Annotated in this window: 49 protein-coding genes, 1 tRNA gene and 2 pseudogenes (1 of these 52 cut by a window edge); 29 read left to right on the top strand and 23 right to left on the bottom strand. The window is 71.7% G+C overall.

Annotated features, from left to right (window positions below; translation table 11 throughout):
* From ACH4T9_RS21590 to acs, 4 genes are all read right to left on the bottom strand, one after another.
* Positions 1-772: the 5' end (the start) of an immune inhibitor A domain-containing protein gene (locus ACH4T9_RS21590; RefSeq protein WP_396672039.1), read on the bottom strand. 1,649 nt of this gene lie to the left of the window's left edge; only the first 772 of its 2,421 coding nucleotides appear in the window; it begins with the start codon at positions 770-772; its stop codon lies off the left edge, out of view.
* A gap of 317 nt (positions 773-1,089) precedes the next feature.
* Positions 1,090-3,393, bottom strand: a complete 2,304-nt coding sequence (locus ACH4T9_RS21585; RefSeq protein WP_396671528.1) for an immune inhibitor A domain-containing protein — start codon at positions 3,391-3,393, stop codon at positions 1,090-1,092.
* A 330-nt stretch (positions 3,394-3,723) separates the two neighbouring features.
* The gene (locus ACH4T9_RS21580; RefSeq protein ID WP_396671527.1) at positions 3,724-6,516 is read right to left on the bottom strand and encodes an immune inhibitor A domain-containing protein; all 2,793 of its coding nucleotides are present in this window, start codon (positions 6,514-6,516) and stop codon (positions 3,724-3,726) included.
* 266 nt (positions 6,517-6,782) lie between these two features.
* Positions 6,783-8,747, bottom strand: a complete 1,965-nt coding sequence (acs, locus tag ACH4T9_RS21575; protein ID WP_396671526.1) for an acetate--CoA ligase — start codon at positions 8,745-8,747, stop codon at positions 6,783-6,785.
* 227 nt (positions 8,748-8,974) lie between these two features.
* Here acs and ACH4T9_RS21570 point away from each other — a divergent pair, with 227 nt between their 5' ends.
* Positions 8,975-9,721, top strand: coding sequence for an oxidoreductase (locus ACH4T9_RS21570; RefSeq protein WP_396671525.1), 747 nt, complete (start codon positions 8,975-8,977; stop codon positions 9,719-9,721).
* A 70-nt stretch (positions 9,722-9,791) separates the two neighbouring features.
* Here ACH4T9_RS21570 and ACH4T9_RS21565 read toward each other — a convergent pair whose 3' ends face one another.
* The 8 genes from ACH4T9_RS21565 to ACH4T9_RS21530 all read right to left on the bottom strand — a co-directional run bounded on the left by ACH4T9_RS21565 (position 9,792) and on the right by ACH4T9_RS21530 (position 17,406).
* Positions 9,792-10,424: a TetR/AcrR family transcriptional regulator gene (locus ACH4T9_RS21565; protein ID WP_396671524.1), complete on the bottom strand. Its 633-nt coding sequence runs from the start codon at positions 10,422-10,424 to the stop codon at positions 9,792-9,794.
* Positions 10,319-11,737 carry a methyltransferase gene (locus ACH4T9_RS21560; RefSeq protein ID WP_396671523.1) on the bottom strand — a complete coding sequence of 473 codons (1,419 nt, stop codon included), beginning with the start codon at positions 11,735-11,737 and terminating at the stop codon, positions 10,319-10,321. The genes ACH4T9_RS21565 and ACH4T9_RS21560 overlap by 106 nt, the downstream gene beginning before the upstream one ends.
* Complete coding sequence (locus ACH4T9_RS21555; RefSeq protein WP_396671522.1) at positions 11,734-12,630, bottom strand: hypothetical protein; 897 nt, start codon at positions 12,628-12,630, stop codon at positions 11,734-11,736. The genes ACH4T9_RS21560 and ACH4T9_RS21555 overlap by 4 nt, the downstream gene beginning before the upstream one ends.
* 264 nt (positions 12,631-12,894) lie before the next feature.
* Entirely contained in the window at positions 12,895-13,698 is an 804-nt protein-coding gene (locus tag ACH4T9_RS21550) for an HAD family hydrolase (RefSeq protein ID WP_396671521.1), read from the bottom strand.
* 1,095 nt (positions 13,699-14,793) lie between these two features.
* A complete protein-coding gene (locus ACH4T9_RS21545; RefSeq protein ID WP_396671520.1) occupies positions 14,794-15,288 on the bottom strand; it encodes a hypothetical protein in 495 nt (164 codons plus the stop codon).
* Between the two features lie 52 nt (positions 15,289-15,340).
* Entirely contained in the window at positions 15,341-15,886 is a 546-nt protein-coding gene (locus ACH4T9_RS21540; RefSeq protein ID WP_396671519.1) for an RNA-directed DNA polymerase, read from the bottom strand.
* A 234-nt stretch (positions 15,887-16,120) separates the two neighbouring features.
* Positions 16,121-16,711: an SLATT domain-containing protein gene (locus ACH4T9_RS21535; protein ID WP_396671518.1), complete on the bottom strand. Its 591-nt coding sequence runs from the start codon at positions 16,709-16,711 to the stop codon at positions 16,121-16,123.
* A gap of 548 nt (positions 16,712-17,259) precedes the next feature.
* Positions 17,260-17,406: a hypothetical protein gene (locus tag ACH4T9_RS21530; protein ID WP_387020855.1), complete on the bottom strand. Its 147-nt coding sequence runs from the start codon at positions 17,404-17,406 to the stop codon at positions 17,260-17,262.
* A gap of 389 nt (positions 17,407-17,795) precedes the next feature.
* On the opposite strand from ACH4T9_RS21530, the gene ACH4T9_RS21525 reads away from it, so the two are divergent.
* From ACH4T9_RS21525 to ACH4T9_RS21515, 3 genes are all read left to right on the top strand, one after another.
* Positions 17,796-18,344: a carboxymuconolactone decarboxylase family protein gene (locus ACH4T9_RS21525; protein WP_396672038.1), complete on the top strand. Its 549-nt coding sequence runs from the start codon at positions 17,796-17,798 to the stop codon at positions 18,342-18,344.
* Between the two features lie 66 nt (positions 18,345-18,410).
* Positions 18,411-18,965, top strand: a complete 555-nt coding sequence (locus tag ACH4T9_RS21520) for a carboxymuconolactone decarboxylase family protein (RefSeq protein WP_396672037.1) — start codon at positions 18,411-18,413, stop codon at positions 18,963-18,965.
* A gap of 53 nt (positions 18,966-19,018) precedes the next feature.
* Entirely contained in the window at positions 19,019-19,567 is a 549-nt protein-coding gene (locus tag ACH4T9_RS21515) for a carboxymuconolactone decarboxylase family protein (protein ID WP_387020857.1), read from the top strand.
* Between the two features lie 114 nt (positions 19,568-19,681).
* Here the strand turns inward: ACH4T9_RS21515 and ACH4T9_RS21510 are convergent, their stop codons facing one another.
* Together ACH4T9_RS21510 and ACH4T9_RS21505 are read right to left on the bottom strand one after the other, a co-directional pair.
* Positions 19,682-20,434, bottom strand: a complete 753-nt coding sequence (locus tag ACH4T9_RS21510) for an SDR family NAD(P)-dependent oxidoreductase (RefSeq protein WP_396672036.1) — start codon at positions 20,432-20,434, stop codon at positions 19,682-19,684.
* 179 nt (positions 20,435-20,613) lie between these two features.
* Positions 20,614-20,838 (bottom strand): helix-turn-helix transcriptional regulator, encoded by a 225-nt coding sequence (locus ACH4T9_RS21505; RefSeq protein ID WP_396671517.1) that lies wholly within the window; start codon positions 20,836-20,838, stop codon positions 20,614-20,616.
* Between the two features lie 508 nt (positions 20,839-21,346).
* Here ACH4T9_RS21505 and ACH4T9_RS21500 point away from each other — a divergent pair.
* Positions 21,347-21,616 (top strand): hypothetical protein, encoded by a 270-nt coding sequence (locus ACH4T9_RS21500; protein ID WP_387020862.1) that lies wholly within the window; start codon positions 21,347-21,349, stop codon positions 21,614-21,616.
* 141 nt (positions 21,617-21,757) lie between these two features.
* Here the strand turns inward: ACH4T9_RS21500 and ACH4T9_RS21495 are convergent, their stop codons facing one another.
* Entirely contained in the window at positions 21,758-22,642 is an 885-nt protein-coding gene (locus ACH4T9_RS21495) for an aminoglycoside phosphotransferase family protein (protein ID WP_396671516.1), read from the bottom strand.
* An 85-nt stretch (positions 22,643-22,727) separates the two neighbouring features.
* On the opposite strand from ACH4T9_RS21495, the pseudogene ACH4T9_RS21490 reads away from it, so the two are divergent.
* Positions 22,728-22,871, top strand: a pseudogene (locus ACH4T9_RS21490) (IS5/IS1182 family transposase); the annotation flags it as partial.
* Between the two features lie 20 nt (positions 22,872-22,891).
* Here the strand turns inward: ACH4T9_RS21490 and ACH4T9_RS21485 are convergent.
* Positions 22,892-23,848: a helix-turn-helix transcriptional regulator gene (locus tag ACH4T9_RS21485; RefSeq protein ID WP_396671515.1), complete on the bottom strand. Its 957-nt coding sequence runs from the start codon at positions 23,846-23,848 to the stop codon at positions 22,892-22,894.
* Between the two features lie 74 nt (positions 23,849-23,922).
* Here ACH4T9_RS21485 and ACH4T9_RS21480 point away from each other — a divergent pair, with 74 nt between their 5' ends.
* From ACH4T9_RS21480 to ACH4T9_RS21440, 9 genes and pseudogenes are all read left to right on the top strand, one after another.
* On the top strand, positions 23,923-25,056 hold the full coding sequence (locus tag ACH4T9_RS21480; protein ID WP_396672035.1) for an epoxide hydrolase family protein: 1,134 nt from the start codon (positions 23,923-23,925) through the stop codon (positions 25,054-25,056).
* Positions 25,057-25,266: 210 nt separating this feature from the next.
* Entirely contained in the window at positions 25,267-25,974 is a 708-nt protein-coding gene (locus ACH4T9_RS21475) for an SAM-dependent methyltransferase (RefSeq protein WP_396671514.1), read from the top strand.
* Positions 25,975-26,229: 255 nt separating this feature from the next.
* A complete protein-coding gene (gene ssd / locus ACH4T9_RS21470; protein ID WP_396671513.1) occupies positions 26,230-27,333 on the top strand; it encodes a septum site-determining protein Ssd in 1,104 nt (367 codons plus the stop codon).
* A complete protein-coding gene (locus tag ACH4T9_RS21465; RefSeq protein WP_396671512.1) occupies positions 27,330-28,607 on the top strand; it encodes a TadA family conjugal transfer-associated ATPase in 1,278 nt (425 codons plus the stop codon). Before ssd ends, ACH4T9_RS21465 begins: the two co-directional genes overlap by 4 nt.
* Positions 28,608-29,293: 686 nt before the next feature.
* A pseudogene (locus ACH4T9_RS21460) lies at positions 29,294-30,076 on the top strand (hypothetical protein); the annotation flags it as partial.
* Positions 30,076-30,813, top strand: a complete 738-nt coding sequence (locus ACH4T9_RS21455) for a type II secretion system F family protein (protein WP_396671511.1) — start codon at positions 30,076-30,078, stop codon at positions 30,811-30,813. The pseudogene ACH4T9_RS21460 and the gene ACH4T9_RS21455, both read left to right, overlap by 1 nt.
* A 47-nt stretch (positions 30,814-30,860) precedes the next feature.
* On the top strand, positions 30,861-31,028 hold the full coding sequence (locus tag ACH4T9_RS21450) for a DUF4244 domain-containing protein (RefSeq protein WP_350884280.1): 168 nt from the start codon (positions 30,861-30,863) through the stop codon (positions 31,026-31,028).
* Between the two features lie 128 nt (positions 31,029-31,156).
* Positions 31,157-31,474, top strand: coding sequence for a TadE family type IV pilus minor pilin (locus ACH4T9_RS21445; protein WP_396672034.1), 318 nt, complete (start codon positions 31,157-31,159; stop codon positions 31,472-31,474).
* Entirely contained in the window at positions 31,471-31,854 is a 384-nt protein-coding gene (locus ACH4T9_RS21440; RefSeq protein WP_396671510.1) for an Rv3654c family TadE-like protein, read from the top strand. Before ACH4T9_RS21445 ends, ACH4T9_RS21440 begins: the two co-directional genes overlap by 4 nt.
* A 187-nt stretch (positions 31,855-32,041) precedes the next feature.
* Here the strand turns inward: ACH4T9_RS21440 and ACH4T9_RS21435 are convergent, their stop codons facing one another.
* The 3 genes from ACH4T9_RS21435 to ACH4T9_RS21425 form a co-directional block, all read right to left on the bottom strand.
* Entirely contained in the window at positions 32,042-32,620 is a 579-nt protein-coding gene (locus ACH4T9_RS21435; protein WP_396671509.1) for a hypothetical protein, read from the bottom strand.
* Positions 32,621-32,789: 169 nt separating this feature from the next.
* Positions 32,790-32,996, bottom strand: a complete 207-nt coding sequence (locus ACH4T9_RS21430; protein ID WP_396671508.1) for a hypothetical protein — start codon at positions 32,994-32,996, stop codon at positions 32,790-32,792.
* Between the two features lie 97 nt (positions 32,997-33,093).
* Positions 33,094-35,490: a DEAD/DEAH box helicase gene (locus tag ACH4T9_RS21425; RefSeq protein ID WP_396671507.1), complete on the bottom strand. Its 2,397-nt coding sequence runs from the start codon at positions 35,488-35,490 to the stop codon at positions 33,094-33,096.
* 193 nt (positions 35,491-35,683) lie between these two features.
* On the opposite strand from ACH4T9_RS21425, the gene ACH4T9_RS21420 reads away from it, so the two are divergent.
* The 6 genes from ACH4T9_RS21420 (at position 35,684) to topA (ending at position 43,930) form a co-directional block, all read left to right on the top strand.
* Positions 35,684-36,040, top strand: a complete 357-nt coding sequence (locus ACH4T9_RS21420; protein ID WP_396671506.1) for an STAS domain-containing protein — start codon at positions 35,684-35,686, stop codon at positions 36,038-36,040.
* Complete coding sequence (locus tag ACH4T9_RS21415) at positions 36,040-36,474, top strand: ATP-binding protein (protein WP_396671505.1); 435 nt, start codon at positions 36,040-36,042, stop codon at positions 36,472-36,474. Before ACH4T9_RS21420 ends, ACH4T9_RS21415 begins: the two co-directional genes overlap by 1 nt.
* Positions 36,475-36,838: 364 nt before the next feature.
* On the top strand, positions 36,839-39,223 hold the full coding sequence (locus ACH4T9_RS21410; RefSeq protein WP_396671504.1) for a sodium-translocating pyrophosphatase: 2,385 nt from the start codon (positions 36,839-36,841) through the stop codon (positions 39,221-39,223).
* Between the two features lie 185 nt (positions 39,224-39,408).
* The gene (locus ACH4T9_RS21405) at positions 39,409-39,951 is read left to right on the top strand and encodes a hypothetical protein (protein WP_396671503.1); all 543 of its coding nucleotides are present in this window, start codon (positions 39,409-39,411) and stop codon (positions 39,949-39,951) included.
* The gene (locus ACH4T9_RS21400; RefSeq protein ID WP_396671502.1) at positions 39,942-40,661 is read left to right on the top strand and encodes a hypothetical protein; all 720 of its coding nucleotides are present in this window, start codon (positions 39,942-39,944) and stop codon (positions 40,659-40,661) included. The genes ACH4T9_RS21405 and ACH4T9_RS21400 overlap by 10 nt, the downstream gene beginning before the upstream one ends.
* A 443-nt stretch (positions 40,662-41,104) precedes the next feature.
* Complete coding sequence (gene topA / locus ACH4T9_RS21395) at positions 41,105-43,930, top strand: type I DNA topoisomerase (protein ID WP_396671501.1); 2,826 nt, start codon at positions 41,105-41,107, stop codon at positions 43,928-43,930.
* A 77-nt stretch (positions 43,931-44,007) separates the two neighbouring features.
* On the opposite strand, the gene ACH4T9_RS21390 is transcribed toward topA, so the two are convergent.
* Positions 44,008-44,973, bottom strand: a complete 966-nt coding sequence (locus ACH4T9_RS21390) for a DUF559 domain-containing protein (protein ID WP_396671500.1) — start codon at positions 44,971-44,973, stop codon at positions 44,008-44,010.
* Between the two features lie 111 nt (positions 44,974-45,084).
* Entirely contained in the window at positions 45,085-46,404 is a 1,320-nt protein-coding gene (locus tag ACH4T9_RS21385; protein WP_396671499.1) for a D-arabinono-1,4-lactone oxidase, read from the bottom strand.
* A 223-nt stretch (positions 46,405-46,627) separates the two neighbouring features.
* Between ACH4T9_RS21385 and ACH4T9_RS21380 the strand changes: the two genes are divergently transcribed.
* Positions 46,628-47,218 (top strand): TetR family transcriptional regulator, encoded by a 591-nt coding sequence (locus tag ACH4T9_RS21380; protein WP_396671498.1) that lies wholly within the window; start codon positions 46,628-46,630, stop codon positions 47,216-47,218.
* Between the two features lie 76 nt (positions 47,219-47,294).
* Here the strand turns inward: ACH4T9_RS21380 and ACH4T9_RS21375 are convergent, their stop codons facing one another.
* Positions 47,295-48,503 (bottom strand): amino acid deaminase/aldolase, encoded by a 1,209-nt coding sequence (locus ACH4T9_RS21375; RefSeq protein WP_396671497.1) that lies wholly within the window; start codon positions 48,501-48,503, stop codon positions 47,295-47,297.
* Positions 48,504-48,650: 147 nt separating this feature from the next.
* On the opposite strand from ACH4T9_RS21375, the gene tmk reads away from it, so the two are divergent.
* From tmk to ACH4T9_RS21345, 6 genes are all read left to right on the top strand, one after another.
* A complete protein-coding gene (gene tmk, locus ACH4T9_RS21370; RefSeq protein ID WP_396672033.1) occupies positions 48,651-50,933 on the top strand; it encodes a dTMP kinase in 2,283 nt (760 codons plus the stop codon).
* A complete protein-coding gene (locus ACH4T9_RS21365; protein ID WP_396671496.1) occupies positions 50,933-52,225 on the top strand; it encodes a DNA polymerase III subunit delta' in 1,293 nt (430 codons plus the stop codon). The genes tmk and ACH4T9_RS21365 overlap by 1 nt, the downstream gene beginning before the upstream one ends.
* 124 nt (positions 52,226-52,349) lie before the next feature.
* Positions 52,350-52,679 carry a YbaB/EbfC family nucleoid-associated protein gene (locus ACH4T9_RS21360; RefSeq protein ID WP_396671495.1) on the top strand — a complete coding sequence of 110 codons (330 nt, stop codon included), beginning with the start codon at positions 52,350-52,352 and terminating at the stop codon, positions 52,677-52,679.
* A gap of 1 nt (position 52,680) precedes the next feature.
* Complete coding sequence (locus tag ACH4T9_RS21355; protein ID WP_396671494.1) at positions 52,681-52,986, top strand: hypothetical protein; 306 nt, start codon at positions 52,681-52,683, stop codon at positions 52,984-52,986.
* Positions 52,986-53,654 carry a hypothetical protein gene (locus ACH4T9_RS21350; protein ID WP_396671493.1) on the top strand — a complete coding sequence of 223 codons (669 nt, stop codon included), beginning with the start codon at positions 52,986-52,988 and terminating at the stop codon, positions 53,652-53,654. The genes ACH4T9_RS21355 and ACH4T9_RS21350 overlap by 1 nt, the downstream gene beginning before the upstream one ends.
* Before the next feature lie 305 nt (positions 53,655-53,959).
* On the top strand, positions 53,960-54,805 hold the full coding sequence (locus tag ACH4T9_RS21345) for a stage 0 sporulation family protein (protein WP_396671492.1): 846 nt from the start codon (positions 53,960-53,962) through the stop codon (positions 54,803-54,805).
* Here the strand turns inward: ACH4T9_RS21345 and ACH4T9_RS21340 are convergent.
* Positions 54,802-56,556 carry a metallophosphoesterase family protein gene (locus tag ACH4T9_RS21340; protein WP_396671491.1) on the bottom strand — a complete coding sequence of 585 codons (1,755 nt, stop codon included), beginning with the start codon at positions 56,554-56,556 and terminating at the stop codon, positions 54,802-54,804. The two genes, ACH4T9_RS21345 and ACH4T9_RS21340, sit on opposite strands and share 4 nt — an antisense overlap.
* Before the next feature lie 136 nt (positions 56,557-56,692).
* On the opposite strand from ACH4T9_RS21340, the gene ACH4T9_RS21335 reads away from it, so the two are divergent.
* Positions 56,693-56,766 (top strand) — tRNA-Thr (locus ACH4T9_RS21335).
* The last annotated feature ends 52 nt before the right edge of the window (positions 56,767-56,818 follow it).

Here is a 56,818-nt window from a genome sequence, read left to right as displayed (position 1 = left end):
ACTGGTTGGCGGCGTCGCGGACCAGGTCCCAGGCGTTCTGGCAGTTGTTCGCCGCGCAGACCGCCGGGTCGCCCGTCGGGTCGTTGTCGGCCTTCGGGTCGTTCGAGCGGCCGTACCGGGCGGCGTTGTACTTGACCTTCACCCAGTCGGTGACCTGGCCTTCCACGGTGTAGCGCCCGGACGACTGAGCCTCGTAGTACTGCTTGACCGACTCGTCGCCCTGCCCGGTGCCGAAGTACAGCTTGCGGAAGTAGTCCGCGCTGTAGTCCGCCTGCCACACGGTCGAGTTGTCCACCGCGCGGTTGGGCTGGGGAATCTGGTTGTGCACCGGCCCGTTGAAGGTGGTCGGACCCGCGATGGTCGGGTTCGTGTCCTTGTCCGGGTAAGCCGGGTCCCGGTCGTCGCCGAACTCGGCCAGGATCACGAAGATCTTGTCGGTCCGCTCCCGGGCCAGCTCGACGTACTGGTCCTGCTGGCCCGCCTTGGCGTTCCGGGCGCCGGCGTTCGCCGCCGTGCTGCCGACGGTCTCGCCGACCTTGACGACGGTGCTGCCGTTGATCTTCTGCGCCTTGGCCCGGCCGGAGAGGACCTCGCTGAGTCCCTCCTGGCGAAGCGCACGACGCTTGTCCTCGAGCTTGTCCGGCAGATCGTGGTCCGCCGGCTTCTCGGCGGCCGACGGGGCGGTCGCCGGGAGCTTCGGAGCCGGCGCGGCGCTGGCGGACGTGCCCACCACCAGTCCCGTCGCCGTCAACGAAAGCCCGAGCAGACCCACTGCGACTTTCCGCACGTGGTACCTCCGGTGTGAGGGAACCGACCCAACGGGGGTACGGGCCGGTGAGAGGTCCCACTAGTGGGACCAATGGTGAACATAGAGTCTCCTGGGACGGGTGGGAAGACGCGTACGTCGATTTGTTGCAAACTTTTGTTGGGAATGCGTTCCACCGTCACACCCCTGTCGCTCTCCGAACGGTTGAACAGCGTGGACGTCGGGTCTGGAATTGCAGTGACACATTTCGATCAGTGGACGTCGGCGCAGACGGAAGGGGCCGGTGGCGTCGCCGCCACCGGCCCCCTCATCGATCAAATGGATCAGTTGCTGACAAGCAGGACCATGTTGTCGGTTGCCTTCTTGCCCTGCGTCACAATCGTGATCTTGGTGCCGGTGCCGGCCACCTTCACCGAGTTCTGCGGGTTGCCGGCCGTCCAGTAGCGGTCGACGTCGCTGTCGCTGAACACCGGGTTCGGGTTTTGCTTCGGCACGGTGACCGCCACCCCGTTGAGGTGGAAGGTCTGCGCCGGCTTGACGAACCAGCTGAACGTGGCGTCGTAGCCGCTGCGCCGGTTGGTGATGGCGCGGTCGCCCACCTTGATCTGGCCCGGGCGGACGTCGACCGGCAGGTTGAAGCCGAAGCCCGGGTGCTGCGAGGTGTTGTTGTCGCCGTACGCGTAGTTCACGTACCAGATCAGCAGGCCGGGCTGGTTCGAGAACCGCTCCACCCAGTTCGGGCGGGTGTTGGCGAAGCCGTAGTTGTACCCGCCGGTGCGCAGCGTGTCGTCGTACCCGAGGTACGTCCGGTTCTCCGCGATGTAGAAGCGGGGGTACGAGTCGGTGATCGAGCCACCCATCCGGGTGAAGCCCTTGGCGGTCCACGCGGCGTCCAGCGTCTCCGCGCCGTCGGTCCAGGTGGTGGCACCACCCTTGACCAGTGAGATGTTGTCCAGGAACGCGCCGGCCAGGTGCACGCCGCCGTCGGTCTGGTAGCGGTAGCGGAACTGCACGGTCTGCCCGGCGTACGCGGACAGGTCGTAGGTCAGGTCGACCCACGCGTCGCTGCTGGAGCCGTCGACCCCGGTCTCGCCGGCGTCGATGAGCGAGTTGCTCAGCGGCGCCCAGGTGGCGCCACCGTTGGTGGACACCTCGGCGTACAGGTAGTCGTAGTCCTCTTCGATGTCGTACCAGGCCTTCGCGGTGATCGACGCGGACGTCGTACCGGTCAGGTCCAGCTGACGGGTCAGCGTGGTGTTCAGGTCGTCGGCGCTGCCGCCCCACCACTCGTTGGCACCCGCGAACGGGGTGTTGTACGAGGTGGTCTCGGTCTGCGGGGGCAGGTTCACCACGACCGCCTGGGCCTTCGGCCCGTCGCTGTCACCGGCCGGGCCGATCGGCAGGATGGTGTTGCCCTTGCCGTACTCGACCGTCGAGTGGTTCAGCCAGCCGAGGTAGAGCTTCGACCACGGGTCCATGTAGCCCGGGGTCGAGCCGATGTCGTCGGTGCCGCGGCTGAGCCACGAGCCCGAGGCCATCAGGCTCCAGAAGCCCACCCCGTTGTCGCCGCCGTTGGTGTCGTACAGGTCCGGCAGGCCGAGGTCGTGGCCGTACTCGTGCGCGAAGACGCCGAGGCCGCCGTTCTCCGGCTCCGTGGTGTAGTCACGGATCCACATCCCGGTGTTGCCGATCTGCACGCCGCCGGACAGGTTGCCCGCCGGGCCGGCGCTGCCGGCCAGGTTCGGGAACGCGGCCCACCGGTGCGACCAGATGGCGTCCTCGCCCTGGGCGCCGCCGCCGGCCTCCTCGCCCTCGCCCGCGTGCACCGCCTGGAAGTGGTCGACGTAGCCGTCGGGCTCGTTGAAGTCGCCGTCGCCGTCGAAGTCGTACCGGTCCCAGACGTCGAACTGCTCGAGGTAGTCCTTGATCTGCTGCGGCGTCTTGCCGGCCGCGACCTGCGAGTCGTACCAGGACGTGGCGCTGTCCTTGACGAAGTTCCAGTAGCCGTCGGCCTCGGAGATGGCGGGGCTGCCGTACCGGGACTCGTTGAAGGGCACGGTGACCCAGTTGCTCACGTCACCGCCGACGGTGTACCGGCCGCCGGACTGCTTGAGGTAGAAGTCCCGCATGGACTCGTCCTCGCCGTAGAACATGTCCATGTAGTGGGCCCGGTTGAAGTCGGACCGCCACAGGGTGCTGTTGTCGTCGGTGGCGCCGCCGTCCCAGTTGCGGTCCGGCGCGGCGATCTGGTTCACCTGCGGGCCGGCGGTCCCGCCGGTGCGCGGGTCGGTCTGGTTGCCGAACTGGACCAGCATCGTGAAGATCGGATCGGTCTTCGGGGCCTGCTGGTACTCGACGAACCTGTCGTTCTTGACCTGGATGACCTTGGAACCGTTGCGGGTCTGGAGCTTGACCTTGCCCTGCAGCAGGTCGGCGATCGCCTGCTTACGGACCTCCTGGTGCTGGTCCGCCTTGGCGTCGGGAAGGCTGTCGCTGCGGCGCTCCGCCTTCTCGGCGCCCGGGGTCGGCTCCGCCGTCGGGGCGGCGGACGCCGGGGCCGTGACGACGCCGGCCGCCAGCAGCGCGGCCGCGGCCGAGGCCAGGCCCGCCGTGACTCGTCTCCTCAAAGATCCTCCTTTGTGGACTGTTACATGACAGGCGCGACCGGAGTCGACGCTGTCATGGGTGCGTCTGCCACCCTGGCAGAGGAGTCGGTCGTTGTCACTGTCCGGTGAGCGCGGTCAGCCGATGAGGACCCCCGGCAAAGGTCGGCAAATCAGGGCCAATGGGCGACGGGATGCGACGTCACCTCACATTACGTTTCGGCCACGATCACCTGGCATTTCAGGGTGGCGAGGGCCACGTCCACGGAGCGCCGCCGGACGACGCAGGCGGGGCCCGCCCGGAGCGGTGTGCTCCGGACGGGCCCCGCCCGATGTTGCGACGCGCCTGAGGGGTCAGGGCCGCGCCGAGGTCACCCGCACCGAGGCGACGGTGTTGTCCGACGTCGCCTTCTTGACCGTGAGCGTGACGCCGAAGTGCACGTTCTGGCTGGCGGGGTTGCCGTTGCCCAGCACGATCGCCCCACCGCCCAGCACCACGCCGTAGAACGACCGGGCCGGCGTACCGTCCGGGTTGACCACCCGGGTGGTGTACGGCGCGTTGCCCCGCGACGGCAGCACCACGGAGGCGTCGTTGTCCCGGGCGTACGGCGACCCGTCACGCATCTCGATGCCCGGGTACCAGGTCTTGGCGTCGGTGAAGCCCGACACCGCCGGCTGCGCGGGGAAGCTCGTGCAGTACTCGCTGTACGGCTCGCCTGCCGCCTCAAGGCACTCGGTGAACGGCTTCGTCTTCTTCAAGCCGAACGCCGCGTTCGCCGACTGGGGCCGGCTGGGCAGGTTGTCCAGCACCGACGGGTCCTTCTCGGCCGCCGTGCCCTGCCGCCGGTACGGGTCGAAGTGCGAGTCGACGATCAGCAGGCCACCCTTCGCGCCGTAGCTCGGCAGGGCGGTCATCTGCCCGGTCACGTGGTTGACGTCGCCGAGCGCGGTGTCCCGGTACCAGACCAGCATGCCCGGGGCGTTGTAGGAGATCCGGTCGACCTTCCACGCCTCGTGCGAGTACACCGTGTCGTACGTGTACTTCAGGCCCTTGTCGAAGCCGTCGAAGTTGCGCCACTCGGCCAGGTAGAAGTGCGCCCGCCGCTCGGTGCCCGTGTTGATGTTCCAGCCCACGCCGGTGGTGTCGGTGAACGTGCCGCCGGTGGCGGTCCAGCCGTTCGCCCCGCCCTCGACGTCGTCGCTCCAGGTGGTGGCCCCGCCGCCGGTGACCGAGAAGTCGTCGGCGAACCAGTTCCGCTCGTTGAACGCCTCGTCGGTGGCCTGACGCAGCCGGAGCTGCACCGTCTGCCCCGCGTACGCCGACAGGTCGACGTAGTCGTGCCGCCAGCCGCCGGTGGAGCCGGTCAGGCCGTACCGCTTGCCGCCGAAGTCGGCCATCCGGCCGTTCGGGTCGGCGTAGTTGTCATCGGTGGTGACCAGCGCGCCGGTGGCGTCGTAGACCTTCTGCTCCGACCATGTCGCCCCGCCGTCGGCGGACAGCTCGACGAAGCCGTAGTCCCAGTCCTCCTCGATGATGTAGTTGTTCCACATCCAGAACTTCGAGTCGGCCGCCGAGGGCACGCTCACGGCGCGGGACAGCTTGACGTCGGCCCAGTTCTGGTCGGCCCCGCTGTGCCACATCTTCGTGCCGCTGTGCGGCGTGGCGAGGGTGAGCACCTTGTCCGGCAGGTCGACCTTGATGCCGTCCGCCGTGCCGACCGGGGTACGTGAGGTCTGCCCGACCCGGACGACGCGCGGCGCGGAGCCGGGGGCGATGGTCTCCGGCTCGGCCCAGCCGAGCACCCACTTGTCCCAGATGCCCATGTGGGTGGGCAGCGCCTGGAAGATCTCGCCGCTGTGCGACCCGGAGGCCATCAGGTCCCAGAAGTCCACGTCCGAGTCGGCGTTGCCGGAGGTGTCGTAGAGGTCCGGGAGGCCCAGGTCGTGGCCGAACTCGTGGGCGAAGACGCCGACGCCGGCGTCCTCCGGCTGCACGATGTAGTTCGCGGCCTTGAGGTTCGTGCCGGGGATCGTGTAGCCGCCGGGGACGGTGGAGGAGTGCGCCCAGACGGCGTAGGTGCCCTCGTTGCCGCCGCCGCGGGACTTGCCCTGGCCGGCGTGCACCAGCACCAGGTGGTCGATCACACCGTCCGGCTCGAGCAGGTTGCCGTCGCCGTCCCGGTCGGCCTGGTCCTCGATGTCGTAGTCGGCCCAGGGGAAGCTCGGGTCCATCGCGGCGAGGGCGTCGATGGCGTCCGTGGCGAGCCGGCCCGCCCCGGCCGGGTTGTCCGGGTGGCCGTTCATCGCCTGCTCGCGGCCGGCGACCCAGTTGCCGTTCTCGTCCTGGAAGCAGCGCGAGGCGGCGTACCAGCCCTCCGAGTGCGGCACGGTGATCCACGGGCTGGCCTGCCCGTCCACCGTGTACGCGCCCTTGGACATCTCCAGGTACATGTTGTGCATGGTCCGGCCGGCGAGGCTGACGCCCGGCTTACCGTCCGGCCCGGTCAGGTCCGTGCGGACCCGCTCGGTGATGCCCTTCTTCGTGTAGAGCATCTTGTCGTAGTGGGTCGGGGAGAAGTCCGGCACCCACATCGAGTTGTTGTCCTTGTGCGGCAGGGCCGCCGGGTTCGCGATGTTGTTGTGCTTCGGTCCGTTCTGCACGGTGCCGGGGACGCAGGTCCGGTCCTCGAACACCGTCTTCGGGACCATCACGCCGGTGAAGTCGTCGTTGGCCTGGTCGTTGAACTCCACCAGCAGGGTGAGCAGCTTGGCGGTCTGGGTGCTCGGGGCCTGCTTGATCTTCCGGGGGCTCTTGCCGGTCTGGACCGACTTGGCCTCCAGCTTCGCCAGCTGCTTCGCGGTCGTCGGGTTGCCGGCGGCGAACTTACGGTCGTACGCCCGGGACTCGTCCGCTGCGGGGGTGTAGACCCCGTCGGCGCCCTTGACCTCCTTGCCGCCGGTGTTCGGCTGCACCTCGGGCTCGGCGTAGTTGATGTAGTACTCGTCCGCCCCGATCGTGGCTGGGGCTGGGCCGGAGGTCTCGGCCGACGCGGTTCCGGTCACGGTCAGTGCCGTGGCCGCGAGGGCGATAGCGGGCAGCGCGACGAGTAGTCGTCGGCGTGACCCGGTGCGCGGATTAGTGTGCATACCGCTCCGTTCTCGGGGCGTGGGGAAGGACGCCGGCCGGTTCGACGCACAGTGACAGAGGTCGAATCGACCGGTGCGGCTGAACCTAGAGGAGAACGGAGTCTTCCGACAGGGGGTTCCGTTCCCTGTGTCCGTTCAGGCCGGTGCGCCCTCCGCCGACCGACCGAGCGGGCCGGTCGGGTGACGTGCTGTCGACGTACCCCCGGAAAACAGCGGTGGGTGACGGTCCGCGCGGACCGTCACCCACCGAGGGGGTACGCCTGCCGTCAGTCCTCGTCGGACTTGCCGCCGCCGATCCCGGAGGAGATCAGCTCCATCACCGAGGAGTCCTGGAGGGTGGTCACGTCGCCCAGCGACCGGTTCTCCGCCACGTCCCGCAGCAGCCGGCGCATGATCTTGCCGGAGCGGGTCTTCGGCAGCTCCGGCACCAGCAGGATCTGCCGCGGCTTCGCGATCGGGCCGAGGGTCTTCGCCACGTGGTTGCGCAGCTCGGTGATGAGCTTCTCGCCCGCCTCACCGGTGGTGTCGGTGGTGCCGCGTGGGATGGCGAACGCCACGATCGCCTGGCCGGTGGTCGGGTCGGTCGCGCCGACCACGGCCGCCTCCGCCACCGACGGGTGCGACACCAGCGCCGACTCGACCTCCGTGGTGGAGATGTTGTGACCCGACACCAGCATCACGTCGTCCACCCGGCCCAGCAGCCAGATGTGCCCGTCGTCGTCCTTCTTCGCCCCGTCCCCGGCGAAGTACATGCCCTCGAACCGGGACCAGTACGTCTCGATGAACCGGTTGTCGTCGCCCCAGATGGTGCGCAGCATCGACGGCCACGGCTCGCGCAGCACCAGGTATCCGCCGCCGCCGTTGGGCACCGACTGGCCCTGGTCGTCCACCACGTCGGCCACGATGCCGGGCAGCGGGGTCATCGCCGAGCCCGGCTTGGTCTCGGTGACGCCCGGCAGCGGCGAGATCATGATCGCGCCGGTCTCGGTCTGCCACCAGGTGTCCACGACCGGCAGCTCGCCCCGGCCGACGTGCTGCCGGTACCACATCCACGCCTCGGGGTTGATCGGCTCGCCGACGCTGCCCAGCAGCCGCAGCGAGGACAGATCGAAGCCGGCGGGGATGTCATCGCCCCACTTCATCATCGTCCGGATCAGCGTCGGGGCGGTGTACAGGATGCTGACCTGGTACTTGTCGACGATCTCCCAGAACCGGCCCTTGTGCGGGGTGTCCGGGGTGCCCTCGTACATGACCTGGGTGGCGCCGTTGGCCAGCGGGCCGTACACGATGTAGGAGTGGCCGGTCACCCAGCCGATGTCGGCGGTGCACCAGTAGACGTCCGTCTCCGGCTTCAGGTCGAACACCGCGTGCGCCGTGTACGCCACCTGGGTCAGGTACCCGCCCGTGGTGTGCAGGATGCCCTTCGGCCGGGCCGTGGTGCCGCTCGTGTAGAGGATGAACAGCGGGTGCTCGGCGTCGAACGGCTCCGCGGCGTGCTCGGTCGACGCCTGCTCCACCGTCTCGTGCCACCACAGGTCCTTGGCAGTCCAGGCGACCTCCTCGCCGGTGCGGCGGACCACCAGCACGTGCTCCACCGACGGGCAGTTCGCCACCGCCTCGTCCACCGTCGGCTTCAGCGCCGACGGCTTGCCCCGGCGGTAGCCGCCGTCGGCGGTGATCACCACCTTGGCGGTGGCGTCCTGGATCCGGTTGGTCAGCGCGTCGGCGGAGAAGCCGCCGAAGACCACGCTGTGGGTGGCGCCGATCCGGGCGCAGGCCAGCATCGCCACCGCAGCCTCCGGGACCATCGGCAGGTAGATCGCCACCCGGTCGCCGGCGGTCACGCCCAGCTCAATCAGCGCGTTCGCCGCCTGGCAGGTCAGCCGGTGCAGGTCGGCGTACGTGATGGTCCGGGTGTCGCCCGGCTCGCCCTCCCAGTGGATGGCCACCCGGTCGCCCCGGCCCGCCTCCACGTGCCGGTCCAGGCAGTTGTACGCCACGTTGAGCCGGCCGCCGACGAACCACTTCGCGAACGGCGGGTTCGACCAGTCGAGCACCTGGTCCCACTGCTTCGCCCAGGCCAGCCGCCCGGCCTGCTCCGCCCAGAAGGCGAGCCGGTCCCCGGCGGCCTCGGCGTACGCGTCGGCGGTGACGTTGGCGTTCGCGGCGAGTTCAGCCGGAGGCGGAAACTGCCGGGTCTCGTTCAGCAGATTGGCCAGTGCCTCGCTCATGCCGTGACTCCCTCATCGCATCCGTGACCTGCGTCCCTACCCCCGCAGAGGTTAGCCGGGGCGGGCGGTGCCCGCGACAGCTCCCGGAGCACGCCCGCGCCGAGCGGCCCCCGCCGCGCGCCGAACTGTAGGAGTGAGGTGGGCGGCGGGGCGGGACCGGGGTGGCGGGCGTCGCGTTGTCGGGCGGCTGCGGGCCGGGCGTCCGGGCGGGTCGCTAGCGTGACGGGGTGACCACCGATCCGCTCGCCCCGCTGCTCGCGCTCGCCGACATCGCCCCCGCCGTCGACCGGGCCCGCGACCGGGTCGACCAGTCGTTGCGGCACCGCGCGCTGCGCCGGCACGGCGGCCAGGTCGCGGCCGAGGTGAGCCTCCGCTGCGCCGTGGCCAGCGCCGCCCTGGAGGGGGCCGCCCACGACCGCGAGTCGGTCCGCGCCGGTACGGTCACCGACCCGGTGCTCCAGGGCGCGCTGCGGGTGGCCGGGGCGCTGCCCGGGCTGACCGAGCCCTGGCCGAGGGCCCCCCGACAGGTCCTCGCCCGGCTGCACGTGCTCGCCGCCCGGGACGTCGTACCCGCCGACGAGCTGGGGCGGCCGGTGGCCGATCCGGTGGTCGGCGCCCGGCTGGACGCTCTGGCCGGGCTGGTCGCCGGCGGCACCGCCGTGCCCCCGCTGGTGCTCGCCGCCGTGGTGCACGGCGAGCTGCTGAACCTGCGCCCGTTCGCCGGGCCGTCCGGGGTCGTGGCCCGGGGCGCCGCCCGGCTGGTGCTGATGTCCACCGGCCTCGACCCGCGCGGGCTGGTCGGCACCGACGTCGGCCACCGCGAGCGCGAGCCGGAGTACGTCGGTGCGGCCGGAGCCTTCGCCACCGGCACCCCGGACGGGCTGCGCTCCTGGCTGCGGCACTACCTGACGGCGGTCGAGGTGGGCGCCGACCAGCTCACCGCCGTCGGCGACGAGATCCTCGCCGCCGCCTGACCCGTCACCTGGACCGCGCCCTGTCGACGCCCGGGCCGCCCGTGCCGGGTCCCGTCTCCCGGGCCGTGGCTCAGTCGCGCCGGACCGCCCGGTTGACCTTGGACTGGAGGGCCCGTCGGGCGATCGGCCCCAGGTCGTCCACGATCTCGATGAGCATCGCGAGCTGGTCGAGCGCGGACATCGCCCGCTCGGCCGCCGCCCGGTCCACCCCGTCGTAGAGCTCCAGCCCGATGAACGCGGCCGACACGGCCCGGGCCAGGCCGGGCACGTCCGCGATCTCCGCGAACGGGGAGCCGGCGAGCAGGCGACCCAGGACGGCCTCGATCTCGTCCACCCAGAGCTGGAGCGCGCCGGCCGTCGGGGCGGCCAGCCGCTCGCCGGCCTGCGCCCCGGCGAGCATCTGGGCGAGGAAGGAAACGTTGCCCAGTTCCCGCTCCTGCTCGTGCAGGGCGCGGCCGGCGGCGAGCAGTTCACGCAGGGAGCCAACCCCGGCCAGCCGCGCCGACCAGTGCCCGACCCGCTCGACCGTGCTGGCCCGGCAGGCCGCCGCCAGCAGGTCGTCCACGCTGCCGTAGTGGTAGAACACCAGCGCCTGGTTCACCCCGGCGGCGGCGGCGATCGTACGGGCCGAGACCCCGGCGATGCCGTGCTGGCGGATCGCGGCGATGGCGCCGTCCAGGAGGCGCTGCTTGGTGTCGGACATCCCTCTCCTCGCGTGCCGGCTCGTCCGGCTTCGGCTTCTCGCGTGCCGGCTTGCCCGGCTCGCCGGTCGCTGGCCGGACGCGGCGGTGCGATCATCGCATCGGTCACCAACTGCGCGAGCCAGGCGACCCCGGGCAGCCGCAGCGTCCAGCCGGCCAGCGCCCAGCCGAGGTGGACGTGTTCGAGCGCGCAAGCGACGGCGGCCACCCCCCGTTCCCGGTGGCCGTCACCGCCCGTGTACTCCGCCCGCCGCAGCCCCCCGTCGTACGCCGAGGCGGGCCGGAGGATGAGGCCCACCGGGTGCCGGCGGGCGAGGAAGCGCCACACCGCCGCGCACGGCCCGCAGTCGGCGTCGAGCCAGAGGACCGCAGGTGGCCCCGACACGTACGGCCGCCAGCGCGGCCACCAGTTCCGGACCCGCCGTCGGTAGGCCCGCCAGCCCTCCGGGTACCGGCCGGCGAGGTAGTGCTTCTCGTGCGGCCCGGCCACCGCCGCCGCGAAGGCGACCGCCGTCGCGCCCGCGCCGGCCAGTGCCAGGCTCCCGGTCGCCGCGGCGGTCAGCAGCACCAGGGCCACGGCGCCGAACTGCATCGGGTTGGCGAGGTAGGCGTACGGCCCGGTGGTGACCAGCCGCCTGGGCGGATCCCACGGGTACGGGGTGCCGCCGCCCCGGACCGCGAACTCCCGCACGGCGGCGAGCGCCGGCGTCGCCACCAGCAGGACGACCTGCCCGGCGAGCAGCAGCCGGGACGCGGGCAGCCCGGTGAGCCCGGCCCAGGAACCGTCGCCCAGTTCGAAGGCCAGCGTCGGCACGAACCACAGCAGCAGGGTGGCGAAGAGGCCGACCTGGAGCAGCGTCCGGGCGGCCAGGTGCCGGCGGTCCGCGCACCACCGGCCGAGCAGCTGGGCGGGCAGGGCCACGGCGAGCAGCCCGGCAGCCTCCCCGACGAGCCAGTGCGGACCGAGGTGGACCAGCGGGTGCAGGGCGGGCATCGTCACGGCGTCGAACCAGAGCAGCAGGCCCAGCGCCAGCGGCAGCGGGAGGACCCTGCGTAGCAGCACCGGCACCGGGCCCCACAGGACGGCCCAGCCGATCCACAGGTCCACCGGCAGCCCCCGGTACGCGCCCCGCACGGGTGCGAAGGTGTACCAGCCGGTGCGCCGGGCCGCCTCGTCGAGGGCCGCGATGCCGACGGCGCCGGCCACGAAGGCCAGCAGCGCCGCCGCCCGGGCGTCCCGGTTTCGCTCCAACCGGGCGGCGGCGAGCACGGCCAGCAGGGGCACCGCCAGGCTCAGGTGGCGGGCGACCGTCACCGCGGGACCGTCATGTCCAGCAGGTGCCCGACCCCCTCGCCGAGCAGGACGTGCTGCACCGGGCCGAAGTACCAGGACGGGTCGAGGCCGCGCCGGTAGTCCACGCTGATCCGGACCTCGGTGTGCCCGGCGTCGACCGCCCGCCAGCGCAGGTCCGCACGCCGCCAGGTGAACCAGCGGGCGGTGATTGAGGTGTCCTCGACGAAGCGGAAGACGACCTGTTGTGGCTGGGTGGTCTCGACCTCGGCGAGCAGGTGCCCGCCCGGCCCGTGCGCGCTGCCGTGGTAGCCGAACATCCAGCGGTCGCCCACGGCCAGGCCGTCGCCGCTGACCTCGGTGGGTGTGGGCGCGCCCAGCAGCCGCAACGGCATGGACCGCACCGGGACGGGCCGGGGGCCGGCCGCGAGCCGCTCGGCGACCTGATCGGCGGGCAGCGCCACCACCCGGACCACCTCGACCGACTGCTCCGGGTCCAGCCGTGGCCCGATCCCGCTGCCCTCCAGGCCGGGCAGGAGCAGCAGCGGCACGGCGAGGACCGCGTACGTCCGCGAGGCGTCCCGCAGCGCGCGGATCAGCGCGGTGGTGCCGTGCGCCACCGCGTACACCAGCGGGGCGGCCAGGATGACGCAGACCGCCCCCTCGTGCAGCGCCACCGCCGCCAGCAGCAGGGCGATCGTGGTGACCACGAAGACCCGGCCGTGCGCCGTCCGGCCGGGGACGAGGGCCAGGGCGGACGCGAGGATCACCGGGAGGGCCACGAACAGCAGGGCGCTGTCGGCCCGCCCGGCGCGGACCGTGACGATGTAGACCACCAGCCCGAAGGCCGCGATCAGCCCGGCCAGCACCCAGTTGGCGGCGGTCCGCCGCGGTGGCCGTTCGCCCTGCTCCGACATGACATCCTCCCCGCTTTTGAGCGACTGCTCAAGCGGAGCATAGGCGGAGTTGAGCGATCGCTCAATATGGGTTTCGCCGACGGTTGCGGGGCGGGGGCGTGGGCCGGTAGCCGTGGGGTCGCGCCGGGGCGCGCAGCCGCGCTCGGGCGGGCCGGTCGCTCCGGAACGAGGCGTCGCGCCCCTGACGGAGTCAGGCGGCGGCGTCGCTCGGAGAGGTGATCGGGCGCGGTGGACGCCGGTCGGTGGGGTGGTCCCGGGCGTCGGTCAGGCGACCGGGGCGGTGCGGGTGCGGCGGTGCCGGCCGTACCAGGCGATGCCGATGGCCACCCCGACGCCGACGCCGAGGGCCGCCGCGGCGACGGGGACGGCGGGGCGTTCCCGCAGCCGGCGGCCCAGCGGGATCGGGTGCCGGAACTCCAGCACCGGCCAGGCGTTCTCGCTGGCCAGCTTGCGCAGCGCCCGGTCCGGGTTGACCACGCTCGGGTGGCCCACGCACTCCAGCAGCGGCCGGTCGCTCATCGAGTCGGAGTACGCGTACGAGTCGGCGAGGTCGTAGTCGCGCTCCCTGGCCAGCTCGCTGACCGCCTCGACCTTGCTCGGCCCGGCGGCGTAGAACTCCACCTCACCGCTGTAGCGGCCGTCCGCCACCGTCATCCGGGTGGCGATCACGTCGGTCACCCCGAGCAGTTCGCCTATCGGTCGGACCATCTCCTCGCCGGAGGCGGAGACCAGCACGACGTCCCGGCCGGCGGCCTGGTGCTCCTCGATGAGGGCCGCCGCCTCGGCGTACACGTAAGGGTTGATCAGCTCGTGCAGTGTCTCCGCGACGATCTGGCGGACCTGTTCCACCTGCCAGCCCTTGCAGAGCGCGGCGAGGTAGTCCCGAGTCTTGGCCATGGTCTGCTCGTCGGTGCCGCCCAGCCGGAACATCAGCTGCGCGTACGCCGACTTGACCACGTCCCGCCGGGTGATCAGCCCATCCCGGTAGAACGGCCGACCGAACGCCAAGGCGCTCGACTTGGCGATGACGGTCTTGTCCAGATCGAAAAAAGCGGCACTTCGGCCCACGGCGCAAAAGTCTAGCCCGATGGACTATCGTCGGCGGGTCCCTGGGGTACGGACCCCGGCCCGACCTGGGGGCGACCCCTAGGACTGCTGCCCGTCAGTGACGGCGGTCACACTCTCCGAACACAATTTCGCACTGAGTGGAGTCAACACCACTCGACGTATACGGGTCTGCTCAGGCATGCTTGTGGTTGCGACGAGGACTCAGGTGTCGTGCGAAGCAGGCCCTCGGCGGTTGCACCCCCCGTAACCGCTGAGTCGGTTCGGCTCAACCCCCCCGGAGCCGAACCGCCCGACGACCCCCGTCTCCCCCCGACGGGGGTCGTCCCTTTTCCGATCTTCTTCCGGCCCAGGTGGAGCCGCCGGCTCCGTTCGGCGCAGGGCTTGCGCTTCGCCGCGAGGGTCGCCCCGCAGGGCACCTCCATTACCTCGGTCAGGCCGGTGGCGGTGTCGGTGCGACGCAGGGCGAGGGGGCGGACGCAGACGCCGTTCTGCTCGGCGAACGGCTTGAGCGCGTCCTTGGCCAACGGCTCGCGCATCCTGCGCCGGGGGATGCGCAACGGTAGTCGTGGGGATGAGTTCGAGTTGGCTCACCGATGCCCTCCGAGCCGTAGGGGGTGCCGTTGCGGGGTGCGAACGCCGCCGCCGGCGCCCTCTTTTTCGACGACGAAGGCCGTGTGCTCCTCGTGCGTCCCCCTACGGCTGGCGCAGGCATAGGCGGGGAAGCCCGGAGAGCAGCCGCAGGCGGCAGCGTCGAGAGCGGTTGAGATTCGCGAGCCGGCCGCCGGCGAGGTCGTGCCCCGAACGGCCGGTGCAGGAAAGGGCACGCGAGTCAGCGCGCCGAGTTGCGGCGGCGGACCGGTCGCGGTCACTGCCCGTTAATCGAGGGCGCAACGACTCTAGAACGGCCGGGGCTCCGTCCAGGCCTAAGGGCGTGGACGGGTCGAGCAGGTCCGATTCGCCGGCCGACTACCCGGGTAAGCAGAGCGGGCCATCGCCTGGTGCTTGAGCAAAACCGGTGATTTGCGGATCGAAGATCCGGTGGAGAACCGGCCAGGCGGCCTCTATGGAGATTCGGTAAACGTCAATCCTGTCCGCTCAGGAAAGGTATCCGATGTCTTTTTCGAGATCTACCGTAATTTTCCGCATGAAGCGCCCAAATGCAACCCCTATTCCGCTATCGGAAATTTTGGCCACCTCCTCTTCGCCCAAGTGCACCGCCAGAATCTCCCTCATCTGTCCGGTGTCCACGGTGTCATAGTTGGGAATGTATCTTCCATCCTTTCCATGAGGGTGAGTAATTGACCAGTAGGCACGCACAAAGCTTTTTGTCGCGAACCCGCTTGGAACCCTGGATCTTCTTTTCATCTCGCCGACGAAGACGTCGAGTCGCTTCAGTAATGTAAGGTCGTTCATTTGGCGAAAGTAGTGCAGCCAACCGAACGAGTTGCCACCGTAGATGCAGCCGGTAATCAGCATGTTGATTCGAGTCTGAAGCAGGCGGGCGTCTTTGTCGTACTTATAGCGAGTGAAGATGCGTGCGATCGAATTTTCGACATTTCGAACGCTCTGATCGCGGACGGATATGGTCAACGGATTGAACGTGTATCCGAGGTAGCTGAAACCATCCGAGATATCACCAGCGCTAGACTTGCCCCCCGCGCCCGATGCCTCGTGAACCCTTTAGGTCAGCCTCCGAAAAGAGTGTCACCGCTAGCTTGTTTATGCGATCAACATCTACACGGTCACACAAAACTAGAATGTCATCCACATAGCGAACATAGAAGCATCCCTCTGCTGAAAGCTCGCTGTCGATCCTCTGTAGGACAAGCTCAGCAAGGTAGTTCGATATGGCAAGCCCCTGCGGTACGCCCCGCGTATTCGGGATCCGGCTTCTGTGGTTTACGGGAACTGTTGATGTCCTCACCGCGCCTAGAATCGCTCCAATGATTTCCTCCTTGCGCACTCGGGTGCGCAACCCTTCCTCGATCAATCCGTGACCAATGGATGGGTAGAAGTTCTCCACGTCCAATTTTATGTATGAATCAAAGCTGCCAGCTCTAAGTGCTTCGGATACTTGGTGTACCCGCTTTTGCGGGATTGTTCCCCGAGTCTGAGGAAATAGCTCGCCAAGGCAATCCGACAAGGCGCGAAGTGCGATTCGATCGCGAGCGGTTGGCACCGACAGCATACGTGGCGGCCGCCCCGCCCCTCTGAGTTGGAGAAACTCTCGGTAGGCGCTGAATCGGTATGTCCCTGATCTCATTCTTCGAGAGATAAAGGAGCCACTTCTTTGATCTCACTCTTCAGTGCATCGGGGCTTACTCCATCGCGCCCCCGAGCCCGCGTTCCAAGCACATGTTCCTGATAGACACGCACTAGGTTGGACGGGGCGGTCGCTGACCTAAAGATTCTAGAAGCCGGTCTAGATGCCATTGAAGAACCAGGTGCCAAATGGTATCAGTATCAGAATGGGTACCACTAAGCTGGCGTATGGGAGCAAGGTCACCGACGAATATGCCGCAGAAACCGCGAGATCATGAAGTCGCTTCGCCTTGCTTCTGGTTCCACCCTGGATTGACGATTGCACTTTGTGGAAGTCGCGGCTGGTGTGGTTCTCCGTTGAGGCGACTGCAACCTCATACTCCCACTGCAACTTCTCACCTTTATCTTGCCGATCCGGCCCTGCATATTCCTTGAGGTTTTCAGCCGCAACAGAGATTTGCTGAATCCTCTTGTAGTTTTCTTCCATTGCCCGTGCCCGAGTTCCATAACCGGCACCCGAAACAACAAGCGAAGCGACCAACGAAAGTATGGATAGAGAGACCATGAGGGCATCTCCGCCAACGCCGTACATGTCCCGCTTCGTTAGCAGCCCGACAGAGGCAATTGCCGTCGATGTCGACAAGGCAACTAGAGCGAAATTCCATGCGGTGTTCGCGTGGCTGAGGCGGCGAGAGGCATTTAGTCGGCACAGATAGGTCGTGTAACTTCTTTTTTCCAGACGCTCCAACATCGGAGAGGGAGCGTCAGGTAGTGACTCGGCCACTAGTCTCCTTGCCTGACCTTAAAATAAGCGTCACCCGCAGCCTCGGGGATGCGAGCATTGCCCCGGAAGTTAATCCGAAGCAAACCGCATGGGCGTGCCAACACGGCATATTACTACTGCCACTCAAGCGATGGGCCTGAGCAAGTGGCCGAGTCGTCTGGCATCTTATCATCCAGGCGTTATCCTGACGTTCCTTGCCTAGTGAAGGAAACTCCGTGCGGAACCCAATGGGGGAGGCCAGGAGAGACCCATTAGGTAGTAGGTTTTCGCCATATGCTCACAGGGACTTTTGATGGCAAATATCCCTCAGTGTGTCGCCGCCGCATTTTTGCACCAACAGTTGGCAGGTCAGCGCCCGGCGATGACCTCTGAGAAACGTCTTCAGCCTGCGTGACCCCAACGCGCGGGTCGCCGTCGAACTGTGCCGACGCCCCATCCCTCGGCCCGCGCGTCGACACCGCCGGCCTACCGATGGACCGCCGTGTCGTCAGCCGACGGTAGGTGAACCAGCTTCGCTAGGTTCGAGCTTCGATGATCGCCGCTTCGATGCGCAGTCCGATCCCCGTCAGGGCAAGGAGGAACGCGAGGATGTGCGGTTCGGTCGACCCCGAGTTGCTCGACAGGGTCAGCAGCGAGAGCAAGAGCCCCGTGACTATCGCCATGGTGCCGAGTACACGCGTACCAGCGGCTCGCCGAGATCGAAGGTCCACGGCGGAGACCGTACCCACTACCTTGCGTCGAGAGTGTCCGACTGTAGACGACACGAGCGTCTAGACGTGCTCCTCGGCCAGGCCGCGCCGCCCGAACACGTGCGCCGGAAGCGCAGCCTCCGCACCTGCTCGGGACCATCGGCGGTCGCCGCGAGGCTGCGCGAAAGAACACTCCACAGACAGCCAGGCCCGACGGTGTCAGGTGAGGCTACGACAGCCGACGACAGTCCTTTGTGGACGTTACCGAACAGCGCACACCCTTGAGTTGCCGCAGTGGACTCACTAGATTCGATCCTCAGCCACGATCAGGGACCGGCCTCGAAATTCAGGAGAGTGACCCCATCGCATACATCGATCTAGGGGTGGATGAGACCGAGCTCCCAGGCGTCCGTGGGCCGCTGCGCTTCCGGCCGGAGACCGGTCAGCCGTTGCTTGAGCTGGTCGAGGTGCTGCTGCGCGGGCCGCATTCGCTCACCCCCGGGGAGCGGGAACTGATCGCCGCGTACGTCTCCGGCCGCAACGAGTGCACCTACTGCTGCTCGGCGCACTCGGCGTACGCGGCGGCGCAGCTCGACGAGGGCATGACCCTGGTCGACCAGGTACGCGCCGACCTGGACAACGCCCCGATCTCCGCGAAACTGCGCGCCCTGCTGCACATCGCCGGGGCCGTCCAGGTCAGTGGACGCGAGGTCACCCCCGAGCTGGTTGCGACCGCCCGTGCCGAGGGCGCCACCGACCTGGAGATCCACGACACGGTGCTCATCGCGGCGGCCTTCTGCATGTTCAACCGGTACGTCGACGGCCTCGGCACCCAACCGGCGGCCGACCCCGGGTGGTACGAGCGGGCGTCCGGGCGCATCGTCAACGCCGGCTACCGGCAGGTCGTCTGACGACTCCGGCCGGCGCCACCGACCGAACCCCGCCCGCCCCACGAGCAGAACCCGGAGCATCAGGTCATCGCACATATCGACCTTGGCCAGGACGAGCAGGTCTACCTGGGCATCCACGGCCTGATCCGTTACCGGCCGGAGACCGGCCGCCCCCTGCTGGCGCTGAACGAGGCGCTGCTGCGCGGGCCGCACCCGCTCACCCCCGGGGAGCGGGAGCTGATCGCCGCGTACGTCTCCGGTCGCAACGAGTGCCGGTTCTGCCAGGGGGCGCACTCGGCCTTCGCCGCCGTGCAGCTCGACGAGGGCATGACCCTGGTCGACCAGGTTCACGCCGACCTGGACAACGCCCCGATCTCCGCGAAACTGCGCACCCTGCTGCACATAGCCGGAGCCGTCCAGGTCAGTGGACGCAGCGTCACCCCCGAACTGGTCGAGGCCGCCCGTGCCGAGGGCGCCACCGACCTGGAGATCCACGACACGGTCCTGATCGCGGCGGCGTACTGCATGTTCAACCGGTACGTCGACGGCCTCGGCACGCTCGTACCCGATGACCAGGAGTGGTATCTGGGACCGGCCGGACGGGTCGCCACCCATGGTTACCTGCCGGTGCTGGACCGCTGACCCGTACCGGTCACCCGAAGTTTCACCCGCTAGCCGAATTGGGGCGTGACGTCATGGCACACATCGACCTGGGCGTGGACGAGAACGAGTTTCCCGGGGTCCGGGGCCCGTTGAAGTACCGGCCGGTGACCGGCAAGCCGATGATGGAACTGGCCGAGACCCTGCTGCGTGGGCCGCTCAGCCTGTCGACGGCCGACCGCGAGTTGATCGCCTCGTACGTCTCCGGCCTGAACGAGTGCACCTACTGCTGCTCGGCGCACTCGGCGTTCGCCGCTGCCCTGCTCGACGAGGGCATGACCCTGGTCGACCAGGTACGCGCCGACCTGGACAACGCCCCGGTCAGTGCCAAGCTGCGCGCCCTGCTGCACATCGCCGGGGCTGTGCAGCACAGTGGACGCAGCGTCACCCCCGAACTGGTCGGGGCGGCGCGCGCCGAGGGCGCCACCGACGAGGAGATCCACGACACGGTGCTGATCGCGGCGGCCTTCTGCATGGTCAACCGGTACGTCGACGGCCTCGGCACGTTCGCCCCGAGCGATCCGAAGTACTACGACGAGACGGCCCAGCGGGTCATCAGCGTCGGCTACCGCAACACGGTCTGAACCTGATCTTCACCCGTGCGCCGTGTACGAAGGGTGATGCTCAGGTCACGCGTGACGGTTCCCTGGCCCAGCGCTGCCGATGCGTTCCCGTGACCGCCGCCCGCGCCTCCATGTCTAGGTTGCGAACGGGCCACGTACAGTGACCCCTCCATCGACGACGAGACTCTGCCCGGTCATGTAGGCCGCAAGCGGAGAGGCCAGGTAGACCGCTGCCGCGGCGGCATCATCAGGGACGCCGATTCGACCCATCGGAATCTCAGGGACTTCCGCGGTGCGCTGGGCGGAATTCGCCGCCGCCGTTGCGATGGCACCGCAGGCCACCACGTTCATGCGGATGCCGTCACCGGCGTACTCCGCAGCGACGGTCTTGGCGAGGCTGGCGAGCCCGGCCTTGGCAGCACCGTAGCCAGCCTGCATGGGTGCGGCCATGACCCCCGCGACGGACCCGACGCTGACGATGGACCCGCCGTTGCCCTGGGACAGGAAGGCGCGGATGGCAGCCCGGGCCGCACGCGCCACATAACGAAGGTTCATCTCGTACGCCAGATCCCAGTCGTCGTCGTCCATCTCGTGCAGGCGCACCGCGGGTACGAACGCGACCTGCCCTCCGACGACGGTCACCAGTGTGTCGAGCCGACCGAACTCGCCGGTGGTGCGGGTGACGAACCCGTCCAGATCCGAGCGCGAGCGCACGTCACCGACGAGTGGAACCGCGCGGGCACCAGACGCTGTCAACTCATGAACGGCATCATGTGCCCGGTCCGGAGCGACGTCGGCGACGGCGACGGCTGCGCCGGCCGCAGCGAAGGCACGTGAGATCGCGCGCCCGATGCCTTCGCCTCCACCCCCGATCACCAGGGTGCTCATGCCGTCCAGTGGTGCAGCGAAGGGGTTCATGGCCGGATCTTTCCACAGGGCCCGCGCCCGCTGGCCCTGCTGAGCCAGGTCCCAGTACTGCGGCCCAGTGGGCTGCGCGACTGCCCTGCGGGCGGCCTCCGGCCCTTACTTCCACCCGATGCCGCCGCCTCCTGTACGGGGGCGTTTGGTCAGCCCGGGGCGTCCTCGTCCGCTGGCGGCCGGGGACGGCGGTAGTCCCGGATGTACGTCTCGACCTGGGATCGCAGCCACACCGAACCGGCCTGCAGGGTCTGGAACGGGCGCGGGAAATACGGCTGCATGATGATCTGTCTGAACCGCGACCGGCTCACGCCGAGCATGTCCATGATCTCGCCTGGACCGACGAGCGGTCCCGGGACCTCCGGCTCACCCATGCGAATGACGGTAGGCATGCGCTGACCTACCCAAAATGGTCCGACTTAAGCGACCTGCTTTAAGAGGTCCGCCTTCTCAGGCCTGCCTGTGTTGACAGGGGGCGGTGGAGGGTGTGTGATCGGTGGCGCGGTACCCCCGGTCTGGTGGAGGCGGAGCCCGGCGGGCCGGGGTGCCGCAGAAACCGGACCCCGTGGGAGGCATCGATGAGGTTGCGCGACGCCCGGAACCTCGAACTCGTGAAGCTGCGCCAGGACTTTCGGTGGGACTCTTGCGTGTCGTGGCTCTGGAGGAGCAGGGACCGGCTTGACCTCGCCCGCGCTGCTGGGTCTTGCCGGGCGGGGGCGAAGTGATCGCGCGTCGGCTGCCCCTGTTGATACGGGCCGCCTGGCACACGCTCGATTGGCACAGGCACCGCCGGTGCGCCGTTTGCGGCCCGAGCGGCTGGTGTCCTCTGGTTCGGGCGGCCAAGAACCGGATCACCGCCTGGCGTAGGTACGGCCCTCGCCGATGATCGAACTCAAGGCCGGCGACGTCCTGTACATAACCGCCGTATGTAGCGTCCAGTTCGTCAGGCCGATGATGTTCAGATTGATCAAGGTTCGGACTGACCTGATCACCTACGACGGCTGGGTTTGGCTCGACGGGTACCAGCTCGATGCCAAGGGCGAGGCCGTGGCCCGTCGGGAGATCTTCGTCCAGCCGGCGGGTCTGATCGTGCAACGACGAATCGCCCCCGTCATGCAACCGAGGCGGCCCAGATCGCATATGAGGGCCTGAGCGGGTGCGGGGGTACACCCGGTCATTGAGCCTTTTCCAAGCTGATCTCGCAGCTCAGGGTGGATACGGCGAGCCCGGAGATCGATGAAGGCGAGGCTCCAGGTAAGACAGCGGTCATGCTGCTCGCAGCGGCACCGCAGGTCAGTCGTGGCGGCGACGCACGATGTAGTCGATGTAGCGGATCGTGTCCTCGCGGTTGTCCTCGCTGATCGAGTCCCACAGGTCCGCCAGCCAGTAGAGCGACCCCGACAGCATCCAGGCCCACCCCCGCACCCAGGTCGCCTCGTCGAACCCGAGCGCCTCCCGGTAGGCGGCCCGCGCGCGGGCATCGAACAGGCTCCAGCCCGGCCGCACCTCGACCGCCGGATCGCCGCGGCCGAGACCGCCGAAGTCGATCACCCCGGTGAGCCTGCCCCGGTCGACCAGCAGGTTGCCTTCCAGGAGATCACCGTGCAGCCATACCGGCGGTCCGGGCCACTCGTCCGCCGCCATCGCCTCGTCCCACGCCGCGGTCACCGCCCGCCCGTCGATCCGGTCGCCCAGCGCCGCGATCGACCGGCGGGTCAGCTCGTCCCGCTGCGCCAGAGGTACGCCGCGCTGAATCCCCTCCTTGACCGGCCCGCCCATCGGGTCGATCGCGATCATCGCGCGCACGAAGCCGGCGAGGTCGACGGCGAGGTCGACGAGGTCCTGCCCGGCTTCCGGATTGCGCCCGTCCAGCCACGGGACGACCGTCCACGGCCACGGATAGTCCCCGCCCGGCCGGCCAACCGCGATCGGCACCGGCACCGACACCGGAAGATGCGGCGCCAGCCGCGGCAGCCAGGTCGTGTCGGTCGCCACCTGGTCGACCGCCCACTGCGCCCGCGGTAGCCGTGCGGTCAGGGAGTCGCCCAGCCGGAACAGCGCGTTGTCGGTGCCGTTCAACGGCTGCGCAACGATCGGCAGGTCCGACCACTCGGGGAACTGCTCGTCGATCAGAGCGCGTACCTGCTCGACAACGACGACGATCTCTCCAGGTCGCATCGCGCGACCGTAGAACCCGCTCGATCATCCGTCAATCGAGATCGGGCCACGCCGAACCGTGCGTCGGATCGACCGCTTGTAGAGGATCCGCGCTCGTGGCGAACGAGCCATCGTCACGCTCAAGACCTGGAAGATCCTGGCCAAGCTGCGCTGCTGTCCCCGCCGGGCCACCGCAATCGTGCAGGCCATCCTCGTCCTGCACCACGTCGAAGCGAATCGCTACGTGGGGCCGGCCGGCCATCACGCTGCTCAGGAATCCTCGACGGCGTCGGTCAGTCGGGCGGCGAGGCCTCGGATGTGGCTGACCAGCTCGGGTGGCTCGTGGATGCGGAAACGGAAGCCGAACAGCGCGACGTAGACGGCGATCTCGTCCAGGGAATTCGACCCCGTGTGCAGCATGCAGGTGTGCGGGTCGATGGCTTCGATGACGCCGACGGTGGGCGCGATCCGCTCGGCGGCGGCCTCAGCCGAGGCGTACAAAGTGATTTTGGCCTGGTAGCGGTAGGAGGCGGTGGACACGCCGCTGGTCAGGTACGCGGCGAAGTCGGCGGCGGGTGCCTGTCGTGGCGTGAATCGGGGTCCGGTCGGGATGCGCGGCTGGATCCGGTCGACACGGTAGGTGCGCCAGTCGCTTCGGTCGGTGTCCCAACCGATGAGGTACCAGCGCCGTCCGCTGTGGACGAGCCGGTGGGGTTCGGCGTCGCGTACCGACGAGGTGCCGTCGTGGCGACGGTAGTCGAAGCGGAGCCTCTGGTGGTCGCGGCAGGCTGTGGCGATGGCGACCAGCACGTCCGGGTCGACGGTGGGGCCGGTGGTGGGGACCGTGACGGTGACCGAGTGCAGCAGGTTGACCCGGTGCCGTAGGCGCGACGGCAGGACCTGTTCGAGCTTGGCCAACGCGCGTAGCGAGGTGTCCTCGATGCCGGCGACCGTGCCGCTGGCGGCGGTGCGCAGCCCGATGGCGACAGCGACGGCCTCGTCGTCGTCGAGAAGCAGCGGCGGGAGCTTCGTTCCCGCGCCAAGCCGGTAACCGGCAGCGCCAGGGGTGGCGTGCACGGGGTAGTCGAGGTCACGCAGCTTCTGGATGTCGCGGCGCACGGTCCGTACGTCGATCTCAAGGCGCTGCGCCAGCTCGGCGCCGGACCACTCGCGGGGTGTCTGTAGCAGCCCGAGGAGCCGCAGCAACCGGGCGGAGGTTTCCAACATGGCCCGAGTCTGCCAGGAAGCTAGGGCCAGAGCTGTCCTAGCTCGCCCGTAGCGTGCTGTTCATGAGCGAACAGATCACCCCGTTTCGGATCGAAGTTCCCCAGGACCGCCTCGACGACCTGCGCCAGCGGCTTGCCGCGACCCGTTGGCCGGACGAGTCGCCCGCCACGGGCTGGGAGGCAGGGGTGCCGCTGGGTTATCTGAAGGATCTGGCCGACTACTGGCGCACCGAGTACGACTGGCGCGCCCATGAGGCTCGGCTGAACGAGTTTCCCCAGTTCACGACCGAGATCGACGGACAGACCGTGCACTTCCTGCACGTTCGTTCGCCCGAGCCGGGAGCGGTGCCGCTCATCCTCACCCACGGCTGGCCCGGCTCGGTCGTGGAGTTCATGAACATCATCGGCCCGCTGACCGATCCCGCCCGGTACGGTGGCGATCCCGCCGACGCCTTCCACGTCGTGGCCCCGTCCCTGCCCGGCTTCGGCTTCTCCACCCCGCTCGCCGCACCCGGATGGGGCACCAGCCGGGTGGCCCAGGCATGGTCCGAGCTGATGAAGCGCCTCGGCTACGACCGCTACGGCGCGCAGGGCGGCGACACCGGAGCGATCATCACCCCGGAGCTCGGCCGCATCGACTCCGACCATGTGATCGGGTTGCACGTCAACAACCTGGGCACCTTCCCCTCCGGCGATCCGGCCGAGTTGGCCGGCCTCACCGAGGCCGACCAGGCCCGCCTCGAGTTCATGACGACCTGGGGCCGGGACATGTCCGGGTACGCCATCGTCCAGTCGACCCGGCCGCAGACGATCTCCTACGCCCTCACCGATTCACCGGTCGGTCAGCTCGCGTGGATCGTCGAGAAGTTCAAGGAGTGGACCGACCCGAGCGCCGGCCTGCCTGAGGACGCCATCGACCGCGACCTGATCCTCACCGACGTCTCGGTGTACTGGCTGACCGGCACCGCCGGATCCGCCGCCCGGATCTACTACGAGGACGCCCGCACCTGGGGCCAGGCCAGCCCGAGGTCACAGGTCCCGACCGGGGTGGCGGTGTTCCCCAACGACATCACCCTCCGTCCCCTCGCCGAACGCGACCACAACGTGGTGCACTGGAGCGAGTTCAGCAGTGGTGGCCATTTCGCCGCACTGGAGGCACCCGACCTCCTGGTTGGCGACGTGCGGAAGTTCTTCCGCCCGCTCCGCTGACCGCAACCGGACAGGACAGGACGGTGCCGAACGCCAGGAACTCGACGACCAGGCGCAGCGTGTCGGAGAGATCCTGGAGGGCGATCCGCTGTTGACCATCGGGACGGTCGCCGTCGGCGGCCACGCGTGGACACCCTGGCTGGAAGCGACGGCCACGGCCGGGGCCTTCGACGTTCCCCGGGGCAGTCGGGACACGCGTACCGTGTGCCGGTGACCGACCAGGACGCCAAGACGTACCTGGCCGCTGCCGCGGCCAACCTGACCTACAACGCGCCACTGAGCGAGGGTCGGGTGACTGACCTGATCCGACGGCTGGTTCCCACCGGGGCCGACTGGCGTGCCCTGGACCTGGGCTGCGGCAACGGCGAGTTGCTCCTGCGGCTGTGTGAGGCCCACGGCATCGCCGGCCACGGCGTCGATCGTGGCGAGGGCGTGGAACGGGCTCGGCTGCACGCGGCGGAGAGGGGAGCGTCCGCCCGGGTCACGTACCACAGCGCGGATGCCGCGACCTGGGACCGACCCGCCGACCTCGTCGTCAACGTCGGAGCCAGCCAGATTTGGGGCGGTGCCGCGCACGCCCTCGCGGCGTTGCACCGTCTCACCGTGCCCGGCGGCAAGCTGCTGTTCGCTGATGGCTTCTACCAGGCCAGCCCCGGCGACCAGGTCCGGGAGACCTTCGGTGACCTGCCCGACCTGGCGACCCTGGCCCAACTCGCCGTGGACGCAGGGTTCCGGCCCCTGCACGTGTCCGTCTCCACCCTCGCCGAGTGGGACGACTTCGAGTCCGACTGGCGTGCCGGAATCGAACGCCTCGGCACGCGGACGGCACGCGATTTCGCTGATCAGCGGCGCGACGAATACCTCAACGGGTACCGCGACGTGGTCGGCTTCGGATGGCTGATCCTGGCACCTGCCTGACCACCAGCCGCCGATACCGAGCGACACGTGCCCTTGTCTTTTCGAGCCGACGATTTCGCCGGTGCGCCCGCTGGTCGGCGTTGATGCCCGCCCACCTGCTCCGGAGCGCAGCGCCATAGCAGATCGACTCGCCTGCGGGGCGTTGTCCACAGTGGCCTCGGCTGTCCACAGGCGGGTGTGCGCCACCGGCGGAGACTGCCGGGTTCCCGGCACGCTCTCCGGCAGCACCCCCGAGCCCGACTGCTGGAGGCCGCGATGCCACCCCGTACCTCGCTCCCACCGCGCCGGCGGCTGCCCCTGCTGGTGACCTCGGACGACGACCTCCTCGACGACCTGCTCCGGCTCGCCGCCGCTGGCGGCACCGAGGTCGAGGTGGCCGCCGACCCGGCCGCCGCCAGGTCCCGGTGGACACCGGCGCCGCTGGTGCTGGTCGGCGACGACCAGGCACAGGCGTGCCTGCGGGCACGACTGCCGCGCCGGCCACGGATGGTCCTGGTGGGCCGCTCGGGGCAGCTCGACCCCGGTTGGGAGATCGCCGAGCTGATCGGGGCCGAGCACGTCGCCGTCCTCCCGGCCGCCGAGCCGTGGCTGGTTGACCGGTTCGCCGAGTGTGCGCCGGACCGCGCGGGCGACGGCGTGGCCCGGGTGGTCGCGGTCCTCGGCGGGCGGGGTGGCGCCGGGGCGAGCGTCCTCGCGGGCGGGTTGGCCGTCACCGCCGCCCGGGCCCGGCTGCGCACTCTCCTCGTCGACGTCGACCCGCTCGGCGGTGGGCTGGACCTGGTGCTCGGCTGGGAGCAACTGGAGGGGCTGCGCTGGCCGGCGCTCACCGACGCCGACGGTCGGGTCGACCCGCCGGCGCTGGTCCGGGCCCTGCCCAGCCGGGGTGACCTGGTGGTGCTGTCCTGGGACCGGGGTGACCTGCTGCCGCTGCCCGCCCCGGCGATGGCGGCCACCCTGGAGGCGGCCCGCCGGGGGCGGGACTTCGTCGTGGCGGACGTGCCCCGACACCTCGACGACCCGGCCGTGCTCGCGTTGCAGGCCGCCGACCAGGCCTTCCTGGTCGTGCCGGCCGAGCTGCGGGCCACTGCGGCGGCGGCCCGGGTGGTCGCCGCCGCCGCGCCGCACTGCGCCCAACTCTCCGTCGTCGTACGCGGCCCGGCCCCGGGGCGGCTGAAGGCCGTCGAGGTGGCCCGCTCCCTGGGGCTGCCGCTGGCCGGGACGCTGCGACCGGAGCCGGGCCTGTGCCGAGGGCTGGAACGGGGTGAGGCGCCCGCCGCCGACGGGCGTGGCCCGCTCGCCGCGCTCTGCCAGCGGATCGTCGGCGAGCTGACCGGCCTGCCCGCGTCGGGTGCGGCATGACCGCGCCTCCCGGCGGCGGGGAGCTTTCGAGCCGGGTACGCCAGCGCTTCGCCGCCGCGGACACCCCGGTCACCCCGGCCGCCGTCGTCTCCGCCGTACGCGCCGAGCCCGCCGCGGCGGTCCTCGGCGACACCGCCGTGCTCCGGATCGCCGGCCGGGTGCACGACGACCTCGTCGGCGCGGGTCCGCTGGCGCCCCTGCTCGCTGACCCCGAGGTGACCGACGTGCTGGTCAACGGGAATCGGGTGTGGGTGGACCGGGGGCAGGGCCTGCGCCAGGTCGCTGTACCGCTCGGCACGATCGACGACGTCCGCCGGCTGGCCCAGCGCCTCGCCGCCGGAGCCGGCCGCCGCCTCGACGACGGTTCCCCGTACGCGGACGCCCGGCTGCCCGACGGGACCCGGCTGCACGCCGTGCTGCCTCCGGTCGCGACGGACGGGCCCTACCTGTCCCTGCGCACCTTCCGGCAGCGCCCGTTCACCCTCGACGACCTGGTCCGGCAGGGCACCGTGCCCCGGCCGGTCGCGCCGGTGCTGGCCGCCGTGGTGGCGGCCCGGCTCGCGTACCTGGTCGTCGGCGGCACCGGCTCCGGCAAGACGACGTTGCTCAACACGCTGCTGGGGCTGGTCCCGGGTACCGAGCGGATCATCTTGGTCGAGGACGCCGCCGAACTGCGTCCCGTGCACCCGCACGTGGTCGGGTTGCAGGCCCGCACCTCCAACGTGGAGGGCTCCGGCGCGGTCGGACTCAGCGACCTGGTCCGGCAGGCCCTGCGGATGCGGCCGGACCGGCTGGTCGTGGGGGAGTGCCGGGGCGGGGAGGTCGTCGACCTGCTCGCCGCCCTGAACACCGGTCACGACGGCGGGGCGGGGACGCTGCACGCGAACGCCCCGTCCGACGTGCCGGCCCGGCTGGAGGCGCTCGGGATGCTGGGCGGGCTGCCCCGGACCGCCCTGCACGCCCAGGTCGCCGCCGCGCTCCAGGTGCTGCTCCAGGTCCGCCGGGGCGCCCGGGGCCGGGTGCTGGAGTCGGTCTGCCTGTTGCTCCCCGAGGGACCGGACCGCCTGATCACCGTCGTCCCCGCCTGGGTACGCGGCCACGGGCCGGGTCCCGCCGCAGCGGCCCTCGGCACGCTGCTGCGCACGCGGGACGTGCCCGTCCCGCCCGCCCTCTGCGAGGTGTGGCCTGATCGCCCCGATCGGGATGGCCGCTCCGATCGGGGCGACCGGTTCGAGGTGAGGGGTGGCGGGTCCCGGCACGGAGGATCCGAGTGACCAGGGCGAGTTGGCTGGTGGCGGCCCTTCTCGTCGTCGCCGCTGCGGCTGTGGCGTGGCCGCTGCGCAGCAGCCGGTCCCGGCGACGGCGATTACTCGGCTCGTCTCCGGGCCGGCCGTCGTCGCCCGTTGACCCGGCCGATCGGGTCGGTGCTGTACGCATCCCCACCGGGGCGGTCGCACCGAGCGCTGTCGGCAGGGAGTCGAACCGGCAGCGTGATCCCCGGGACGCCGGGGATCCCGGGCGGCACCCCCGGAACGGGGCAGTGCCGGGGGAGCATGGCGGCCCGTGCCCTGCCCCGGGTAGGCCGTCCGGTCCGCGTCCGTTCTCCGGCCCGTCCGGTGAGTCCCGCCCGCGCCCGCCATCCCGCCCGTGTGACGCCTCCGGCCCACGACCCTTTTCCGGCGGGTCTCCGTTGTCCGGCCCGTCGGGGCCGTCCCCGAGGTCCGGTCCGTCCAGGCCGCCCGACCCGTTCGGCTTCGGCGGACGGTCTGGGCCGCCCGGCCGTCGTGACCCGCGCCGGCCCACTGCCACCCTGAACCGGCCCGAGGCCACCCTGCCGGGGCAGCGAGGCTCGCTGTTGGCCTCGCTGCTCCCCGGTGCCGGGAACTGGCGTACCGGGTCGTCGCCGGTGCGGTCCCCCGCCGGCACGGCGAGCAGCCGTCGGCCGGGGGTACCCGGGTGGCTGTCCGCCTCGCCCCGGCGAAGCCTGCTGCTGGCGGGAGCGGTGGGCGCCGGGGCAGGTGGCCTGCTGGCCGGGCCCGTGGCCGCCGTGGTGGTCGGCACGTACGGGACGTTGGCCGCGCGGGCGGTGCTGCGCAGAGGCCTCGCGCGTGCCGTTGAGCGCGCCCGACGACGCAGCCTGGACCAGCTCAGCGCCCTCGCCGCGGACCTGCGCGCCGGCGTGCCGGTGCTGACCGCAGCCGCCACCCTGACCGCCCACCTGCCCTCGGCTGATGTCGCCCTGACCGCCACCACCGTGCCACCGGTCGAGGTCGCGCTGACCGTCGGAGCCCCGCCGGCACCCGGTGGTCCGCCGGGCGTCTCCGGGACGGTGAACGATCCGGGGTTGATCCCCGGTCCGGCCCCGGACGCCGGCAGGCCAGCCGTTGCCGCGCCCGATCCGGACCGGCTGGGGCGGTTGGCCCAGGCAGCGATCCGGCTCGCGGACCGGACCGGTGCTCCGCTGGCCGACCTGCTGGAGCGCGTCGAGGCCGACGCCCGGGCCACCGACCGAGGGCTGGCCGGCGCGGCGGCGCAGGCGGCCGGGGCGCGGGCCACCGCATTGCTGCTCGCGGCTCTGCCTCTCGGCGGCATCGGGCTCGGGTACGGGGTCGGCGTCGACCCGGTCGAGGTTCTGCTGCACACGCCCGTCGGAGGCGGATGCGCTGTCGCGGCCGTCGTCCTCCAGTCGGCGGGGCTGCTCTGGACGGAGCGCCTCGGCGCGGTGCCGGACGGGAGCCGCTGATGACCCGGCAGGCGGTGGCGGCCGGTTGCCTCGTCGCGGCGGCGGCGCTCGCCCTCTCCGTCGGCTCGCCTGCGGGCGCCACCCGTCGCCTGCGTGGCCTGCAGGGGCGGGCCCGGTCGACCGGGCGATCGAGACCGGCGTGGTGGCCTGACCGGATCCGGCTCGGGGCGGGCCTCGCCGGGGTGGCGACCGTCGTGGTCGTCGGTGGCTGGTCCGGGTTCCTGGGTGGTGCCGTCGTCGCCGTCGCGGCGGACCGGGGTCTGCGCCGGATCGAGCCCCCCGCCCTCCGGGAGCGGCGGCTCCGGGAGGCCGCCGACCTGCCTCTCGCGGCAGACCTGCTCGCGGCCGCGCTGCGGGCCGGTGCACCGGTAGACCGTTCCGTGCTGGCGGTCGCGGAGGCGCTCGGCGGCCCGTTGGCCGACCGCCTGGGCCGGGTCGGCCGGACCCTGCTGCTCGGTGGCGGCCCCGAGGAGGCCTGGGCGCACCTTGTTCCGGTGCCGGGTGCCGAGCGGCTGGCCGGTGCCGCGCTGCGCTCGTCGAACAGCGGCGCGGCGTTGGCCGGCGCGCTGACCCGCCTCGCCGACGACCTGCGGGCCGACCGGTCCACCGCTGCCGAGGCGTCGGCCCGTCGGGCCGGGGTCCTCATCGTGCTGCCGCTGGGGCTCTGCTTCCTGCCGGCTTTCATTCTCGCCGGCCTGGTGCCGGTGATCGTCGCCGTCCTCGGTGACGTCCTGTGAGCGCCGCCGGCCGCCCGGTCGGCGGCGAGCGTTGAGAAGGGAAAAGCATGCGCATGATCCTCAATCGCCTGCGAGGCGATGCCGGGATGAATACCGCCGAGTACGCGGTCGGCACCCTCGCCGCCGTCGCGTTCGCCGGCATCCTGCTCAAGGTGCTGACGTCGGGCAACGTGCAGTCCGCGCTGACCGCCGTCATCGACCGGGCGCTGAAGTGACCGACCGCCGGCAGGCCGGGGGCGAGCGGGGAGCGCCCGGGCGACGGCCGGGGCCAGCTCGGCCGACCGCGTCGGCACGGCCGTGTTCGTCCCGGTCGCCACGGGACCGCGGGTCGTTCACGGCCGAACTGGCCGCCGGCCTGCCGGCGTTGCTGCTGCTCCTGCTGGCCGGGCTCACCGCCGTCAACGCGGTCGCAACGAAGGCGGCCTGCCTGGGAGCGGCCCGGGAGGCGGCGCTGGCCGCCTCCCGGGGCCAGCCCGGAGTGCCGGCGGGCGCTGCGGCGGCTCCGGCTGGGGCCGACGTCTCGGTCGTGGCGGACGGCGATCGGGTCACCGCGACGGCGCGGGCGCCGGTACGCGCCCTCGGTGCCCGCCTGCCCCGGATCACCGTGACCGCCACCGCGGTCGCCGCCGTCGAGCCCGGCGTCCCTGGTCCGCAATCGTGACGGTTTGTGCACGGGGCACCGGGGCTGCCCGGCGGGACGGCGAGCGGGGCGGGGCGACGGTGTGCCTGCTCGCGGTCGGGCTGGTGTTCGTCGTGGTGGGCCTGTTCGGGGCGGCGGTCGGCGCGGCCCGGGTCGCCCGGCAACAGGCCCGGGTGGCGGCGGACTTCGGCGCGCTCGCCGGGGCGGGTCGGGCCCTGGCCGGCGACCCGGTGGCCTGTGCGTCCGCCGACGAGGTCGTACGGGCCAACGGGGCGCGGCTGGCCGGCTGTCGGCTGGACGGGCTGGACGCCGTGGTGACGGCGGAGGTGACGGTCTCCCCGGTACCCGGCCTCACCCGGGTCGCCACCGTGACCTCCCGTGCCGGGCCAGTGCGTGACTGACCTCGACGCCGTGCGGTCGCGATGAGCCCGGCTGCCCCGCCCGGAACACGGCACGGCCAGTCTCAGCCGGATGAGGGCGGTGGGTGTTCGCCAGCTCGGGTCAGGTGGCCACATAGGGCCGCTGACGTAGTCGATCACGACCGGCCGGGGCGCGTGCCGACGGCACGCGCCCCGGAGACGGCGATGGTCAGCGGCCCTGGAGGGCGTCCAGGCCGATCGCCATGGCGATCACGAGCCGGCGGTCGACCTGCGGGTTCTGCACCTCGACGATGTATCGGTCGCGCAGGCCCCACTTCTTGACGACCGAGAAGACCGGCTGGCCGCCCGCGGTGAAATCGAAGTGGTACGGCAGCCAGGACAGCGAGTCCACGAACCGGCGCAGCAGCGCCACCGGCATGCTCCGCTCCTGGCCGGTCACCTGGGGCAGCCCGGCCTGCTCGACGTGCCACGTCGAGCGGAGCAGCGACTGGGCGAAGTCCTTGCGGAACAGCCCGATCGGGTTGCCGGCGTGGTCGGTCACGTCGTACGTGGCGCCGAGGTCGAGCCGCTGGCGGGCCTTGAAGCCCAGCAGCGGGTGCTGCTTGGTGTCGTCGGTGTAGATGGTCACCTGCTCCTTGAAGGCGAGCCGCTTCTGCTGCGCGAACGCGAGCATCTCGCCTTCCGACCCGTCGGGGGCGACGGCGTGGACCTGGTACTGGTTGACCATCATCCGAATCCGCTGCCGGATGTGGAACTGTTGTTGGTGCTGCAAGGCGTCGAGCTGCATGAAATCTCCTTCAGGACGTCGCCGGAGTGTCGCACAGCCCTCGACCGGTCGTTCGGCCCCGGCCACGCACCCCGGGCACCCCAACTGCTTCCGCCGGCCGCGCGTACTCGGTGTGCGGCCCGATGATCCGGGTGCTTCGAGGCCCGTGCCCGGGCAACGGCCGGGCGCCTCAGCGCCCGCCGTCGACGGTGGCCTTGAGCGCCCAGGCGTTGAGCACCTGGTGGATGCTGCGCAGCCGCTCGTTGATTTGTTCCAGCCGTTCCGCCTGGGCCAGCGCGGCCAGCGCGCTGCCGAGGGCGATCTGCTGGTCGGGGGTGAGTTGGTCCTGGTCGATGGTGTAGAGCAGGTCGACGGTCTCGGCGATGGTGTCGGCCACGACTCCTCCTCCGGCGGGAAACACGTGCTCGGGCGGTGGTGGGGTGCGCGAGCGCATGGAAGCGCTCCCATGTGTCAATGCCCCGCCGGGCCGTGATCTATTCCTGCGCTCCGGACGCCAGCATCCGATCGAGCTCCCCGTCCCCGGGTGGCTCGGCGTCGGGCGCGTCGGCGGGGCCGGGTTGCCGGGGCGGGTGGTCGGCCGGCAGGTTGGCCAGCACCACGTCGAGGACCCGGACGGCGTCCGGCTTCGACAGCGGGTTGTTGCCGTTGCCGCACTTCGGGGACTGGACGCAGGACGGGCACCCCGCCTCGCAGCCGCACTCGGCGATCGCGTCGCGGGTGGCCCGGAGCCACTGCGCCGCCGTCCGGTACGCCCGCTCGGCGAACCCCGCCCCGCCCGGGTGGCCGTCGTACACGAAGACGGTGGGGGCCTCGGTGTCCGGGTGCAGCGCCGTGGAGAGCCCGCCGATGTCCCACCGGTCGCAGGTGGCCATCAGCGGCAGCAGCCCGATCCCGGCGTGCTCGGCGGCGTGCAGCGCCCCGGGGACGTCCGCCGGAGCGATCCCCGCCGAGGTCATCGACTCCGGGGACAGGGTGAACCAGACCGCGACGGTGCGTAGCTCCCGGGCCGGCAGGTCCAGCGGCCGGGTGTCGATCACCTCGCCGGAGGCGATCCGCCGCCGCTGGTACGACACCACCTGGCTGGTCACGTCGACCTCGCCGAGGAACAGCCCGACCGGGCCGGCGTCGACGTACGAGCGCACCGAAGCCACGGTCAGCGAGGTGACGTCCCGGGCGTGGGTGGACCAGTCCGGCTCCTCGGGGTGCACCAGCGCGCAGCCGTCGGCCAGGTCGAGCGCGTCGACCACGTACGAGACGCCCTGGTGCAGGTAGACCGCGCCGGGGTGGAGCAGGAAGTGCGACGAGCCGCCGTCCACGGTGCCGAGCAGCCGCCCGGTGGCCGCCTCCACCACGCACACCGGCGCCCCGCCCTCGCCGCGCAGGTCGACCTCGGGCCGCTCGCGGTGCCGCCAGTACCAGCCGGTCGGCCGCTGCCGCAGCGCGCCCGCCTCGACGAGCGAGTCGACGGCTTCCTTGGCGCCCTCGCCGAAGAGTTCCAGGTCGGCCGGGGTGAGCGGGGCCTCGGCCGCCGCGCAGGCGAGCTGCGGGCCGAGCACGTACGGGTTGGCCGGGTCGAGCACGGTCGCCTCGACCGGCCGCCCGAACAGGGCCTCCGGGTGGTGCACCAGGTAGGTGTCCAGCGGATCGTCCCGGGCCACCAGCACCGCGAGGGCCTCGTCGCCGGAGCGCCCGGCCCGGCCGGCCTGCTGCCACAGTGACGCCCGGGTGCCCGGCCACCCGCAGATCAGCACGGCGTCCAGCCCGACCAGGTCGACACCCAGCTCCAGCGCGTTGGTCGAGGCGAGCCCGAGCAGGTCGCCGTGCAGCAGCGCCCGTTCCAGTTCGCGCCGCTCCTCGCGCAGGTAGCCGCCCCGGTAGGCGGCCACCCGCTCACCCAGCCCGGGGACCGCCTCGTCCAGGGCGCGGCGGGCGTTGGCGGCCACGACCTCGGCGCCCTTGCGGGACCGGACGAAGGCGAGGGTGCGTACCCCTGCGGCGACCGTGTCGGCGAGCAGGTCGGCGGTTTCCCGCAGCGCCGACCGGCGCACCGGCGCGAGGTCGGCGACGGTGGCGTCAGCGTCGGCGGGCAGCAGCGGCGGCTCCCACAGGGCGAAGGTCACCCCGCCGCGCGGGGAGGCGTCCTCGGTGACGGCGGCCACCGGCAGGCCGGTGAGCTGCCCGGCCGCCGTCGCCGGGTCGCCCGACGTGGCCGAGGCCAGGATGAACACGGGGGTACGGCCGAAGCGGGCGCACTGCCGGCGCAGCCGGCGCAGCACGTGCGCGACGTGCGAGCCGAACACCCCCCGGTAGGTGTGGCACTCGTCGACGACCACGTACGCCAGCCGGCGCAGGAAGCCGGACCAGTGGGCGTGCCCGGGGAGGATTCCGTGGTGCAGCATGTCGGGGTTGGTCAGCACGAACCGGGCGTGCCGGCGGATCCAGTCCCGCTCGGCGCGCGGGGTGTCCCCGTCGTAACAGGCGGGGCGTACCCCGTCGAGTTCCAGGCCGGCGACGGCGCGTAGCTGGTCGGCGGCGAGCGCCTTGGTCGGTGACAGGTAGAGCACGGTGGCCCGGGGGTCGGCGAGCAGGGTGGCCAGCGCCGGGAGCTGGTACGCCAGGGACTTGCCGGACGCCGTCCCGGTGGCGACGACGACGCTCCTGCCCGCGTACGCCAGGTCGGCGGCCCGGGACTGGTGCCGCCAGGGCGCGACCACGCCGCGCCGGGAGAACGCCGCCCGCAGCTGCTCGGGCGTCCACCCGGGCCACGGCGCCCGCTCCCCGGCCCGGGCCGGCACCCGCTCGACGTGGGTGACCGGGTCGGCGCCGGTACGTGCGCGCAGCTGGCGCAGCAGCTCGGCCGGTGCACCCATCGGCGGGCGGTCGGGCCCGCGGCCTGCGGATACGGTTGCTGCGGGGCTCACGTCCTGCACTCTCGCACAAGTGTTCGGAGTTGACTGGCGTGGGTTGTGGGTAAGGGGGAGCCTCCACCGGTGACCTCACGTACGCCGGCGGCGGGGATGGTTAGATGCCCAGGAGAGTTTACGACTCTTGCGAGGAGGACCGATGGAGCTGTCGCTGGCGACCCGTGCCGTGGGGGAGCACACGGTGCTCGAGGTGGGCGGTGAGGTGGACGTCTACACCGCACCCCGGCTGCGGGAACGGCTCTTGGAGTTGATCGACGGTGGGGCCCGTCACGTCGTGGTCGACCTGGGCCGGGTCGACTTCCTCGACTCCACCGGCCTCGGCGTGCTGGTCGGCGCGCTCAAGCGGCTGCGTTCGGTCGGTGGCAGCTTTGCGCTGGTCTGCGACAAGGAGCCGCTGCTCAAGATCTTCCGGATCACCGCGCTGGACCAGGTGTTCCCGCTGCACCCGACGGTCGACGCGGCCATCGGGGCCGATCCGACCGGTGCCGGCGCCTGATGGCCACGGTCCGGCTCTCCTTCTCGCCGGCGCCGGTGCACGTCCGCACCGCCCGGCTGGTCGGTGTCGCGGTGGCCCGGCGGGCCGGCGTGCGCGAGGACCTGCTCGACGAGGTGCGCCTGGCCATCGGCGAGGCGTGCACCCGGGCGGTGGCCCTGCACCGGCAGTACCACGTGTCCGACCCGGTGCTGGTGGAGATGTCCGACACCGGGTCGTACTCGGTGCGGGTGGTGGACCGGGCGCCGATCGAGGCGAGCATCGGCCTGACCGCGCTCGATGCCGACCAGCTCGCCAACGAGTCGCTGGACGAGGACGACCTGACCACCGGCGTGGGCTTCGCCCTGCTCGCCGGCTTCGTGGAGGACCTCCAGGTGCGCCCGGTCGACGAGGGCGTGGGCACCGAGGTCCGGATGGTCTGGCCGGTGGGCCGCTGACTCCAGCTGACCCGTCGATCAACTTCTCTGGCTGACCCGCCGCTCAACCAACTGATTCGCTGATCAGGCCGTCCCTCCCGACCGGGAGGGCGGCCCTTCCGTCGTTCCCGGGCCTTATATCAGATTCTTTCGCATAACACAGCGACGAAGATCATCCGGACACGGTGCCCCACGATGTGACCTCCGGCACTACGCAGGGCGTACAGTACGCGGGTTGTCAGCAAGTGATCCTTCCCGCAGCCAGCGGGTATGGGTGCTCATCGTTGGCCCGCTGGGGTGGGTCGGCGCGCTTGCGAGTCCGCATCCAGGCGTCGGTCCCTGCGTCTCCACGGCCGGCGCGAGCGTTCGGTACAGGAGGACACAGATGTCCGGGACCTTGGCCGCCGAGGGCGGCGCACTGTCCCTTACCGGAGCCAACCTGACGTACGTCGTCATCGCCGCGGTCATCGCGCTGGTGGCACTCGTCTTCGCCGCCGCCTTGACCAAGGCCGTGCTGGCAGCCGGTAAGGGCACCACCAACATGCAGGAGATCTCCGGGGCGGTACAGGAAGGGGCCTCGGCCTACCTGCTCCGGCAGTTCAGGACCCTCGCGATCTTCGTGGTGATCGCCGTGGTGCTGCTCTTCCTGCTGCCGGTGCACGACACCGACGGCAGCGAGACCGCGGTGAAGATCGGTCGGTCCGCCTTCTTCGTGGTGGGCGCCCTGTTCAGCGCGTTCATCGGCGGCGCCGGCATGTGGCTGGCCACCCGCGCGAACCTGCGGGTCGCCGCCGCTGCCCGGGAGGTGGCCGGCGGCCGGGAGGGCGCCATGAAGATCGCCTTCCGTACCGGAGGCGTGGTCGGCTTCCTCACCGTCGGTCTCGGCCTGTTCGGCGCGGCGCTCGTGGTCCTGCTGTTCAAGGGCGACGCCCCGACCGTGCTGGAGGGCTTCGGCTTCGGCGCCGCCCTGCTGGCCATGTTCATGCGGGTCGGCGGCGGCATCTTCACCAAGGCCGCCGACGTCGGCGCCGACCTGGTCGGCAAGGTCGAGCAGGGCATCCCCGAGGACGACCCGCGCAACGCCGCCACCATCGCCGACAACGTGGGCGACAACGTCGGCGACTGCGCGGGCATGGCCGCCGACCTGTTCGAGTCGTACGCGGTCACGCTGGTCGCCGCGCTGATCCTCGGCCGGGCCGCGTTCGGCGACGAGGGCCTGGTCCTCCCGCTGATCATCTCCACGATCGGCGTGCTGGTGGCGATCGTCGGCGTGTTCATCACCCGGCTGCGTGCCTCCGACCGCAACGGCCTCACCGCGATCAACCGGGCCTTCTACATCTCCGCCCTGGTCTCGGCGGTGCTGGTCGCGATCGCCTCCTACGCCTACCTGAAGCCGACCTGGGCCGACCTGCTCGGGCCCGAGTGGCGGGAGAGCCTCGGCGTCGACGGCGGGGACCCGCCCCTGGGCCCGCGCGGGGTGACCATCGCCGCGGTGGTCATCGGCATCGTGCTGGCCGCCGCGATCCAGGCGCTGACCGGCTACTTCACCGAGACCAACCGGCGTCCGGTGCAGGACATCGGCAAGAGCTCGCAGACCGGCGCCGCCACCGTCATCCTCGCCGGCATCAGCATCGGCCTGGAGTCGGCGGTCTACTCGGCGCTGCTGATCGGCGCAGGCGTCTTCGGTGCGTTCCTGCTCGGCGGCGGCTCCATCACGCTGTCGCTGTTCGCCGTGGCGCTGGCCGGCACCGGCCTGCTCACCACCGTCGGCGTGATCGTCGCGATGGACACCTTCGGCCCGATCTCCGACAACGCCCAGGGCATCGCCGAGATGTCCGGCGACATCGACGAGAACGGCGCCCGGATCCTCACCGAGCTGGACGCGGTCGGCAACACCACCAAGGCGATCACCAAGGGCATCGCGATCGCCACGGCGGTCCTGGCCGCGACCGCGCTGTTCGGCTCGTACACCGACACGCTGCGCACGGCGTACGCCGACGCCGGCGTGGGCGACGTCGGCGCGGAGATTCTCAACTCGCTCAACGTGGCGAACCCGCGCAACCTGGTCGGCCTGATCATCGGCGCGGCGGTGGTCTTCCTCTTCTCCGGCCTGGCCATCAACGCGGTCTCCCGCTCGGCCGGCGCGGTCGTGATGGAGGTCCGCCGGCAGTTCCGCGAGCTGCCCGGAATCATGGACGGCACCCAGCGTCCCGAGTACGGCAAGGTCGTCGACATCTGCACCCGGGACGCGCAGCGCGAGCTGATGACCCCCGGCCTGCTCGCCATCCTCGCCCCGATCGCGGTCGGCTTCGGCCTCGGGCCGGGCGCGCTGGCGGCGTACCTGGCCGGGGCGATCGGCGCCGGCACCCTGATGGCGGTGTTCCTGTCCAACTCCGGCGGCGCGTGGGACAACGCCAAGAAGCTCGTCGAGGACGGCGCGTACGGTGGCAAGGGCTCCGACTCGCACGCCGCCACGGTCATCGGCGACACCGTCGGCGACCCGTTCAAGGACACCGCCGGCCCGGCGATCAACCCGCTGATCAAGGTGATGAACCTGGTCTCGCTGCTGATCGCGCCGGCCGTCGTGGCGTGGAGCGTCGGCGACGGGCGCAACGTCGGCCTGCGGATCGGCGTCGCGGTGGTGGCCACGCTGATCATCGTCGCGTCGGTGGTGTTCAGCAAGCGCAAGGGCGTCGCGATGGGCGACACCGACGGCAGCGGCACCGGCGCCGGCAGCGCCGACCAGCGGCCGGAGGCGGTCAACGTCTGAGCGGTGACACAGCGGGTTCCCGGCCGGTCCGATGGGCGCGGCCGGGAACCCGCCCCGCCCAGCGACCGGGCATCGCGCCGTATGCAAGATCAGCAGCCGGTCGGGCTCCCGCCGGGCCGGCCGGTGGCCGGAGTCCGGCAAACCGAGCGGTGGCACATCGGCGCGGAGGCCGTACGCTGCTTCGCATGCGCACGTGCCGGGCGGCGACCGCCGGAAAGCTCACGGTGGTCCTCGCCACGCTCGTCCTGACGCTGACCGCCTGCGGCGGCGGCCCCAGCCCCCGGGCCTGGGCGGCGTCGGTGTGCGAGGCGCTCACCCCGTGGCGCGCCGAGATCAACAAGCTGACCAGCAGCACCCAGCAGCAGATGACCGCGCAGACCACCCCGGCACAGGCGAAGGAGAACCTGGTGCGGCTCTTCGGCGGCGCGGAGCAGGCCAGCGAGACGGCCCGCCGCAAGGTCGACGAGGCCGGCGTCCCGGAGACCGACCGCGGCGAGGAGATCTCGCAGGGCTTCCAGGCGTCGCTGGCCAAGGTGCGCGACGCGTACGGCCGGGCCCGGGGCACCATCGGCGGCCTGGGCGCCGGCGATCCCACCGCCTTCTACGACGGCGTGCGCGCCGCCGTGGACACGCTCAACAAGGAGTACGACGCCAGCGCCCTGGACACCAGCCGGCTCGGCTCCGAGGAACTCAAAGAGGCCTTCGACGAGGTCCCGGAGTGCCGCTGACGTCCCCCGACCGACCACCCGACCCGGTCCGGCAGCTCTCCCTGTTCGGTGCCGAGGCGGCGGACCCGTCCGTCGCCGATCTGGCCGGCCTGCTCGCCGGCCCGGGGGAGATGGTCCGGATGGGTGGCACCGCGCGGCTGTCGATCGTGGTGGACGCCGCCTGGCGGGTACACGTGCTCGTCGCCGAGCTGGCCCGGTGCGGGCTCGCCGCGACCTGGGAGGCGACCGCTGACCAGCAGCACCTGGTACGCACCTCGTACGCCAGCACGCTGGCCCCGCTGGCCCTCGCCTGGCTCCGCGACCCGCCGGCCCCCGCCCTTGCCGCCCCAGACCCGCCGGCCCTCGCCCTTGCCGCCCCCGACCTGCCGGCCCTCGACCCAGCTGCCGGCGGCCCGGCTGCCGGCGGTCCGGTGAAGCGGCCACCCGCCGGGTTCCACCTCAACGGCCGGCGGCTTCGGCTCTGGGTGGCCGCCGCCGGGAAGTCCGACCCGCCCGGATTCCTGCTCCGCCTCGGCGTGGACGACGAGGCGTGCCGGGAGCCGGTCGGCGCTGCCCTGGCCGCCGTCGGCCTGCCGGCGGCGCTGCTCGACGCGGAGGCGGGCGGGCCGGCGTACCGGATCACCGGCCGTCGCCGCCTGGCCCGCCTGGCCGACCTGATCGGCGACCCGCCGTCCACCGCCCCACCCCTTGCCTGGCCCCACCATCCCTGACCCCCTGGGAGCAGGTAGAGCAGGGCCCTCGCCAGGATCACCACTCCCGGTGCGGCGGGACTCGCAAAAGCGGCGAATCGGCTTCAGCCGCCCACCACAAGTCCATGATCGGCGTTGGGGCGGGCACGTGAGGTGTGGTCGGTGTCCGATGGGGGACAGTTCGGCCGTCGGTTTCCCGGGCGAACGGGCTGGTGAGATCGGCCGAGGGGCCGGCATCGTCACAGTGGCCCGCTCGGCACCCTACACACGGTGTACGGTGGCGCCGTCCGGCAAGACCGTTAGCGGTGTCCGGGAAACGGGTGGGCGGGTTGGCCGCCCGCGAAACCCGAAACGTGGGCGGCGCGTTACGTTGGACATCCGGACCGCCGGCGGTTCCGGCGGACCGAGGGTGGTCCGCGCCTCGGACCCGGCCGGCCACGAGCAGGAGTGAGGTCGCAGGAGACGTGCCGAGCAACGCCAGGACCACCCGTCTGGTCATCGTCGAGTCACCGGCGAAGGCCAAGACGATCTCGGGCTACCTCGGCCCGGGGTACGTCGTGGAGGCCAGCTTCGGTCACGTCCGCGACCTGCCCCGCAACGCCGCCGACGTGCCGGCCAAGTACAAGGGCGAGCCGTGGGCCCGCCTCGGCGTCGACGTCGACAACGGCTTCCACGCCCTCTACGTCGTCTCGCCCGACCGCAAGCAGCAGATCAGCAAGCTGGTGAAGCTGGCCAAGGAGGTCGACGAGATCTTCCTGGCCACGGACGAGGACCGCGAGGGCGAGGCGATCGCCTGGCACCTGGTGGAGACCCTCAAGCCCAAGGTGCCGGTCAAGCGGATGGTGTTCCACGAGATCACCAAGCCGGCGATCCAGGCCGCGGTGGCCAACCCGCGCGAGATCGACCGGGACCTGGTCGACGCCCAGGAGGCCAGGCGCATCCTCGACCGCCTGTACGGCTACGAGGTCTCCCCGGTGCTGTGGAAGAAGGTCATGCCGAAGCTCTCGGCGGGCCGGGTGCAGTCCGTGGCGACCCGGATCGTGGTCGAGCGGGAGCGGCAGCGGATGGCGTTCCGCACCGCCGAGTACTGGGACATCCTGGCCACCCTGGCGGTGGCGAAGCCGGGCGAAGGGCCGCGCACCTTCAACGCCACCCTGGTGGCGCTGAACGGCGACCGGATCGCGACCGGCAAGGACTTCGAGCCGACCACCGGCCGGGTGAAGCCCGGGGCGGGCGTGGTGCACCTCGACTCCGGCGGCGCACGTGGGCTCGCAGCCCGCCTTCAGGGGCGGCCGTTCACGGTCACCCGGGTCGAGGAGAAGCCCTACCGCCGCCGCCCGTACGCGCCGTTCATCACCTCCACCCTCCAGCAGGAGGCGGCCCGCAAGCTGCGGCTCTCGTCCCAGCAGACGATGCGCACCGCGCAGCGGCTCTACGAGAACGGCTACATCACCTACATGCGTACCGACTCGGTGAACCTGTCGGAGACCGCCATCACGGCGGCCCGCCGGCAGATCGTCGAGCTGTACGGCGAGCGCAGCGTGCCGCCGGAGCCGCGCCGCTACACCGGCAAGGTGAAGAACGCCCAGGAGGCACACGAGGCGATCCGCCCGGCGGGGGACAACTTCCGCACCCCGGGCGAGGTGGCCAAGGAGCTGTCGGGCGAGGAGTTCAAGCTCTACGAGCTGATCTGGCGGCGCACCATCGCCTCGCAGATGACCGACGCGGTCGGCTCCAGCGTCTCGGTGCGCATCCGGGCGGTGTCCTCCGCGCAGGAGGAGGCCGACTTCGGCGCGACCGGCAAGACCATCACCGACCCGGGCTTCCTGCGGGCGTACGTCGAGTCGTCCGACGACGAGACCGCCGAGGCCGAGGACGCCGAGCGCCGGCTGCCGAACCTGGTCAAGGACCAGCCGCTGACCGCCGACGAGTTGGCCGCGCAGGGGCACCACACCCAGCCGCCGTCGCGCTACACCGAGGCGTCGCTGGTCAAGGCAATGGAAGAGCTGGGCATCGGCCGCCCGTCGACGTACTCGTCGATCATGCAGACGATCCAGGACCGCGGGTACGTGACCAAGCGCGGCCAGGCGCTCATCCCGACCTTCGTGGCGTTCGCGGTGATCGGCCTGCTGGAGCGCCACTACCCGCGGCTGGTCGACTACGACTTCACCGCCAGCATGGAGAACGAGCTGGACGAGATCGCCGGCGGCGACCACGCGGCCGTCGACTTCCTCACCGGGTTCTACTTCGGCAGCCCCAACGGCACCGGCGACCAGGCCATCGCCCACGCGGGCGGGCTGAAGAAGCTGGTGACGGAGAACGTCAGCGAGATCGACGCGCGTAGCGTCAACTCGATCCCGCTCTTCGCCGACGAGGAGGGGCGCGAGGTCGTCGTCCGGGTCGGGCGCTACGGGCCGTACCTCCAGCGGGAACTGCCCGGCGGCGAGCCGGCAGCGCAGGCGGAGGGCGAGGAGGGCGGCGGTGGGCAGGGTGACCGGGCGCCGATCCCCGAAGGGCTGGCCCCGGACGAGCTGACCCCGGAGAAGGTGCAGGAGCTGTTCCTCGGCGGGGGCGGCGAGCGCAAGCTCGGCGACGACCCGACCACCGGGGAGCCGATCCTGCTCAGGTCCGGCCGGTTCGGCCCGTACGTGGCCAGCGGCGAGCGCAAGTCGTCCCTGCTGCGTTCGCAGTCGCCGGACTCGCTGACCCTCACCGAGGCGTTGAAGCTGCTCAGCCTGCCCCGGCTGCTCGGGACGGCCCCGGACGGCGTCGAGGTGTTCGCCAACAACGGGCGCTACGGCCCGTACGTCAAGCAGGGTGACGAGTTCCGCTCGCTGGACTCGGAAGACAAGATGTTCACGGTCACGCTGGACGAGGCGCTGGCCCTGCTGGCCGCCCCGAAGGCCCGTCAGCGCCGGGCCGCCGCGCCCCCGCTGCGGGAGATGGGCGTCGACCCGCTGACCGAGAAGCCGCTGGTCATCAAGGACGGCCGGTTCGGCCCGTACGTGACGGACGGCGAGTTCAACGCGTCCCTGCGGCGCGGGCAGACCCCGGAGGCGCTGAGCATCGAGGAAGCCTCCGAGATGCTCGCCGAGAAGCGCGCGAAGGGCCCGGCGCCGAAGAAGGCCCCGGCAAGGAAGGCCCCCGCGAAGAAGGCCACGGCGGCGAAGAAGACCACGGCCGCCAAGAAGGCCACCGCCGCGAAGTCCACCGCCAGCAAGTCGACGGCGAAGAAGGCCACCCCGGCGAAGAAGACCCCCCCGAAAAAGGCCACCACCCCCACAGACTGACGCTCTCCTGCCCAGATCTTGGAAGGAAACGGCCCTTCCGGGGGCCACTTCCTTCCAAGATCTCCTTGGACCTCCCGTCAGCCGGGCCAGCCGGCGGCCCGCAGGGCCGCCCGTAGCTGGGCGATGACCTCTTCGGGGCGGGCACGGACGGCCCAGGACGGGAAGCGGAGCACCCTGTCCCCGTCGACCCAGAGCGCGTTCTGCCGGCCCATGTCGGCCCACGCCTGACGGGGATCGAGGTGCTGCCCACCATCGATCTCGACGTGCACCTGCCACTGTTCGAAGTAGGCGTCGAGGTAGCGGCGTCGGCCGGTCGAGTCGTATCGGACCAGCTGCCGGGTCGGCTCGGGCAGCCCCGCACGACGGACCAGGCCGAGGAAGCCGAGCTCGGCCAGGGAGTGCGCACCGCCGGCCGCATCGATGGCGGTGGCCAGGATGAGCCGTCGGCGGCGCACCCGCGGCAGCCGGTCGAGGACGCGGTGCACCTCATCGCCACCGACCAGACGCTGCTGGAAGCCGGCGGCGATCACCGCCCTGGCCTCCTCGTCGCTGCCGGCCCACCCCGCCGCGTCGACGATCGACCGGGCGGGCATCGTCCGGCGGGGTTGCCCGACGGCCAGCACGTCCTCGTCCGGCAGACAGGTCGTCCGGTGCGCCGACACGCTCTGCGGCAGCGGACCCCGCCGGCAGGTGGCCGGCAGCATCAGGTGGATGGGTCGACCGGGGAACCCGCGCAGACCACCCGCCTGGGCTGCGGTCAGCCCACCGAGCACGGCCGTCGGCCCGGCGGCGAGCACCGCGATCCAGCGAAACTGCTCGGCGCTCACCGGGCCGTTGTGGGCGACGAACACGGCCCGGTGCACCTGGCGCCAGCGATGGGTGTCGACCCGGTGCCGAATCGCCTTGCGGGACAGGTGCCGCAGCGCCTGACGGAGGCTGATCACCTCCTCCTGGCGGAAGAGCAGCCAGGTCAACTCGTCGGCGTCGTCACCCGGCAGCGCCCGCCGCCACCCCGCCAACGCCCGCGATTCACGGTTCCCCACCCAACAAACCCTGCCGAACCCCGCCCTCTCCCGCTGACCCTGTGGACAACGTTGAGATCTTGGAAGGAAACGGCCCTTCCGGGGGCCGTTTTCTTCCAAGATCTCGGCGGGTCAGGCGCCGAAGAGGGTGTCCAGGTGGGGGGTTCTGAAGATGCCCGCCGGGTCCAGGCGGGCGCGGACGGCCTGGAAGTCGGCGAACCTCGGGTACGCCGGGGCCAGCGACGCCGCGTCGCGCCAGTGCAGCTTGCCCCAGTGCGGCCGGCCGCCCAGGCCGGCGGCGACCTGCTCGAAGGCTCGGAAGTACGGCTCGTACGGCATCCCGACGTACTGGTGGACGGCGATGTACGCCGACTCGCGCCCGTACCCGTGCGACAGCCAGATGTCGTCCGGGGCGGTGAACCGGACCTCGACCGGGAAGAGCACCTTGAACGGGAGCCCATCGACGATCCGGCGCAGCGCGTCCAGCGCCTCGGGCAGGGCGGCGCGCGGCAGGCCGTACTCCATCTCCACGAACCGGACTCGGCGCGGGGTGCAGAAGACCGCGTCGGAGCGGCCGGTGTAGGTGCGCTCGGTGAGCGCCCGGGCGGAGACCGCGCTGATCGTCGGCACCAGTGTGGGCACGGCCCGGCCGAGCCGGCACGCGCCGGCGAAGATCGTGTTGGACAGGAAGTCGTCGTCCAGCCAGCCGCGCCAGCCGGGCAGCGGCCGGTCGTCGGCCGGCGTCCGGTCGTTGACCTTGACCTGCACCCGGTCGGTGTACGGGAACCAGTAGAACTCGACGTGGTCGTGGGCGGAGATGAGGGTCGGAAGGTCGGACAGCACCTCGGCGAGCGGGGCGGGCCGCTCGTGGGCGCGCAGGGTGAAGGCTTCCACGCAGCGCAGGGTCACCTCGGTCAGCACCCCGAGGGCGCCGAGGGAGACGCGGGCGGCGGCGAACACGTCCGGGTGCTGCTCGGCGGAGCAGTGCAGCACCTCGCCGGTGCCGGTGACCAGGGTGAGCGCCTCGACGAAGGTCGACAGGCAGCCGTACGCGGCCCCGGTGCCGTGGGTGCCGGTGGAGATCGCCCCGGCGATGGTCTGCGCGTCGATGTCGCCGAGGTTGGGCATGGCCAGTCCGTTGGCGGTGAGCAGGGCGTTGAGTCGGTGCAGCGGCATCCCGGCCGGTACGGTGACCAGGAGTCGATCCCGGTCGATCAGTATCTTGGTGTCCAGTGCGGTCAGTTCCATCCGGCGGCCGTCGGTGCGGGCGACGGGGGTGAAGGAGTGGCCGCTGCCGACCGCCCGGATCTGTTCGCCGGCCGCCCCGGCGGCTCGGACGGCCTCGGCGACGTCGGCGACCGTGTGGGGGCGGAGGATGGCGGTGGCGGTGCTGCGCTGGTTGCCGGCCCAGTTGGTCCAGGCGGCGGTGGTGAGCGGTGCGGTGCGGGCCATGCGCGCTCCTCGACGTGAATATGAGCTGTCTTCATATCAGGAACGTTGTGCCTGGTAAATACCGCAATCGAGGTCCGCTCGTTGTACCGGTAGTCACGCACTCGTGACGTGCAGATATGTTCATCCGTCGAAGGGGGGTGGCCGAGTGTCCACACCAGCCGCCACGACCGGGCCGCTGCGCCGGGTACCGGTCCAGGGTCGAAGCGTGGCGCGGGTCCAGCGAATGTTGGACGCCTGTGCCGAACTCGTCGACGAGGTGGGGTACGAGGGGCTGACCACTACCCTGCTCGCCGAGCGCGCCGAGGTTGCGATCGGGTCGGTCTACCAGTTCTTCCCGGACAAGCGGGCCATCGTGCAGGCGCTGACGCTGCGCACGATGGAGTCCTACCTCCAGCGTCTCGACGAGCGGTTCGCCTCGGACGACCTGAGCCACTGGTGGGACGGCGTCGACGCGGGGATCGACGAATACATCACCATGCACCGCACCGTTCCCGGATTCCGCACCCTGCACTTCGGCGACGTGGTCGACCTGCACCTGCTCGACGAGCAGCGGGACAACAACGGCGTGATCGCCGACCAGTTGGCCCGGGTGCTCACCGAACGGTTCGGGATGACCGACGAGCCACGCCTGCGGTTCTGCCTGGAGATCGCCGTCGAGGCCTCGGACGCCCTGATCAAACTGGCGTTCCGGCGCAACCCCGAGGGCGACGAGCGGGTGCTCGCCGAGGCCAAGGCGCTCATCCGTGAGTACCTGCACCGGCACGTCATCGTCCCGGCCGACGCCGCCGCTCCCGCTCCCAGCACCTCCTCCTGATCCCGGCCCGGGCCGCCGCCGACGAAGCACATGACGGGGGACGTGGCGGCCCGGCCTTCTGGAGCCGCTCAGGTGGCTAAAGGAAGGCGTGACCCTCCCCCCGGTAGGTGGGGACGCTGCCCACCACCCGGTCCCCCTCGACCAGGTGCAGTTCGTTGACGTGCTCGCAGAGCTCACCGGCCTTGGCGTGTCGGAACCAGACCAGGTCGCCGAGCCGCAGGTCGTCCGCCGCCCGGCCGGCCAGCGGGGTCTGCACCTCGCCGGCCCCCTCCGCGCCGAGCAGCTTCAGCCCGGTCGGCAACCAGGGGGCGGGCAGGCGGGTGTCCTCGGCCGGGCCGGAGGCGATCCAGCCGCCGCCGAGCACCGTGGCCAGCCCGGGCGCCGGGCGGCGGACCACCGCGCAGGCGAAGAACGCCGCCGGGGTGGGCCGCCAGGCGCGGTACGCGTCGAACAGCGTCGGTCCGTACAGGCCGGACCCCGCAGTGACCTCGGTGACCGCGGGGTCGGCGCTGGTCGCCGCCACGCTGCCGGTGCCGCCGCCGTTGACGAACTCCAGCTCGGCGTGTTCGCGTACCGCGGTCACCGCCGCGCCCCGGCGGGCCAGCAGTTCCCGGTACGACCCGCGCTGGGCCACCCGGATCGCGGCGGCCAGCGCCGCCCGCCCCGGCGGGGCGTCGCCCAGCCCGGCGATCTGAGCCTCGTACGACATCAGGCCGACCAGCCGGAAGCCGGGCCGGGCGGCGACGGCGGCGGCGAGCGCGCCGGCCGCCCGGGCGCTGTGCACCGGGGAGCGGCGCACCCCGACGTGCACCCGCCCGCGCAGTGGGCGCCAGGAGGCGTCGAGGTCGATGCAGACCCGCAGCGGGGGGCGATGTCCCGGCGGGCGGACCGCGTCGATGAGATCGAGCTGGTCGGTGCCGTCGATCATCAGGGTGACGGACCGGGCCAGTTCCTCGTCACCGGCCAGTTCGGCGAGCGCCCTCCGGTCGGCCGTGGGGTACGCCACCAGCGCGTCGTCGGTCACGCCGGTGCGGACCAGCCAGCTCGCCTCGGGCAGGGTGAACGCCATCACCCCCGCCCAGCCGGGCCGGCCCAGCACTCGGCCGAGCAGCTCACGGACACGCACGGACTTGCTGGCGACCCGGATCGGCTTGCCACCGGCGCGGGGGAGCAGCGCCGTGGCATTGGCATCGAACGCCGTCAGGTCGACCACCGCGTACGGCGGGTCGAGGTGGGCGGTCGCCTGGTTAAGGCGCTCGCGAAGTTTGTCGCTTTCGGTGGCCACGTGTGCACGCTAACTGTCAAACGGTCAATGCGAAATACCCTCGCGTATGCCTGGCTGCGGCCGGTGGTGTCGGCGGCCTAGGCTCGGCGAGCAGGCAATGTCGCGGACGGGATGGACCCCGGCCGGGACTAGAGTGTTGCACCGGGACTGCCCAGCGTTGGGCCGGCACGTGGAGGTACGGCCATCGAAAGCCAGAACAACGGCGAGTCGCCCGGCGTGTCACCCTCCGGCGACCGGCCCGACGGTGCCGACGCCGCCGAGACCGTGGGCCGGTCCGGCGGCGCGGCCACGGCCCAGGCCGCCGACCGGTCCGGGGCCGCCGCGATCCGTTCCGTGCTGCGCATCCGGCCGTTCCGCCGGCTCTGGATCGTGCTCGGTGCCGCCTCCTTCGGCGACTGGCTCGGTCTGCTCGCCACCTCCGTCTTCGCCGCCGCCCAGGTCTCGGGCAGCACCGCGCAGGGCGCCGCGTTCGGCACCCTGATCGCGATCCGGCTGCTGCCCGCGTTGCTCCTCGGCCCGGTGGCCGGCGTCCTCGCCGACCGGTTCGACCGGCGCTGGACGATGGTCATCTGCGACGTGCTGCGCTTCTTGCTCTTCGCCTCCATCCCGCTGTTCGCGCTCACCGGGGTCAGCGGCGGCCTGGTGGTCGGCTGGGCGGCGGTCGCCACCTTCCTGATCGAGACGATCACCCTGCTCTGGATCCCGGCCAAGGAGGCCGCGGTTCCCAACCTCATCCCGCGCGCCCGGCTGGAGGCGGCCAACCAGCTCACCCTGATCACCACGTACGGCATCACCCCGATCGCCGCAGCGCTCGGCCTGGCCGTGCTCGACCGGAGCATCCGGGGCGTGACCGGCGGCGAGATCCCGTCCTGGTCCGAGCCGGCCCAGATCGCACTCTGGTTCAACGCGTTCTCCCGCCTGGCCACCGCGCTGGTGGTCGCATTCGGGATCAAGGAGATCAGCCAGACACAGGCCAGCGAGGCGGAGCGCACCGAACAGGGCATGCGGCACCAGTTCACCGAGGGCTGGAAGTACATCGGGCAGACCCCGCTGGTGCGCGGCCTGGTGCTCGGCATCTTCGGCGCGTTCGCCGGCGGTGGGATCGTGATCGGCACGGCGAAGTTCTTCGCCGCCTCGCTCGGCGCCGGTGACGCCGCCTTCTACCTGCTCTTCGGCGCGATGTTCGTCGGCCTCGCCGTGGGCATCGGGCTCGGCCCGATGATCGTCCGGGACATGTCCCGGCGGCGCTGGTTCGGGATGAGCATCGTGCTGGCCAGCGCGTCCGTGCTGGTGCTCGCATTCGCCATCCACCTGTCCATGGCGGTGCTCGGCGCGATCCTGGTCGGCGCGGGCGCCGGGATGGCCTTCCTCGCCGGCACCACGCTGCTCGGTGGTGAGGTCGCCGACGAGGTGCGCGGCCGGGTCTTCGCGGTGGTGCAGATCGGTACCCGGCTGGTGCTGATCCTGGCCATCGCGCTGAGCAGCCTGCTGGTCGGCGTCGGCGGATCCCGCAAGCTGACCATCGCCGACCTGGGCATCTCCATCTCGTCCACCCGGTTGCTGCTGCTCGCCGCGGGCGCCGCCGGCATCTTCGCCGGGATCAGCGCCTTCGGCCAGATGGACGACAAGAAGGGCGTGCCGGTCCTCGCCGACCTGTGGGGATCGATCCGGGGTCGCCCGCTGATGCCGGCCGAGAAGTTCGTCTCCAGCGGGCTCTTCGTGGTCTTCGAGGGCGGCGAGGGCGCCGGCAAGTCGACCCAGCTCGCCACGCTCGCCGAGCGGCTGCGCGGGCAGGGCCGGGAGGTGGTGGTCACCCGGGAACCGGGCGCCACCGAAGTCGGCGAGCGGATCCGCTCGCTGCTGCTCGGCACCACCGTCGAGGCCCCGTCGCCGCGCGCCGAGGCGCTGCTCTACGCCGCGGACCGGGCGCACCACGTCGCCACCGTGGTCCGGCCGGCGCTCGTCCGGGGCGCGGTGGTGATCAGCGACCGGTACGTCGACTCGTCGCTGGCGTACCAGGGGGCCGGGCGGACGCTGCCCGTCGACGAGGTCTCCTGGCTCTCCTCCTGGGCCACCGGTGGGCTCAAGCCCGACCTGGTGGTGCTGCTCGACGTCGAACCGCAGACCGGCCTGTCCCGGGTCGCGTCGCGCAACGCCGGGGTCGACCGGCTGGAGGCCGAGTCCGTCGCCTTCCACGAGCGGGTCCGGTACGCCTTCCTCGACCTTGCGGCGAGCGACCCGAAGCGGTACCTGGTGCTCGACGCGTCCCGCCCGGTCGGGGAGACCGCCGAGTTGGTGGCCCGGCGGGTGGGGGAGTTCCTCGTCGACCCGGCCGGCATCGTGCACCCCCGTCCCGCCCAGGGGCCGGACACCTCGGTGCAGCCGGAGTTATCCGACACGGAGCTGGTGACGATGGAGCGCCGGACCTGATGCCCGACGTCTTCGCCGATCTGGTCGGGCAGGACGACGTCGTCGACACGCTGCGCCGGGCCGCCGCGTCCGCCGCGGCCGTGCTGCGCGGGGCCGCAGCCGCCCACGCGGCGGCCACCGCAGGCCCGGTCGACCCCGACGACGCCGACGCCCTGGCCGCCGAGGCGGAGGCCGAGGCCACCGAGGGGGCGGGTGGGGCCGGCCAGGAGTCGGGGATGACCCACGCGTGGATCCTCACCGGGCCGCCCGGCTCGGGGCGCTCGGTGGCCGCCCGCGCCTTCGCCGCCGCCCTCCAGTGCCGGCTCGGCACCGGCTGCGGCGAGTGCCAGGGCTGCCACACCACCCTCGCCGGTACCCACGCCGACGTCCGGCTGGTGGTGCCCGAGGGGCTCTCCATCGGCGTCGGCGAGATGCGCGCCCTGGTGCTCCGGGCGGCGAGCACCCCGTCCGGCGGCCGGTGGCAGGTGGTGATCGTCTCCGATGCCGACCGGCTCACCGAGGCGGCCGGCAACGCGCTGCTCAAGGCCGTCGAGGAGCCGCCGCCACGCACGGTCTTCCTGCTCTGTGCCCCGTCCACTCACCCGGACGACGTCTCGGTGACCATCCGGTCGCGCTGCCGGGTCCTGCCGTTGCGGCAGCCGGCACCCGAGGCGGTGGCCGAGGTGCTGGTCCGCCGGGACGGCGTCGCCCCGGACGTGGCACGGTGGGCGGCGGCGGCCGCGCAGGGGCACGTGGGCCGGGCCCGGCGGCTCGCCGGCGACCCGGAGGCCCGCAGCCGGCGCGACGCGGTGCTCGCGGTGCCGCGCCGGCTGACCGGGGTGGGCGCCGCCTTCGACGCGGCGTCCGCGCTGATCGAGGCGGCCGAGGCCGAGGCGGAGGCTGCCGTGACGGAGAGCGACGCCGCCGAGCGGGCCGCGTTGCAGACGGCGCTCGGCGCGGGCGGCACCGGCCGGGGCGCGGCCGGCGCGATGCGCGGGGCCGCCGGTCAGCTCAAGGAGCTGGAGAAGCGGCAGAAGTCGCGAGCCACCCGGGCCCAGCGGGACGCCCTGGACCGGGCCCTGGTCGACCTGGCCGGCTTCTACCGCGACGCGCTGACCGCGGCGCTGCGCGCGCCGGTCGCCCCGGTGCACACCGACACCGCCGCCCTGGCCGAGGCCGGCGCGCAGCGGTGGGACGCCGAGGGGTCGCTGCGCCGGCTGGAGGCCGTGGTGGAGTGCCGGGCCGCCATCGAGGCGAACGTCAAGCCGCGGATCGCGGTGGAGGCGATGATGCTGACCCTCTGGAAGGGCTGACCCCTCCCGACCCCTGCCCGGTCCACAGGTCATCGACAGGTGCGATTGGTGTGCGGTACGGTCCCGTATGCCGCGGTGACGGTGGCGGCACACTCAGTGAGAGCAGTGCCGGGAGGAGTCCGCGATGCCTCGGGGGGAGATCGACGAGGCCTGGATCGAGGAGGCGGTGCGGCGCTACCGCCGCATCGAGTCGTTGCAGGCCGAGTTCGACCAGGCGGTAGCGACCGTCGAGGTCACCGTGCGTTCCCCGGACGGGCTGGTCGAGGTGGTGGTCACCGCCGGCGGCCGGATCACCGACGTGCGGTTCCTCGGCCCGCTGCACAGCCGCCATCCCCGGGACGTCGCCGGCTCGGTGCGGGCCGCGGTGAGCGCCGCCGCCGACGCCGCCCAGTGGGCCCGGGAGAAGCTGCACAACGAGACGTTCGCCGCGTACCGACCGCTGGCGGGGGCCTGAGATGGACGAACTGCGCGCCCTCGCTGCCCGACTGGACGAGGCGAGCGCCACCCTCGACGTCCTGGCCCGCGCGGTGACCGCCGCCGACCCGCCGCACCCGGCGTTCGGCACGCACGTCCCGGGCCGGCCCGGCGAGATCGGCCGGGCGCTGCACCAGCGGTGGACCGAGGCGACCGGCGACCGGGCCCGGGAGGCGAGCGTCGCCGCGAGCCGGCTGTCCGCCGCCGCGTCCGCCGTCCGGGGCGCCGCCGACCGGTACGCGGGCGTCGACGACACGGCTCGACGCCGGCTGCGCCGGGAGTTCTGATGGACGCCCTGGACCGCCTCGCCGAGCCGGGCCTCGACCTGCTCGGCCGGGTCGACACGCTGCTCGCGGGCGGGGCCCCCGATGGGCACCGGCTCTGGCCGTTGCTGCGGCGGATGCAGGTGCTCCCGGGTGAGGCGGTGCGGAGCTTCCTCGAACTGCATCCGGCGCCGCTGGCCGACGCCGGCCACGCGGTGCGCGCGCTCGTCCGGGGGTACGACGAGGTCTGTCACACCCTCACCGACCCCGTTGCCTGGTCCGGGCCGGCCGCGTCCGCGTACGACCAGGCGCGCTCCACCCTGCTGCGCCACCTCGACGAGGGCCCGGAGAGCCTGGTGGGTCGGCTGGAGGCGACGGCCGGGTACGCGGACGCCCTCGCCGACTGGGTGGAGGGCAGCCGGCTCGCGCTGGCCCGGGCCCTGGCCGACGTGCTCGGTTCCGCCGAGGCGGTCCGGGTCCGCGCCGCCGCCGCGCCGGGGGCCGAGGCCGGCGCCGTGGGGCCGTTCGCGGCGGCCGACGTCGCGTACCGGGTGCTCTCGGTGCTGGGGGTGGCCTACGACGGCGCGGAGACGCTGCTGCGCCAGTGGTCGCCGAGCCTGGCGGAGACGACCTGGCGCGGGCCGGCGGGCGGCCCGACCCGCTACGACACCGTCACCCGGGTCGGCCGCTGACCCGCCCGCGCCCGCTGCCGATGCTGGCGCGGCCACGGCGTCGCGCCAGCGGCACCGGTGCGACCCGGGCCTGCGGCGGCGACGCCGTGGCCTTCCCCTGCACCCCCCGCAGGTCTGCCCTCCACTCAACGCCCCCGGCCGGCGTTTGTCGTCCGGCGGGGCGCGGAATCAGCCGTCCGGGCAGGCGTATCGGGACGACGGGCCGACCGGGCCGGACGATTCGACGATCATGAATAGCTGCGTCGAGTGACCGGATGGCGACCGGCGGGGTGGGTGGTGGCGGTCAATCGTCGTAGGGTGAGGGCATGGGCATGCTCTGCGCGGTCAGCTTCAACCGGTACGGGCGGCTCTACTACCTCGACCCGGGCGAGTTCCGCCCGCAGGTCGGCGACCGGGTGCTGGTGCCCACCGACGACGGTCCCGAGGTTGGGGAGTGCGTCTGGGCCGCGCAGTGGGTCGGCGAGGACACTGACGCCTTCCCCAAGCTGGCCGGGCTCGCCGGGGACGACGACCTGCGCCGCGACGAGCTGCTGCGGCGGCGCAAGGCCGAGGCGAAGGTGGCCGCGAAGCGGCTGATCCGCGAGCACGGCCTGCCGATGAAGGTGGTTGCCGTCGACCACGTCCTCGGCGCCGAAGGCGCCGGCGACCGCACCACGATCTACTTCACCGCCCCGCACCGAGTCGACTTCCGTTCCCTGGTCCGCGACCTCGGGGCGACCCTGCACTGCCGGGTCGAGCTGCGTCAGCTCTCCGCCCGGGACTCCGCCCGGGTGCAGGGCGGCATCGGCTCCTGCGGCCGGGACCTGTGCTGTGCCACCTTCCTCACCGACTTCGAGCCGGTCACCATCCGGATGGCCAAGGACCAGGACCTGCCGCTGAACCCGCTGCGAATCTCCGGCGCCTGCGGCCGGCTGATGTGCTGCCTGAAGTACGAGCACCCGCTGTACGCCCGTTTCGCCGAATCTGCTCCGACAATCGGTAGCCGAGTGACGACGCCCGAGGGTGATGGCCGAGTGGTAGGACACAGCGTCCCGAAGGACTCGGTGACCGTGCGCCTGGACGCCGACGGCTCCCGCTGCTCGTGCAGCCGGGCGTCGGTCTGCGCCCCCCGCCAGGCCCACGACCAGCACTACACCCCTGACCCGGGTTAGGGGCGGAGAGTTATTGGGGGTTCGGCCAGGCGGGGAGTGAGGGGGGATTTGGGGGCCAGCCAGGAGGCGGTGGGGGAGGTGTCGGGGTTCAGTTTCCAGTCGCGGGCGACTCGGTCCATGGCGATCGGGTAGATGGTCAGCGTGCCGTCCGGGTCGATGCGCATCCGCAGGAACGCCTTGGAGTCCTCAATGCCCTGGCCGGCGAACAGCTCGTTCAGGTTCACCCCGAACGCGCCCGCGACCAGCAGGTACGCCGCCACCAGTTCGGCGGCCAGGAACCCGATCACCGGCCCGTAGACCACCGCGGCGGCGGCGGCCGGCAGCGGCCAGGGCCAGTGGTAGAAGGGCAGCGCCAGCCAAGCCCAGGTGCCGGCGGCGGCCAGCGCCACGTGGGCCAGCCCGTGTCCCACCCCGAGCAGCCAGTGCCGTACGTGCCGCTTCCCGCCCGCGCTGGGCGGCTTCGCGAAGACTGCCGCCCCGAGCATCGTGACCACCAGCATCGCCACCAGCGGGACGCTGAACAGCCGCTGCTCGGTGCCGCCGGCCCGGTTCGCCGCCACTCCGGCCATGGCCAGCATGAGCAGCGTGTGCAGGGTGCCGAGCAGCGTGCTGAAGCCCGGGTTGCGCAGCGGCAGCCGGCCGAAGACCCCCCAGCCGTACCGCCGGGAGCGGGCCCGGTCGGGGTAGCGGGCCACCAGGTCGTACGCGCGGGTGCGGGTGGCCCGCCGGGCCAGGGTGTCGCGCGGCGGCACCTCGATCCGCTCGGGCAGGTGGTGGGTGGGATACAGATAGGCCCCGCCGCTGCCGCAGGTGATCAGTTGCCGGTCCGGGCCGGCGTACCGGGCGTAGTGGTGCAGGTCGCCGGAGACGAGCAGCCGCACCCGCGCCCCGGTCGGCGCGACGATGGTGCGGACGAAGTAGTCGATCGAGTCGTACGCCGTGGGGTGGTCGACGGCCTTGACCCAGGTCGGCGCCGGCACGGCGATGATCACCTGGCTCTGCGGTCCCAGCTTGCGGGCGACCGCGTCGAAGTAGGTGAGCTGCGGGTCGTCCAGGTATGAGCCGGACTGGTCGTCGAGGCCGAGCAGCCACCAGTCGGCGGGCAGCTCCACGGCGAAGTACGAGCGGGACTGCCCGGTTGCCCAGCCGCCGAAGTGCCGGTCCCGGGAACGGACGAACAGCCGCAGGAACGCGGTCAGCCCGTCGTACCAGTCGTGGTTGCCCGGCACCGCGAACAGGGTGGGGCGCTCGGGCGGTGTGACGGGCAACGCGGCCTGGTACGGCCCCTTGCACCGGTCCTCGTAGGCGGCGTAGGACGCCGACGGGTAGACCTGGTCGCCGCCCATCACCAGGGTCCGCGCCCGGGGCAGCCGGTGCCCGTCGACCTCCAGCTCCGGCTGGGCGAGCAGGTACGCCACCGAGTACGTGGCGTTGAAGCCGTCGCCCAGGTCGGCCACGTAGTCCAGCCACAGCCCGCCGTCCGGCCCGACCTGGCGGAAGATTCCGTCACCGAACGCGTTCTGCAGCTCCCGCTTGTCCAGGTACGCCCCGAACAGCATCGCCAGCAGCGTACGCAGGCCGGTGCTGATCAGCAGGAGCGGCGCGAGCCAGGGCACCGGCTTGCGGGGGGTGAAGCCCAGCTCCAGCGGGTCGATGCCGCGCGGCCGACGCGCCGCCCCGGCGTCGGCGCTGTCGTCGTCCGGGCGGTAGACGTCGTCCTGGCCGTCGACGGGGGTGCGATCGTCGGTCACCCGGGGCAGCGTAGTCCCGTCCGGGCCGCCGCGCTGTCGGGTGCGGGCATCCCCCGGCCGGCTCTTCGCACCCGCCGGCGCGGAGGGGATCCCACTGGGTCCACCGCCCGGGAGTGCCGTACACTCGAGGATCGTTGCCGCCTTAGCTCAGTCGGCTAGAGCGACGCACTCGTAATGCGTAGGTCGACGGTTCGATTCCGTCAGGCGGCTCGGGTAACCGAAAGGCCCCGTGACCAGGCTAAATGCCCAGGTCGCGGGGCCT

This window comes from Micromonospora sp. NPDC020750 (assembly GCF_044334565.1).
In the GTDB taxonomy this organism is placed as follows: Bacteria; Actinomycetota; Actinomycetes; order Mycobacteriales; family Micromonosporaceae; genus Micromonospora.
This window is presented reverse-complemented; position numbering and strand designations above follow the sequence as displayed.

Excerpts from the sequence above, each read along its gene's own strand:
- ACH4T9_RS21580 (WP_396671527.1), bottom strand. The coding sequence starts at position 6,516 with ATGCACACTAATCCGCGCACCGGGTCACGCCGACGACTACTCGTCGCG.
- acs (WP_396671526.1), bottom strand. The coding sequence starts at position 8,747 with ATGAGCGAGGCACTGGCCAATCTGCTGAACGAGACCCGGCAGTTTCCG.
- ACH4T9_RS21565 (WP_396671524.1), bottom strand. The coding sequence starts at position 10,424 with ATGTCCGACACCAAGCAGCGCCTCCTGGACGGCGCCATCGCCGCGATC.
- ACH4T9_RS21555 (WP_396671522.1), bottom strand. The coding sequence starts at position 12,630 with ATGTCGGAGCAGGGCGAACGGCCACCGCGGCGGACCGCCGCCAACTGG.
- ACH4T9_RS21540 (WP_396671519.1), bottom strand. The coding sequence starts at position 15,886 with ATGCTGTCGGTGCCAACCGCTCGCGATCGAATCGCACTTCGCGCCTTG.
- ACH4T9_RS21535 (WP_396671518.1), bottom strand. The coding sequence starts at position 16,711 with ATGTTGGAGCGTCTGGAAAAAAGAAGTTACACGACCTATCTGTGCCGA.
- ACH4T9_RS21530 (WP_387020855.1), bottom strand. The coding sequence starts at position 17,406 with ATGGCGATAGTCACGGGGCTCTTGCTCTCGCTGCTGACCCTGTCGAGC.
- ACH4T9_RS21515 (WP_387020857.1), top strand. The coding sequence starts at position 19,019 with ATGGCACACATCGACCTGGGCGTGGACGAGAACGAGTTTCCCGGGGTC.
- ACH4T9_RS21510 (WP_396672036.1), bottom strand. The coding sequence starts at position 20,434 with ATGAGCACCCTGGTGATCGGGGGTGGAGGCGAAGGCATCGGGCGCGCG.
- ACH4T9_RS21505 (WP_396671517.1), bottom strand. The coding sequence starts at position 20,838 with ATGGGTGAGCCGGAGGTCCCGGGACCGCTCGTCGGTCCAGGCGAGATC.
- ACH4T9_RS21500 (WP_387020862.1), top strand. The coding sequence starts at position 21,347 with ATGATCGAACTCAAGGCCGGCGACGTCCTGTACATAACCGCCGTATGT.
- ACH4T9_RS21495 (WP_396671516.1), bottom strand. The coding sequence starts at position 22,642 with ATGCGACCTGGAGAGATCGTCGTCGTTGTCGAGCAGGTACGCGCTCTG.
- ACH4T9_RS21485 (WP_396671515.1), bottom strand. The coding sequence starts at position 23,848 with ATGTTGGAAACCTCCGCCCGGTTGCTGCGGCTCCTCGGGCTGCTACAG.
- ssd (WP_396671513.1), top strand. The coding sequence starts at position 26,230 with ATGCCACCCCGTACCTCGCTCCCACCGCGCCGGCGGCTGCCCCTGCTG.
- ACH4T9_RS21465 (WP_396671512.1), top strand. The coding sequence starts at position 27,330 with ATGACCGCGCCTCCCGGCGGCGGGGAGCTTTCGAGCCGGGTACGCCAG.
- ACH4T9_RS21455 (WP_396671511.1), top strand. The coding sequence starts at position 30,076 with ATGACCCGGCAGGCGGTGGCGGCCGGTTGCCTCGTCGCGGCGGCGGCG.
- ACH4T9_RS21450 (WP_350884280.1), top strand. The coding sequence starts at position 30,861 with ATGCGCATGATCCTCAATCGCCTGCGAGGCGATGCCGGGATGAATACC.
- ACH4T9_RS21435 (WP_396671509.1), bottom strand. The coding sequence starts at position 32,620 with ATGCAGCTCGACGCCTTGCAGCACCAACAACAGTTCCACATCCGGCAG.
- ACH4T9_RS21425 (WP_396671507.1), bottom strand. The coding sequence starts at position 35,490 with ATGGGTGCACCGGCCGAGCTGCTGCGCCAGCTGCGCGCACGTACCGGC.
- ACH4T9_RS21420 (WP_396671506.1), top strand. The coding sequence starts at position 35,684 with ATGGAGCTGTCGCTGGCGACCCGTGCCGTGGGGGAGCACACGGTGCTC.
- ACH4T9_RS21415 (WP_396671505.1), top strand. The coding sequence starts at position 36,040 with ATGGCCACGGTCCGGCTCTCCTTCTCGCCGGCGCCGGTGCACGTCCGC.
- ACH4T9_RS21410 (WP_396671504.1), top strand. The coding sequence starts at position 36,839 with ATGTCCGGGACCTTGGCCGCCGAGGGCGGCGCACTGTCCCTTACCGGA.
- ACH4T9_RS21405 (WP_396671503.1), top strand. The coding sequence starts at position 39,409 with ATGCGCACGTGCCGGGCGGCGACCGCCGGAAAGCTCACGGTGGTCCTC.
- ACH4T9_RS21385 (WP_396671499.1), bottom strand. The coding sequence starts at position 46,404 with ATGGCCCGCACCGCACCGCTCACCACCGCCGCCTGGACCAACTGGGCC.
- ACH4T9_RS21380 (WP_396671498.1), top strand. The coding sequence starts at position 46,628 with ATGTTGGACGCCTGTGCCGAACTCGTCGACGAGGTGGGGTACGAGGGG.
- ACH4T9_RS21365 (WP_396671496.1), top strand. The coding sequence starts at position 50,933 with ATGCCCGACGTCTTCGCCGATCTGGTCGGGCAGGACGACGTCGTCGAC.
- ACH4T9_RS21360 (WP_396671495.1), top strand. The coding sequence starts at position 52,350 with ATGCCTCGGGGGGAGATCGACGAGGCCTGGATCGAGGAGGCGGTGCGG.
- ACH4T9_RS21355 (WP_396671494.1), top strand. The coding sequence starts at position 52,681 with ATGGACGAACTGCGCGCCCTCGCTGCCCGACTGGACGAGGCGAGCGCC.
- ACH4T9_RS21350 (WP_396671493.1), top strand. The coding sequence starts at position 52,986 with ATGGACGCCCTGGACCGCCTCGCCGAGCCGGGCCTCGACCTGCTCGGC.
- ACH4T9_RS21345 (WP_396671492.1), top strand. The coding sequence starts at position 53,960 with ATGGGCATGCTCTGCGCGGTCAGCTTCAACCGGTACGGGCGGCTCTAC.